Consider the following 57,671-nt stretch of genomic DNA (forward strand, 5'->3'; position numbering starts at 1 on the left):
GAACCGTAATAGTAATACTTAAAGGGCCTTTTGTTGTATCACCACCAATGAGTTGTACATTATGTTGTTTTGCTAAACCAAAGAAACCTTCGCAAAATCCTTCTAGCCACTTCTCATCAGGCTTAGGTAACGTTAATGCGAGAGAAACCCAGGTTGGTTTTGCTCCCATTGCTGCCAAATCACTTAAATTAGAAGCCAGTGCTTTATATCCAACCCTAACAGGATCAGCATCTTCTAAAAAATGCGTTCCCGCAGCTAAAGTATCTGTTGTAATCGCAACTTGATAACCTTCGGGTACTGAAACCAAGGCGCAATCATCACCAATACCCAAGTCAACATCACTTCTAGAAAGATTGTCTTGAACAAAGAATCGATCTATTAAATTAAATTCACTACTCATTGTTTATGCATTCAGTTTTTAGTTATAAAAAAGGCCAGCAACTAGGCTGACCTTTACAATTAATTAGTATGCTACTTCCAACTTATTTTTTACGTAAAGTCGGAGCCGCTTTATCTAATACACCGTTTACAAATTTGTGGCTATCTTCTGCTGCGAATACTTTTGCAAGTTCAATCGCTTCATTGATAACAACTTTGTATGGTACGTCATCACGGTTCATCATCTCGTAAATAGACATACGTAATAACGCAAGTTCCATTTGGTCAAGATCTTGAAGTGGACGAGATAAGTATGGACGCATTTTACCGTCTAACTTAATATGGTTAAGAGCAACACCTGAGAAAAGATCGCGGAAATACGCTACATCTGTCTCTGGGGCTTGTAGCTTAGGCTCTTTTGCATGATGCTCTTCTTCATCATACTTCTCTGCAGTTAAAAACTGCTCTTCAATATCAGCAATATTTTCTTTGCTTAATTGCCATGAATAGATTGCTTGAAGCGCAAATTGACGTGCATTACGACGTGCGGCTGGTTTCACACTAACCCCCATTAGGATTCGATTTGAGACAGAACATTAATCATTTCGAGTGCGCTTAGTGCAGCCTCTGCCCCTTTATTACCAGCCTTGGTACCGGCGCGCTCGATTGCTTGATCGATAGTATCAACAGTCAAAACACCAAACGCCACTGGAATACTATACTCCAGAGATACTTGTGCTAGACCCTTATTGCATTCACTACATACATAGTCAAAATGTGGTGTACCACCACGAATAACAGAACCCAATGAAACAATAGCATCATATTTTGCTGTTTTAGCTACTCGTTGAGCAACTAATGGTAATTCTACAGCGCCAGGGCAGCGAACAACAGTGATGTTTTCTTCAGATACTTGACCAAAACGCGTTAAAGTATCAATAGCGCCAGAAAGTAAACTTTCATTAATAAAGCTATTAAAGCGAGAAATGACAATTGCAATTTTCGCATTAGGAGCAGCAACGCCGCCTTCAATTACGTTCATAAGCCTTCCTGTATCTATATTATTCCAATTAAACTGGGTAACTATTTTCAACTATATATCATAGTGAGAATCGGCGAATTCTATCACAGCTTTGTGACAAATATCTAATTATTTGGGCTCTATTTACTCAATAGAGCCCATGAGAGCCTTTATTTTGATACGTATTCAACCACATTAAGGCCAAAGCCTGATAATGAATGGTAACGCTTTGAAGATGACGATAGTAAACGCATATCAGAGATCCCTAAATCAGCCAGGATTTGAGACCCAACACCGACACGGCGAGAAGTGCCCTGCTTTTTCGCCATTGTTGGCGCTTCACCACTATCTTGTCGTTCTAATACTTTAATTTTATGAACAATACTATCTGCTGATTCTTCATTACCTAAGATAACCAGCACGCCACCTTCATTTGCAATACGCTGCATTGCTGTTGGTAATGTCCAACTGCGCTCAGAACAGCGGTCAGAATGAAGGATATCTGTAAAGGTATCTTGTAGATGAACACGAACTAAAGGCGCGTTATCTGATACATTCTCTTTTTTCATTGCATAATGAAGTTGGTTATCAATGGTGTCGCGGTAAGTCACTAGCTCAAAGTCACCAAACTCTGTTGGTAACTTACACTCAGCAACACGCTCAATCGTAGTTTCATTGTCATTACGGTATTCAATTAAATCGGCAATGGTACCTAATTTGATATCGTGCTTTTCAGCAAAAACTTCTAAATCAGGGCGACGGGCCATCGTTCCGTCATCATTTAAGATTTCAACAATCACACCTGCAGGTTCAAAACCAGCTAAACGCGCTAAATCACAACCAGCTTCAGTATGGCCAGCGCGAGTTAATACTCCACCTTCTTGAGCTGCTAACGGGAAAATATGGCCTGGCTGAACTAAATCAGCTGCCACTGCATTTTTTGCCACTGCCGCTTCAACTGTACGAGAACGATCGGCTGCTGAAATACCTGTTGTTACGCCTTCAGCCGCTTCAATAGAAACCGTAAAGTTAGTCGTAAACTGTGCGTTATTGTCTTGTACCATTGGTGGAAGACCTAGATTTTCACAACGATCTTTAGTCAGAGTTAAACAAATTAAACCACGACCGTGTGTTGCCATGAAATTAATAGCTTCTGGTGTGATTTTTTCTGCAGCAATGATCAAATCGCCTTCATTTTCACGATCTTCATCATCCATTAGGATAACCATCTTACCTAAACGAATATCTTCAATAATGTCTTTTGCTGAGCTAATTGCCATGTGAAATACCTTTAATATATTAAATTAGGTTAAGTGGTTATTTTAAGAAACCTGATTTTGCCAAAAGATCCATCGTAACAGAAGACTCAGGTTTCTCTTCTTTCTGTCCGGTCACAAGTCTTTCTAAATAACGAGCGATAACATCGACTTCTAAGTTCACTTTTTGTCCTACAGAGAAGTTATCCATGGTTGTTTCCGCTGCCGTATGAGGAACGATCGTCAGCTTAAATGCATTTTTTCGTACATCGTTCACCGTTAAGCTAATACCATCAACCGTAATCGACCCTTTTTCTACCACATACTTTGCTAAACTTTGTGGTAATTGGATCCAAAACTCAACCGCTCGGCCTGTTTGATGGCGCTCAATGATTTCACCAACTGCATCAACATGGCCAGAGACAATATGACCACCAAAGCGAGTCGTTGGTAACATGGCTTTTTCAAGATTCACTTTATCGCCCGCTTTGTAATCAACAAAACCAGTACGCTTTAAAGTCTCTAACGATAAATCAGCAGTATAGGTATGCTCTGTCATCGCAACAACCGTTAAGCACACACCGTTGGTGGCAATGCTATCTCCAAGCTTTACATCGCCCATATCTAACTTACCAACATTGACGGTAACACTAATATCTTCACCTTTTGGAGTGATTGCCTGAAGTGTTCCTATTGACTCAATAATTCCTGTAAACATCTGTTACCTTACTATTTTTGCTGTAATACGAATGTCTTTTCCGACCATTCGAACATCCGTAATGTCTAAGTCTATTGCTTCAGACATGGCTTTTAATCCAACTAGATTCAATAAGCTGCGTCCATCGGATCCCATTAACTTAGGTGCAAGGTAAATAATCAACTCATCCACTAAATTTTCTTTTATCATACTTGCTGCTAATGTCGCACCTGCTTCGACCCAGATATGATTAACGTTATATTCTTGTGCTATTTTATCTATGACTTCGGATAGAATCAGCTGCTCGTCATCACCTACATTACAATGAAGGTGATTTCCTTGAGCTATCACGGAGTGAGAAAGCTGAGAAGAAACTGTCGCAATTTCTCCCTCTGTCATAAATAACTTAAGTTTAGGCGTTAGCTGATGTTGGCGATCTAAGATAATACGTAAAGGCTGTCTTAATGCTTCTTTTGGGTAGGATTTTTGTATGGATGCAGGAAGATCTTCCCAACGAACATTCAACGAAGCATTATCTTCAATTACCGTTTTCGATGTGGATAAAATAGCCCCTGCTTGCGCTCGGTAACGTTGAACATCTTGTCTTGCTTCTTTTGATGTTATCCATTGGCTTACCCCATTTTCTAATGCGGTTTTACCATCTAAACTCGCTGCCATTTTTAATTGAACAAATGGCTTTCCCGTTTCCATACGTTGTAAGAAGGTAGGATTTAAGGCTCTTGCATCGGCTTCTAATAACCCTGATGCTGTCTCAATACCGGCTTCATTTAACATTGCTAAACCACGCCCTGCAACTTGAGGATTAGGGTCAACCATTGCGCAAATAACCTTGGCAACACCCGCTTTTATTAAACCTTCAGCACAAGGTGGGGTTCTTCCATAATGTGAACAAGGCTCCAATGTCACATACGCAGTGGCATTTTCGGCATCTTTACCAGCCTGACGCAGTGCATATACTTCAGCGTGTGGCTCACCCGCTTTTAAATGCGCCCCCTCACCAATAATCTGTCCATTTTTTACCAATACACACCCTACGTTTGGGTTTGGTGCAGTGGTATAAATACCTTGTCTTGCCAATGAAATGGCTCTTTGCATCATTTGGTGATCTTGGGAGGTAAGTTTCATGTTATTTCTCTAATTTTGCGATTTCTTCACCGAACTCTTTAATGTCTTCAAAACTACGATAGACAGAAGCAAAACGTATATAAGCCACTTTATCGAGTTCTTTTAATTGGTCCATTACAAGGTTACCAATCATATCTGAAGGCACTTCTCGCTCACCTGTTGCTCGTAATTGTGACTTAATGGTATTTAATGATAACTCAACTAAATCGGCACTCACTGGTCGCTTCTCTAACGAACGATATAGACCACCAGATAATTTATCTTCATCAAATGGTTCGCGATTACCGTTCGATTTAATCACTTTTGGCATCACTAATTCAGCCGATTCAAAAGTAGTAAATCGCTCACTGCACGCCAAACACTGTCGGCGACGACGAACTTGATGCCCATCGGAAACTAATCGTGAATCGATGACTTTCGTGTCTGTTGCGCTACAAAATGGACAATGCATAAGTTGCCTCCTATTCTTTTTTATTTAGTGTACAAGAAAAGCCGTGGCGTGCCTATTGCTGCTTAGTTAACTTACAAGGCTGACTAAAATAAAGGATGAAAATAATAACTATATTATCAATTTAAAACGTCTTATGTTTACTTTCACTTTATTAATCAGAAATTCGCTTTCATTACGTATAAACGATATATTTAATAAAGAATCTAGTTTAAAGGAATAATCACAATGAAAAAAATCAGTTTAGCGTGTGTATTTGCACTAGTTTTAGCTGGCTGTAGCAGTGCACCAAAACAACAAGACAATTATCAAGATGCCTCTTTTGAGCTATGTAATACTGAAGTGAAAGTATATTCAGTTAGTGATGATGGCCGTGTTCGTATCGTATGTAGCGATGGCTCTAAGTTCCAACTAAATAGCCAAAAGACACTAGATATCATGCGTGATATTAACGTTGATTACTGTACTGGAGAAGGTCTAGGTAAGTTTAATGAAACAAGCCGTTACTACACTTTCCAATGTAAATCTGGCGCGTTGATTAATATTAATAAGTAAGTTTTTCTTATTTATAGCTGATAGTAAAAAGCCCCTGAACCGTGATGGTTCCGGGGCTTTTTTATATTTAAAAGTAACTATTGTAATGAGCGAACGGTTACTTCACTAATTTTCAAAGGATCCCTTTGTGGCATTGGCAACTTCAAATTACTAACTGCAGTTTTCCCAAATGGAGAGACTCCACCTTCATATATTGGTTGTTCTTGTCCTGGTAATATTTGAGCAACAACACCTGGATTCCAAGCGCTAAAAAACTCTGTTAAATCAGTTTGAGCAGCATAAGATGCACATAACATCAATGCATCGCTTTTTTCTAAGTTCTGATTATAACAGTAATTAGTACCCTTTAAATTTAGGTCTAATTCAGATTCATTACGCGTTAGACGATGCATCAACTTAAATAAATTCCAGCCTTTCATACCCGTTATTGAGGTTTCGTAATATGCAGGAATGCTCCCCTCATACCAATCATTTATATCAAACTCTGTTTCAGCCCACTCTTTTAATTGAGCGAACATAACTAAACGCTCTCCAGCACCACCTGCACCCCAAACGTGTCCTTTTTCAGATTCAATAAACTCTGGCATTAATTGGATATCGTTAACAACACGCTCCATTTTACCTAGATGCTTATCTTGCATATACAGAGCTAAAATATTATTTACAACCTCTGTAGCACCAGTCACATTAAACGGCGCTTCTGCTGCATTATGTCCAACTTCATGCCAAAGCAACCAATCATTAAGTGGTGTAGTACTTAAATTGCGACCTTGAACATTAAAGCTATCATTCATGACTGGATAACCAGAATGCGCAGCCCCAATACTAATTGCCACATCATTGACAAAATGATGGCGATTATTTGGCATTGTGGCATCAGTTACTTTACGGTTTTTTGAACCCGAGATGTCCTCATTTCTCGCATAAAAATCATTAAGATCTTCTGAGAAGATATCTAACTCATTGGCAAAAACATCAAGCTGCCCTTTATAACGTTCTGCATTCAAATTCAATTTTGGTGCAGTATATACAAAGCTATTCGATACCACTTCTCCAATTGGTGCTGGTGAATTGATTGGGTTTATCCAGCCATTATTTTCAGTGTTTGTCACATCATATAGTGGAGCATCAACTGTATTAGATAGCGTAATAGTTACTTCTTTAGAACCACCACCTTGAACATAAATTAAACCACCATAAGGTACTGTAAACTCATGAGACCCCGAATCAAGAGTAAAGCTCTTTGTCATTCTTGGTGGACGCTTCAAGCTTAATTCATGCTTTTCTCGGCCAGTTAAATCATCGTGTAATGCGATTGAAAAAGTAACTGGTTGTTCATTACCAAATACTGATACTGTAAATGGTTGATGAGCAACAGCCCATTGACCCGTTGGTTGGCGATTGCCCGCGTACCAAGCCGCACTATAATTTCCCATATCTAACGTTAAGGTATCACCACCTTGAGACCCAGAAGGCTCACCAGGGAACTGTCGAATATCAACTTTAACATCGTAGTCCCAAAAAGAACGACCAAGCATTAAACGAGTTAAAGGTTTTTCCATATAGTTCAAAGGGTAACTAGGATTCATTTGTCCTGAATATACCCCCTTATCTGAACCATAAACCATCTTCAAACGATCTAATGACTCTTTTAAATCAACTGGACAGGTTGTATTGCCTTGAGCTACATCACTGGTATAGCAATTTAAGAATTGAGTAAATCGTTCAAAACCTAGCTCATCATCTGCTTTACTTTCGTAACGATAATCTAGATCATTCCACAACCACACGGTCATATTCTGGTAAATACGATTTAAATCTACGCTATTTAAACGCTCACCTTCCTTACCTTCTGTTCTAAAGTAGCGTTCATGCTGATACAAACTCTCAATATTAGTTCCAAGATTTGCTGCATCCACCATTGCTTTTGCTTCAGCATCACCTAAATTTAACTCGGTATAAGCGGGAACATACATACCACCAGTTAATGGGATCCCATTGCCAGGTCTGTATTCTAAACAATTTACTTCATAGTGATATTCAGCATTCACACATTCTTGATAGGTAAACTCACCATTAACTTTAAATTGTTCCAAAATACGATTTTTGGCGATATTCAAAGACGCATCGTTGACTGTTGGATTGCCTTGGTTATCAACAATCCACTGGCCATCTTCGTTCTTTTTAAAGTGTTCGCTTTCATCAATAAATGCAAGATGAGTACTTGATTCACCTTGTTCATTAATTTCACTCCAACGAACAACCTCTAAAGCAGGTTTATCATCAGGCTTATTGTTAAGAATAAAATCCCAAACAACTTCACCTTTATCATTAATCGTATATGGTAGTTTTGGTAATTCCCCAGCCCCTTCACTGACTGCAGCATAGCGCTCGATAACCCAAGAACCATACTCTCGATGAGAACGAACTCGATCTGGATAGCCACCATTTGGCCCATTACCACTCGAAACCACCGAGCTGTTCATACCAAATGCCAATCCAGCGCTATCAAATAACCTAGCTATTGGACCAATATTATTATTTTCAGTGAGCGTCTCCATAACTAAAACGCTACCGCCTTTTGTTACGTACTCTATTAACGCCGTAATATCGTCGACGGTTAACCTAGGTTTATTGAGATCAGCGCTCATTGGCAATTGATAGGCATTATTTACACCGTTGTCTAAATACTCATAAGCATTAATAAGTAAAAGAGGCATCGATTCTGGAGTAATACTATCAAAAGAGGATAATTGCTCTGTCGTTGCATTAAACACTGGCGCTAATTTATAAGGTGCTGAGCTACCAATAACTTGCCCATGACGTTTAAAGTAAACGTTTGGAATATTGGTTCCTACATGTATCTTATCCGCGGTAGTTTTATTGGTTAAATAACGCAATGTATTTTGGAAAAAATGCGTCATATCATCACTGTCAGTTGTGATACTACATTGCCCTTCAGCATTAACAGAACCGTTCCAACTGTAACCATTTGGGCACACAAGCACGCTGTTGTATCGCGCATTACCCATGATCATGACTTTACCTTTCCCTATTTCCCCAATACTTACAAAAGGCAAATTAAACGTTGCGGTGCTAGCACCAACATTATCAGGGATCACTTCAGAAGGGGCTTCTGTGATATAAGCCAGGCCTTTGTCATCCCATGCTTTTTTATCACCAAATTTCAACCAATAGTTATTATCATTACGAGCCATCATCACAGGAAAAGCGGTATTTGCTATATTCACTGCCGCTTGACCACGAGCACTTCCCGTACTACCGTAGAAATTAGTGCTGTCATGAAATACATGAAAACGTTCTACTGGTGCCCAGTTTTTATCTACGCCCCATAGCTTGTTAATATCAGCTTGAATAGAGCCCATTTCTGATGCTACATTGCGCACATTATTGAATTGATTAAAAACACTCGCGTCACAAGATTGCCCACAAATAGCTTTATCTATTTCAGAAGCTTGCCCTAATGCAAATTGTTTTTTAAATTCAGCAGGAATTATTACCGTATTTGGCTTACCATCAGTAGAGCCACCCACATTCAATTCTGCATTTTGGTCATTTAATGAAAGTGAAATAATTTCATTAATAACATTAGGATAAAGAGAAAATACTGCTTCTGTTTTATCTAATAACTTCAAATGTATAGATGATGGGTCACTATAACGCTGAATAAGTGCTTCAGCATTACGCCCTCTTTGTTCCTCACCAAAATCGGTAATGTAAAATACGGTTTTATTGCCACGAACAGAGCCTAGTTCAAACGTATCAATACCAAAACTAACAGCCTCGCCCCAGGCAAATTCAAATTCACCTAACTCATTGGTTTTTCCATTCCCTGAAGCACTAAAATAAGTTATGCCTTCAACAGGGTTACCCTGTGAATCTTGTAATACAGCCTTAGTTAGAATTGTTTCTTTTGGGGTATATTGTAAACTCTTCTCCGCATTAACAGATACAAAACTAGGATTTTCACTAACCGTAATTTCTGGTTCAATATTTGGTATATGTGTACTTGGAGCCTTATCAGCTAAAGAACCACTAGTCTCATTGATAACTTTCTGTTCAAAATCAACAGAAACTGTATCGATCTCTTTAAGTAATCTTTCAAAGCGAGCGCGCTCTAATAGAGAGAAATCGAAATCAAGTTGATTATTCCGAGTTACCGCCATATTTTGAATTAGCGTTATTATGTTCGTTTTTTTATTCAAGCTATCCTTATATTCATCAGCTAAAGCTAGCTGTAAATATTTAGTATCTAGTGTTTTCGTTGCTAGCTTTATACTTCCTGCAGCATACGTTGCAATCTGTAAATCATCGACATAACAAGAAATATGCTCACTAGCTACAAACTCAAAACCACTTGCTGGTTGATCGTTACATTTAACTGATTTGCCAAAAACATTAACACCATCTAAAGATAAAATGCCTTTGTATTTAACTTCAGGAGATCCACCGCCTCCAGTTCCGGGGCCGGTATCAACTTCTGGTCTCGAAGACCCTATATCTATACTCTCTTGATTACAGCCAGCAAGCAGCATTGATATCAATGATGCTAATAATAATTTTTTACTCATGATTCAACCTTTTAGAAGTGCTGAAACTAAACGCTCAGTTCACTGAAATCGAAACATACCACATTTATTTTTACATATTCTCAAAAATAATACAGAAATAGAATTAAAATCATGAATTTGAAATTTTTTCCTATAGCCACGATGAATTATCTGTACTTTATTTCACTCTTAATATTCTAAATTCCAATAAAAAAGGCTAGCCCATCACAGGCTAGCCTTTCAAATTTAATGTAGCTAAAAATATTAAGCGTATACAGGTAAACGCTTACAGATTTCTAATACTTTTGCTTTTGTCGCTTCGATAACAGACTCATCCCCTATGTTGTCTAGAATGTCACACATCCAGCCAGCAAGTTCTTTCGCATCAGCTTCTGAGAAACCACGACGAGTGATTGAAGGAGAACCAACACGGATACCAGAAGTAACAAACGGGCTACGTGGGTCATTTGGTACAGAGTTTTTGTTAACGGTAATATTAGCTGAACCTAGCGCCGCATCCGCTTCTTTGCCTGTGATATCTTTGTCAATTAAATCAACTAGAAATAGGTGGTTCTCAGTAGAACCAGAAACGATGTTGTAACCACGAGCTAGGAACTCGGCAACCATTGCTTTCGCATTAGCAACAACGCGCGTTTGGTATTCTTTAAACTCTGGCTCTAGTGCTTCTTTAAATGCAACCGCTTTACCAGCGATAACGTGCATTAGAGGGCCACCTTGGCCGCCAGGGAATACTGCTGAGTTTAGTTTCTTATAAAGATCTTCGCCTTCATTAGAAAGGATAAGACCACCACGAGGACCAGCAAGTGTTTTATGAGTCGTTGTTGTAACTACGTGAGCGTGTGGTACTGGGTTAGGGTAAACACCAGCAGCAATAAGACCCGCAACGTGAGCCATATCTACGAAAAAGTAAGCACCAACTTTGTCTGCGATTTCACGCATACGCGCCCAATCACATACTTGAGAATAAGCAGAGAAACCACCAATGATCATCTTAGGTTTATGTTCTACTGCTAGTGCTTCCATTTCTTCGTAATCAATTTGGCCAGCTTCATCAATACCGTAAGGAATGATGTTGTAAAGCTTACCAGAGAAGTTTACTGGCGAACCGTGAGTTAAGTGACCACCGTGAGCAAGGCTCATGCCTAATACTGTATCGCCAGCATTTAGAAGTGCCATATAAACTGCGTTGTTTGCTTGAGAACCTGAGTGCGGTTGTACGTTTGCGTACTCTGCACCAAACAATTCACACGCACGATTAATAGCTAATGTTTCCACTTTATCAACGAACTCACAACCACCATAGTAACGCTTACCAGGGTAACCTTCTGCGTATTTGTTTGTTAATTGTGAACCTTGAGCTTCCATCACTCGTGGGCTAGTGTAGTTTTCAGAAGCAATCAGCTCGATATGCTCTTCTTGACGTACTGTTTCTTCCTGGATTGCTGCAAACAAGTCTGCATCGTAATCTGCAATGTTCATATCACGCTTAAGCATCTGTATCTCCTGACTCAGATAAATATAAAACCCAAAAATAGCCCAATGACGCAAACGATTACGTCACTAGTCTTAACTGCGATATATTCTACATAATTTGATCTAGATCAGATAGCCTAAATTACATATTTCTTTATGATTTTTGTTGAGGATTCCTCATTATCAACATGAATAGGATTCAATATGTGTCAATAATTTGCTTTACACTATGTAAAGGCTTTACTACAAATCTTCTCTTATATTTACCGACAATCGATTGCATAAATTTATAATCCTACTATTCTTGCGACCATTATTTTATTGGTACAAGAACAGACCCTGTCGTTATGGAAAAAATTAAACACACTCACAAGGAAGATGTCATTGCTATTCTGACAGGCACTTTCTTAGTCTCTCAAGGTATTTTCTTTTTGCAAGCCGCTCAACTCTTAACTGGGGGCACCACTGGATTGGCGCTATTATTGAGCCAAATGAGCGGCATTAGTTTTGGTATTTTATATTTCACTTGTAACTTGCCATTCTACGCTCTGGCATGGCAACGATTTGGGAAGCAGTTTGCACTAACCAGTTTAATCTCTGGTGGCCTTGTTTCTATCATGACGGATCATTTGAATATGATGATCTCAGTAGATCATATTAATGACATTTACTGTGCTGTCGCTGGTGGTTTATTGATGGGATTAGGCATGCTTATTTTATTTAGACATCGTTCTAGTTTAGGTGGTTTTAATGTCCTTTGCCTTTTCATTCAAGAGAAGTTTGGAATATCGGTAGGTAAAGTTCAAATGGCGATCGACTTCTGTATTTTAAGTGCTTCTTTTTTCTTTATAACCCCTTGGTTATTGATTGTCTCTGTTCTTGGTGCCGTGGTATTAAATATCGTCCTTGCAATGAACCATAAACCTAATAGATACATTGTGACTTATGGGACGTAGTGCCTAACAATCACATTGAATGAAAAAAGGCGATGCGTTATTAATAGCATCGCCTTTTCTTTACTTATTTAATCACTGTACAATTCTTTAAAACTACACGACCTAAATCCAGTCGAGCTTCATCCCCTTTTCCGTGAAACACTATCGCGGCACTAATATCAGGCATTCCATCATCTGAAATATACTTTATTCCTGATGCTGATACGGCACGCTTTAAAGCATAATTTTCTTTAGGAAGTTGCAGTAATGCTTTATCTTCATTAAACGTTATCTGAAAATTTTTACCACCATCGCACTGATAGTTAACTGGTTGCGCAGTTCCCATATCAGGCGTTGTAGATGAACAACCAGCAAGTAATCCTAGGGCCGTAAAAGCAAATAATTTTTTCATGATTTTCTCTCATTCTTTTTTATTAACTATAGGATAAAACAAGCAAATACAGATGTTTCAAAAAAGATATTTATTTATATAAATGGCAAGCCACTTCATGCCCATTATCAGAAAGTTCGTGCCTTATTGGTTCTTTAGTGAAGCATTCCGCCTCTGCTTTTGGGCAACGAGTTGAAAATCGACATCCTTTGGGAGGATTAATAGGCGAAGGAACATCTCCTTTTAAAATAATCCGCTCCTTTCCTCTAAATCTAGGATGAGCAACAGGTATCGCAGACAGTAGCGCTTCGGTATATGGGTGCTTTGGTGAGTGATATAAGGTTTCCGAATCACCATATTCAACAATTTTACCTAAGTACATGACTGCTACTTTGTCAGAGATGTGCTTCACAACTGATAAATCATGAGCAATAAAAATCAACGCTAAGTTCATCTCTTTTTGTAAGTCTAATAATAAATTCACTATCTGAGCTTGAACTGACACATCCAATGCAGACACTGATTCATCACACACTATTAATTTTGGTTTTAACGCTATGGCTCTTGCGATACCAATTCGTTGCTTTTGACCACCCGAGAACTCATGAGGATAACGCGTTGCTGCACTCGCAGGTAAACCGACTTTAATCAGCAAATCTTCCACCCATTGTTTGCGCTCCTCAACTGTCCCCACTCCGTGAATAACAAAAGGCTCTTCTAAAATCATCTCTATTGTGTGTCTTGGGTTCAGAGACTCTGTAGGATCTTGAAAAATAATCTGCATTTCTTGGCGAAGTGACCGCATCTCTTTATTGCCAAGATCTGTAATATCATGACCTTCAAAGTATATACGCCCTGCTGTTGGTTCAAATAACTTCAGAAGGCTACGACCTAATGTACTTTTCCCACAACCAGATTCCCCGACAAGCCCAAGCGTTTCACCTTTATTAACACTCAGTGAAACCCCATCAACCGCATGAACTACATATCCCTTATTAAAGATCCCTTTTCCTGAATAAAAATACTGCTTAAGACCATCAATTTTTAATAACTCACTCATTTAACCACCTCATTACTGGCAATTAATTCATGAGTAAAATGGCAACTTACCTGATGCAATAAACCCACTTCACTCATGATTGGCACCTCAGTGTTACATATGTCTTGCTTGTATTTACAGCGTGTTGAAAATCGACAACCTGCTGGCATTTCATGTAATGAAGGAACGGTTCCCTGAATGGTTTCAAGTTCTGTTTTTGGCTGCAAACTTAAACTCGGCATAGAAGACATCAGACCTTGCGTGTATGGGTGCTTTGGATTATCAAACAATTCAAAAATACCCGCTTGTTCTGCCACTCGTCCTGCATACATCACGACAACTTCATCACAAATCTCAGCCACCACACCAAGATCATGAGTAATAAAAATAATCGACATGCCCGTTTCATCTTGCAACTTTTTCATCAACTCTAAAATCTGAGCCTGAATGGTGACATCTAATGCAGTTGTTGGCTCATCACAAATTAAAATATCTGGCTCACACGCTAACGCAATAGCAATCATGACTCGCTGACGCATACCACCAGACAAATTATGAGGGTACTCATGAATCCGGGACTCAGGTGATGGGATGCCTACTTTTTCTAGCATCTCTAAAGAATAGGAAAGGCGCTGCTTTTTACCTAAATCAGGACGGTGAAGTTCTAATACTTCGTTAATCTGCTTTCCTATGGTATGTACGGGGTTAAGTGCCGTCATTGGATCTTGGAAGATCATGGAGATACAATTACCACGCATTTCATATAATTTATCAGGACTTAGCTGAACCAAATCCGTCTCATTATATAAAATTAGCCCCCCGACTACATTGCCATACGGCTTAGGTAATAAACCCATAATAGACATTGCAGTGACACTTTTTCCACAGCCTGATTCACCAACAATACCAATGGTTTTTCCTTTTGGTACTTGAAAGCTAACACCATCTAGCACTCTTACTGTGCCATCATCAGTTTGAAACTCAGTCACTAGATCTTCTACTGATAAAACAATCTTTCTATCCATATGCATCTTCACTGTTTTTATTAGTATGTTGTCACTAGGAGATCCCTCTCCTAGCCTTTACGTTACTTAGTTAAACTTATAGTTTGTAAGTGTCATCAATGATAACCACAGGCTCAAAGGTTTTTTCTGATTTCATTGCTGCTTTGGTTTCTTTCTTCGCTGCTTCATCAATCCAGAACGTGCTGAATGTTTGAGAAAATCCCCAACCATGGAATAAGTATCCAGTTTGTTTGGTTGCCATATTTTCAGGTAACTTCATCCAACGCCAATAACCTGCACGTGCGTATGGCACCATATAACCCGGTACAATAACGTTAGCATCCGCAATCAGTTGTTGGATCTTACGAGAAAGTGCTCGTTTTTTCTCAATATCAAATTCATTTTTGAATGAGTCGATCAAACTATCTAGCTCTGGAGAGGTGAAATTAGTGAAATGGTTAGTTTGTGGTTTATTGGCATTATCTGAGTGGAAATATTCCCAATAGGCAGGAATGTCGCCTGTGCCCATATTATGGAAAGAGATATCGTGTTTTTTCTCAAGAACGTACTTAAACATACTTGAGCCATCAATAAGATTCAGCTCAAGATCCAACCCTGCCAATTTTGCCTGCTCTTTTAATACCGCAACACGAGGTGTGAAAGATTGCTGAGAATAAGTGACGGCAAAGCTTAGGCGCTCCCCCTTATCATTAACACGAATACCATCAGAGCCGACCTTAGTGAATCCCGCTTGCTCAAAATATTCGATGGCTTTTTTAGCATCAAACTTAGGCGCTTTAATCTCTGTATTGTCATAACCAATATGACCAAATCCCATGCCATTTGGCTTACGAGAATAATCCCCACGAAGGACTTTCTCTATCATCATGTCAAAGTCGGTCGCATACATAATGCCTTTACGAACATTAATATCATCTAACATTGGTTTTGCCGTATTCAACCATAGTCCACCAGCTCCCACTGGCGCTTGGTTAAACACCCATGCTTTTTGTATGTACCCATTTTGATAGTTTTTGCCGGAAGATTTTTCATGCCAAAGATCAGGACGAACCAAATCAAACGAATCTAAATTGCCTTTTTCAAAATGCTTTAGCGCAATATCAGCATCGCGGATCACCTTGATATTAATTTTTTCTACGTTATAACGATGTTGGTTATACTTATTTTCATAACCCCACCAATCTTCACCTACGTGTTTAAAGGTAATGTTTTTACCCTTTTTAATTTTATCAATATAGTAAGGTCCTGTGACAGGCTCTGGCTTGAAGTTGTATTTACGAACAAATTTATCATCAATACCATCGTTGTTTTTATCAACCTTTGGCTTACCATAAAAGTGTTCTGGTCGAGGCATTAAGTTGGTGTACTCAATCAACTCATCACGGTTACGAGCTTTGGCTGAAACAATACCTACCGTATTTTTATCAAAGGTAATAATGTCTGCAATTTCATTGGTAAAAAAGTCGTTATACCAAGGAGCTACAATATCTGTTGAACGCATCAGTTTTAACATAAACTGATAATCATCCGCGGTGACAGGCTTACCATCACTCCATGTTGCCTTTGGGTTTAACTTAAAATAAACGGTTTTATTATCATCACCAAATGCCCATGACTGAGCTAACCCTGGAAGCCACTCTCCAGTATTAGGGTGTTTAATTAATGGGGGGAGATTTGCTTCTAAAATCCATGCTCTAAATGAACCGTTCGAATCTGGACCAACCGTTCGAAAAGTTTGTGGAAAACTTAACGTGTATGTTCGATATGAACCACCAAAGGTTGCTTTTGAAGAGGCAAATGTAGGTGCGGTATCATTAGTTTGCCACTGTAAATTATCAGGTAGCTTGGCTGAAAATACATGAGAACTGAATAACGCAGTGGTAGATAGTGCTAACATCGTGAGCTTTTTATTCATAGTTATCGATTCCTTTCTTTTTATTATCTCTATTGTCGATATGGCCTAGGTTCCTGTTTTCCATCAACCTAGATTAATCATTACTATTTAAACGTATCGAGTGTGTTTCTTTGGATCAAAGGCTTCACGGATCCCTTCTCCAATAAAAGTCACCATAATTAATACCGTAACAATCGCAGTCACAACCGAGCTTGCTATCCATGGTGAATCTAAATTCGATTTTCCTTGCTGCAATAACTCTCCCCAACTTGGCGTTGGCGGCATTAAACCTAATCCTAAATAGTCCAAAGCAGTAAGCGCGGTGATATTTGCAACAATAGTAAATGGTGCCAAGGTCACAATCATTACCATGGTGTTTGGCAAAATATGATGAAACAAAATTCGACTATTGGATGCGCCTAAGGCTTTGGCTGCCATTACGTATTCACGAGCCTTTTCTTTATAGGTCATGGTTCGCATGTACCATGTCATTCCCATCCAGCCAAACATGACATTGATTAAGGTAAACAACATAAAGCTAGGTTTCATAATTGATACCAATATCATGATGACATATAAGAAAGGCACCATAGACCAAATTTCAATAAAGCGTTGGAAAAACAGATCGAACTTGCCACCAAAGAACCCCATCGCACAACCAACAGATACGCCAATTGCGTAAGATATTGCCAAGGTAATTAAGGCGAATCCCATGGCAATTCGAAAGCCATAAACCAATCGCGACACAATATCTCGGCCAATCGTATCGGTGCCTAAATAATGTTGTCCTTCAAGACTGGGCTCTGTAGGAGGAAAATCCCCTGAAAAATCTTGTTCATAAGGATTCCATGGAACAATAGGCATAATAACGAAATTGCCTTGCTCTTCTTGTTCAAACTTAACTTTCAACTCTCTGTAATTGGTTTCATGGACATAATCTAAACCAAAGGTCTCGCCCGATTTTACGTCACCATAGGTTGGAAAATGCCACTCTCCTTGATAGCTAACCAATAATGCTCTGCTGTTAACGAACACTTCCGCAAAGATAGAAAGTACCAGTAATAAAGACAAAATAAGAAATGACCAATAACCACGCTTTATCGCTTTAAAACGTTGAACCTTCTTTTGCGTCAGTGGACTTAAATTTAATATCGACGTCATAATTAAGCTCCAAACTTCACGCGTGGGTCAACCACAGCAACACACACATCAGATAAAATATTGCCTAGCATCAACATCATGGCGTTAATGGCAAACAACCCCATAACGACTGGGTAATCTCGCTCCATAATCGCTTCGTAACCTAGCAAGCCAATACCATCAATATTGAAAATAACCTCGATGAGGAATGAACCCGTCATAAAAAACATCAGTGAATTACCAAAGTGACTCGCAACAGGGATCAAACTATTACGTAAGGCGTGTTTACGAACGGCTTTTCTAAATGGCAACCCTTTAGCAATAGCAGTACGAACATAATCTGCCGCTAAGTTTTCCATTAAGTTATTCTTCATCGTCATCGTAAGTAGAGCAAAATCACCGATGAGATAACAAAATAGAGGCAGCACCGCATGCCACATAATATCTTTTATTTGTTCAAAAGCGCCGAAATCATCAAAGTCATCACCCACGAAGCCCCCCATTGGAAACCATTCTAGTTGATAGCTAAATAAACTAATTAAGAACACACCAATGACGTAGCCCGGTAAAGCAAAGCCAACAAAAATAGCAATGGAAGACGTAGAATCAAGAATGGAACCGTGCTTTAACGCTTTTAAATAACCGAGTGGAATGGAAATAAGATAACTGAGTAGAAAGGTCATTCCTCCATAAAAGAGGGAAACGGGTAATCGCTCTGCAATCATATCCCATACAGGTTCGTAGTAACGAGTCGATTCACCAAGATCAAGCACCACTAATTTTGTTAACCAATCATAATACGCTTCGAAAACCGGCTTATCTAAACCATAAAACGCATTAAGTTCAGCGATTTGATCTTCTGATAAAGCATTATTTCCATCAGTTACACTGCTCGTTCCACCCGTTTCAGCGCTTCCCTGCATCTGTAAACTCAAAAGCATACGCTCTACAGGGCCACCGGGAACAAAACGCGTTAGCGCAAAGATAAGTAAGGTAATACCAATAAAGGTTGGGACAACCAATAAAAGTCGTCTAAATAGGTAAGATATCATCCGTGACTATTGCTCCAAATCCAATCTGCAGACTCCGCTGCATTTATTTTTTATAATAGTTTTATTAACTTAGCTCAATAGTATACCAACTACAATCCGACCTATTGAGAGTGTAAGCGAGTTAACAGTTTGCAGAATAGTGAAAGGATTAGAAAGAGAAAGACAAGAATTTGACACTTTTGTTAAGAAAGTGTCACAAAATAAACCTCTTTGGATTAGATTATCTACTAAATAGAAGAGAAATATTAAAGCAAGCAAATTACTGAAAAGGGATCTCACTCAAATGAGAAAGGATTTCTTGTTGTTGTTCATCCGTTAATAAATCCCATGTATTCACAGTCTCATCTACGGGCGTTTTTTGATGACATAGTGCCTTTGGCTGATCATTACCTAAAAGCAGATTTGAACTTTTATCAACGTTATTCATAACAACCACCTTAGTTTACAACTCTACTCATTGAGTTATTTAAAATCCATTTACATAATTAACTTTAAGTAAATTTCTATAATAAAGATACACCCTTTAGCTCTTAAAAGTAAGACAGAAAGAAAAAGCTATTTTAAAACAAAGTAATAACATAAAAAAACGCCTACAGACTTCTCCATAGGCGCTTAATTACATTCTATTTTCTGATTAACTTAGATAAAAAAACACCTAAGCAAAAAGGAACTTAGGTACATCAGCAATGCTATCAAGAACTGTTGTTGCTAACGCTTCACCCTCTTCTGTTACTGGCTTACCTGTGCGAACAAGAATGCGAGTACCAACACCAGCCGCTTGTGCTGCCATCATGTCTTCTTTCTTATCGCCGATCATAACCGAGTTTTCCATATCGATGTCTAAGAAACTCTGTGCTGAGTTAAACATCCCTGGATTTGGTTTACGACAATCACACTCTTCTTTGTATTTTTCTACCGTTGCTTCTGGGTGGTGCGGGCAATAATAGATACCATCAAAATCAATGCCGTTATCGGCAAAGTTCCAATCCATCCATTCAGTTAGGATTTCAAATTGCTCTTCAGTAAACATACCACGAGCAATTCCCGATTGGTTTGTTACTAATACAAGTAGGTAACCCATGTCTTTGCATTTTTTAACGGCATCAAATACACCATCAATATATTCAAAGTCATCACGCTTATGAACATAGCCACGATCAACGTTAATTACGCCATCTCTATCAATAAATACCGCTGGTTTGGACAAGGTGAAACCCTCTATATAGTCAAATCGGTTAATGAAAAAATTATCGCACGCTTTTGCTTTCTTAGCATCAAAATTTATACGTTTAGCCGTCTAGACGTAAAAATACCTATTGACTTAAATCAATATCCGAAATAGCATCAGTAAGATATAAAAAATGAGAGATCGCTCAGATTTTTTAACCTTGGTTATCTTTCTATTTACACTGGCTTTCTATTTACATTAGCTCCCTATTTAAAAATGCAGTTCAAGGCGAATCATGATTGAAATAAACCGCGTTAATAAGGTGTTTTATCAAGGTGCAAAGGAAATTAATGCCCTTAAAGATATTAACCTACATATTGCCCAAGGCACCATCTTTGGTGTAATTGGCTCATCAGGTGCAGGGAAAAGTACGCTGATACGCTGTGTAAACATGTTAGAGAAGCCAACAAATGGTGAAGTGATTGTTGATGGTGTTGATTTAACAAAACTCTCTTCAAGCGAGTTAAGCAAAGCACGCCGCAATATCGGAATGATTTTCCAACACTTTAACCTTCTTGCTTCACGAACTGTATTTGAAAACGTAGCTCTACCATTAGAGTTAGCGGGAAAATCAAAACAAGAGATTAAGAAAAAAGTCACTGAACTATTAGATTTGGTTGGCTTGGAAGATAAGCACCACACTTATCCTGCAAATCTTAGTGGTGGTCAAAAGCAACGTGTTGCTATCGCTCGTGCGCTTTCAACAGTTCCAAAAGTACTGCTTTGTGATGAAGCAACCAGTGCGCTTGATCCTGCAACAACAAAGTCAATTCTAGAGCTAATCAAAGATCTAAATCGAAAATTAAATATTACTATCCTAATCATTACCCATGAAATGGAAGTCGTAAAAAACATCTGTCATGAAGTGGCGATTATCGGTGGCGGTGAGTTGGTTGAAAAAGGCATTGTGAGCGATATTTTTGCTCATCCTAAAACCAAACTTGCACAAGAGTTTATTCGTGCAACATTAGATTTATCAATTCCTGATGATTTCAAATCTCGTCTACAAGAAACCTATGTAGAAGGCAGTTACCCTCTTATTCGTTTGGAATTTACTGGTGCCAGTGTTGACGCCCCTGTCATTAGCCAGATCTCTCGTGAATTTGACATTGATATCAGTATCTTAAATGCAGATATCGATTATGCTGGCGGCGTTAAATTTGGCCTTATGCTAGCCGAGTTTTTTGGCAACCAAGAATCAACAGCGCAAGCAATTACATTCTTACGCAATCATCACGTAAAAGTAGAGGTATTAGGTTATGTCATTTGATGTGATTTCTGCATGGCTTGATTTAAACAGCAAGCTGTTATTAAACGCAACAGGCGAAACCCTTTATATGGTTGCGGTTGCTGGTATTGTTGGTTTTGCTATTGGTATCCCTCTTGGTGTTGTTTTACACATCACGAAAAAAGGCGGACTAATGGAGAACACGGCGTTTAACAGCGTACTTGGTGCGATAGTAAACGTGGGGCGTTCGGTGCCTTTCTTGGTATTAATGGTTGCGATTATTCCAGTAACAAAACTGATTGTAGGTAGCTTTATTGGTACCACTGCTGCGATTGTCCCATTAACCATTGGTGCCATTCCATTTGTGGCTCGTTTAATCGAAGGTGCATTAATCGAAGTACCAAGTGGTCTGGTTGAAGCAGCACAGTCTATGGGCGCAACTCCACTGCAAATTATTACGAAAGTACTGCTTCCTGAAGCACTACCAACTATTTTAAACTCAGTAACTATCACACTAGTAACGCTAGTTAGCTACTCTGCAATGGCAGGTACGGTTGGCGGCGGTGGCTTAGGTGATGTTGCTATTCGATATGGTTTCCACCGTTATGATTTAACCATCATGGCTGTGACCGTTGTTATGCTGATTGTTTTGGTTCAAATCATTCAATCTGTTGGTGATTCTTTAGTTAAAAAAGTCGATCACCGTTAATTTTATTTAATATGGAATTCATTTTTAAGGAGTAAATAATGAAATTGAATCTAAAAAAACTGGCAGCAGTTGCTGGCCTAGCATCAACACTTATCCTTACGGGTTGTGGACAAGAAGAAGCAAAAACAAACTCAATTAAAGTGGGTGTAATGGCGGGTGCTGAAGCGCAAGTTGCTGAGGTTGCAGCTAAAGTGGCAAAAGAGCAATATGGTCTTGATGTTGAATTAGTAACTTTTACCGATTACGTAACACCAAACGCAGCATTGGATGATGGTTCTATTGACCTAAATGCATTCCAACATAAACCATACCTAGATCAACAAGTGACCGATCGTGGTTACAAAATTGAAATTGCAGGTAACTCTTTTGTATACCCAATTGCTGGTTACTCTAAGCAAGTAACTTCGGTTGACCAAATTGAAGATGGTGCACGTATTGCGGTACCAAACGATCCAACTAACCTTGGTCGTTCTTTACTTCTTCTTCAAGAACAAGGGCTAATCACATTACGTGATGGTTCTGGTCTTGCTGCAACGATTCGTGATATTACGACTAACCCTAAAAACATCACTATTGTTGAGTTGGATGCAGCACAGCTTCCTCGCTCTCTTGATGATGTAGCACTGTCTGTAATCAACACAACTTACGCAAGTAGCCTAAACCTTACACCAGAGAAAGATGGCATCTTTGTTGAAGATAAAGACTCTCCGTATGTAAACCTAATTGTTGGTCGTACTGACAACGTAAACACTGAAAACGTAAAAACATTTGTTAAAGCGTACCAATCAGAAGAAGTTTACCAAGCAGCACTTAAAACATTTAAAGGTGGCGTAGTTAAAGGTTGGTAATCCTCTTCTTTTAACAAACTAACCTACAAAAGGTTGACGTGAGAGCGTCAACCTTTTTTAATATCTAAAGATTATTATTCATAAAGAATACTTCAATGACTTATCACATCGATCCTGTTGGTTTTATCCAATCGCCTTACAAAGAAAAGTTTGCGGTTCCTCGCCAACCTCGCTTAGCACCTAGTGCCACATCTCGCCTAAAATTGGTGGGGGATGCTAACTCACCTGAATCCGTGCGTGCTATTGAGCAGTTCTCTCATTTATGGCTTCTTTTCTTATTTGACCAAAACTTAGAGGCGGGATGGAGACCCACGGTTCGTCCACCACGTTTGGGTGGCAACGAGCGTATTGGTGTATTTTCTTCGCGTGCGACCTTTCGTCCCAATGGTATTGGTATGTCTGCGGTCGAATTAAAAGGCGTGGTTCAAGAAGGCAATCAAACCTATTTAGAATTGGGCAGCGTTGATTTGGTGGATAACACGCCAATCATAGACATCAAACCTTACATCCCCTATTCCGATTCTATTCCTGATGCACTCGGTGGTTTTGCAGAGAAAGAACCTGACGTTCTTGATGTGTATTTATCGATAGAGGCACAAAAATCACTAAGTTCTCACCCACAAAGAAAAGAGATAGAGGCGGTAATAAAAGAGGTTCTTAGACAAGATCCACGACCAGCTTATAAGAAAGGGAAAGCTGATAACAAAGAATATGCGGTAAATTTGTTTGATTTGAACGTAAAATTTACTGTAGATAGCAATTCGATCACGGTAACTGCAATTGATCGCTTTTGAGATCGCTTTTAGGCTGATATCATAGAAAGCTTAATTTTAGATTGATCCTGTTCTCATTAAAGAACATACCATAACTAAGATTGAACTCTCGATTTAACTGTTTAAGTCGAGCTATTCCAATATTCATAACTAACAAATGGATGAAAACATGCGCACTAGCAAATACCTTCTTTCAACACTGAAGGAGACTCCAAACGACGCAGAAGTAGTAAGCCACCAGCTAATGCTACGTGCAGGTATGATCCGTCGTCTAGCTTCAGGTTTATATACTTGGCTACCGACTGGTCTACGTGTATTGCGTAAAGTCGAAAACATCGTTCGTCAAGAGATCGACAATGCAGGTGCAATCGAAACTTTGATGCCCGTAGTTCAACCGTTTGAGCTTTGGGAAGAAACAGGCCGTTCTGAAAAGATGGGTCCTGAGCTTCTTCGCTTTACTGACCGTCATGTTCGTCCGTTTGTACTTAGCCCAACAGCTGAAGAAGTTATCACGAGCCTTGTTCGTAACGAAGTTAACTCTTACAAGCAACTTCCACTAAACTTGTACCAAATCCAGACTAAATTCCGTGATGAGCGTCGCCCACGTTTTGGCGTTATGCGTGCACGTGAATTCTGCATGATGGATGCGTACAGCTTTGATATCGATAAAGAAGGCCTACAAAAGTCTTACGATGCAATGCACGATGCTTACTGTAAAGCCTTCGACCGTATGGGTCTTGAGTACCGTCCAGTATTGGCTGACTCAGGCGCTATCGGCGGCAGTGGTTCTCAAGAGTTCCACGTACTTGCTGAAAGCGGCGAAGATTTAATCGCATTCTCAACAGAATCTGATTACGCAGCTAACATCGAAAAAGCAGAAGCTCTAGCACCAACAACTGAACGTGCTGCTCCTACTCAAGAGATGACAACGGTTGATACACCAAACGCAAAAACAATTGCAGAATTGGTTGAGCAACACGGTATCGCGATTGAAAAAACAGTTAAGACATTATTTGTTAAAGCATCTGATGAAATTGACGCTGATATCATTGCACTTATCATCCGTGGTGATCACGAACTTAACGAAGTTAAAGCTGAAAACCTAAAAGAAGTTGCTTCTCCACTAGAGATGGCTGACGAAGCACAACTTCATGACCTAATCGGCGCTGGTGCTGGTTCTCTTGGTCCTGTAGGCCTAGAACTGCCATTCATCGTTGACCGCTCTGTTGCAGTAATGAGTGACTTTGGTACAGGCGCAAACATCGATGGTAAGCACTTCTTTGGTGTTAACTGGGAGCGTGATGTACAGCTTGGTCAAGTTGAAGATCTACGTAACGTTGTTGAAGGCGATCTAAGCCCATGTGGTCAAGGTACTCTACAACTGAAACGCGGCATCGAAGTCGGTCACATCTTCCAATTAGGCACAGCCTACTCAGAAGCAATGAACTGTGGCGTGCTTGATGCTAACGGTAAAAACTCTATCCTTGAGATGGGTTGTTACGGTATTGGTGTTTCACGTGTTGTTGCCTCAGCTATTGAGCAAAACAACGACGAATACGGCATTGTATGGCCAGAAGCGCTTGCACCATTTACGGTTGCTATCGTACCGATGAACATGCACAAATCTGAGCGCGTTAAAGAAGCAGCAGAAAAACTGTATGCAGAACTAACAGCAATGGGCATCGATGTACTCTTTGATGACCGTAAAGAGCGTCCAGGTGTTATGTTTAAAGACATCGAGCTTATCGGTATTCCACATACGGTTGTTATTGGCGACCGTAGTATGGATGAAGGTAACTTCGAATATAAAAACCGTCGTGCAAACAGCAAAGAAGTGGTTGAAATTGCAAACATCGTTGAGCACATTAAAGCTCAATTAAGCTAATTTCATCACCTTTTAAATACCAAAGGCTAAGTAGATTTACTTAGCCTTTTTTATATCCATGAAATAATGTTACTTTTACTCATTTATTTCTTGATTACTTTACATCTACTGATAGAATCCGCAGCAACAAGATCGCTCTCTTTTTTTACCGTTGTTCTACGGCTTGCGATTTTTATATACCGATGAATTTAACTCTCTATTTGTTAATACCATCAAATTCGATCTGATATTATTTACCATCAATCTATACGTATTTAGCACTATAACAACTAATGTGTAATTACCTTTTTATTAAGGTGCTTCGTATTGTCTCAAATATAACTGAATCAACAATCGTTATATTCGTGTGATGAGTTTAGATCGCCACTTAATTTCTAATGCAGTTCGTAAATGCATTCTCTCATTTACCTGCACTACTTCTTTTATATTGGAAACAAGTTGTGAATACATTATTTAAATTAATAAATGGAAATAAAAATCTATTCATTTATTTTCTATTTTCATTAATCATTTCTTTTTTTACTACGTTCAGTCTTTCAACATTCGCTTCTGAACCTCAAGTTAAAAAACCAGATATTTTAAAAGTTGCCCTTGGTAGTGAACCCGCTTCCGGCTTTGACCCGATCCTTGGTTGGGGTAAATACGGCAATCCGTTATTCCAATCTACCCTATTAAAAAGAGATAAAGAATTAAATTTTGTTGGCGACTTAGCGACAAAATGGCGCTTAACCAATAATAAACTGACCTGGATTGTCACTTTAAGAAACGACGTTCAATTCAGTGATGGTACTCAACTGACAGCAGAAGATGTCGCTTTCACTTACAATCAAATTTTGCAGCAAAGCAGCACCCATGATCTCAGTGCATTAAAAATGGCAGAGCCTTTAACTCCTTATTCGGTAGCTTTCCATTTGACTCAATGTGACATTACATTTCTAGACCGATTCTCCTCTATTGGAATCGTTCCAAAACACGTTTATCAACAGCAAGATAATAGCTTTCGTTATGGCTCATCCCCGGTAGGCTCTGGTCCTTATGTCCTAACCAAGTGGGTAAAAAACCAGTACGTTAGTATGAAATTGAATCCATATTATTATGGGAAAACACCTCATTTCTCACAGTTAATCGCTGTTTTTGGAAGTGAAGAGTCTCGTTTTATTCAACTAAAAACACACCAATTAGATTTAAGTGTTGTACCTCAACGCTATGCAAATCAAACACTCAAAGGCTATAAGCTATGGTCAGTACCGACACTAGATAATCGTGGTATTGTCTGGCCAATGCACTACAACAAAAATGCTGAAATGACTTACATCACAGCCGACCCTGCCATAAGGGAAGTGTTTGATTACTTAATTGATAAGCAATTAATTGTAGATAAATTATTAGATGGTTATGCAACACCTGCGTATTCCATCGCAGATAATATGCCTTGGGGTTTGGATACCCAAGATATCACTTCTAAAAAAGTAAACCTAAGCCATGCTAACGCTTTGCTTGCACAAGCGGGTTGGAGTGACAGTAATAATAATGGGACGCTAGATAAACAAGGTCATGAAGCTTCTTTTTCTCTGCTCTATAAAGCAGGAGATAGTGTCAGAGAACAGCTGGCATTAGCAATCAGTTCAATGGCGGCTAAAGTCGGTATTAACATTAATGTTAAAGGTCTCGAATGGAATGATATTGCCCTCCAAATGACGACAACTCCCGTCCTTATGGGCTTTGGTAGTCACTCTGCAAGTGAAGTAACTTATGTTTATCACTCTCGTTATGCGCATACTGATTTCTATAACTCAGGCGGTTATCGAAATCCACAGGTCGACTCAGCGATTGATAAAGCCCTTAAAGCACCATCATGGGATGCATCATTGCCTTTTTGGCAACAAGCACAGCAGCAGATACAACAAGATCGCCCATGGACTTGGTTAGTTAATATTCAGCACCTTTATATGGCTAAAAATTGCTTAGATTTAGGAAAACCAATTACTGAACCACATGATCATGGCTGGCCGCTAACCGCAAATATCGAAGAGTGGCGTTGGACGTGTCAATAAACACCCAACATTCAAGTCGTGTGTGCGTAAGTTTAACTCGCCTTGTGATTCAACTGTGTTTGGCTCTTGTAATGATAACGCTACTCTTGGCGTTATCACCGATTGATCCCATCAGTGCGTATTTTGATGGTAACGCGCTCGCTGTGTTTGGTGAGCGAAAAATACAGCTTATCGAACAACTAGGCCTAAACCAAACCGCCTTGGAGCGCATGATAGATTTTACAACGTCATTACTGTCAGGTGATCTTGGTTACTCTTATCACTATCAAGAGCCTGTCAGTGAGATCATTTGGCAACGCAGTCGTTATTCCATCATGTTAATGGCTAGCGCGAGTGCTTTATCACTTATCCTTGGCTATACCATGGGGCTGTTACTTGGTTTATTTCCGACAAAGAAATGGAGTAACGTTTTTACTCACATTACATTAATGATGAATGCCATCCCTAGTTTTTGGGTTGGTTTAATCCTAATCAGTGTTTTTGCTATAAAATTAGTTTGGTTTCCTATCGGCGGTGTTTCTCCTTTAGGAATTGATCCTGAGAGTTTATCTTTATATGAAAAAGCACCTTACTTCGTATTACCATTAGTGACCTTATGCTTTAGCTTAATGGCACCCATTATTTTACATACGAGAGAAAAGGTCATTGAAGTGAGTCATAGCCAGCATGTGCAATATGCTCGCCTTCATGGTCAATCTATTTTCTCTATTGTTCGGTACCATTTATTAAGAAACACTCTAGTCCCAGCTTTAGTCATTCAATTAGCGGGGTTCTCTGAATTATTAAGTGGATCAGTCATTGTTGAAACCGTCTTTAATTTTCCAGGCATAGGACAAACCTTAGTAAAAGCAGGCCTTAGTGGAGATACGCCACTGCTGCTGGGGATCACTTTTTGTTGTGCCATCTTTGTTTTTATCGGTAATGCCCTAGCCTCGCTACTCACTAAGCGGCTCTCTTTGTCCGCCTCATTTTAACCTTAAAGAATATTTATTATGTTAAAGAAGCATCTTCCTTTAACCTTATTTTGTCTTTTATTACTGATTTCCCTCTCTTGGCAAAATAATGGCGAGAACATTGATTTATTCAATAAAAACCTTATGCCAAACACCCATTATTGGTTTGGAACCGACTGGTTAGGCAGAGATGTCTTTAGCCGAACTCTCAAAGCGCTTTTATTCAGCCTTGCTATGGGAGGGCTAGCCTCTCTCTTCTGCTCATTGCTTTCGATGTGTTTGGCTTTGATTGGAAATATCAATACAACTTGTAGCTACCTAATTAATACCCTAATTGATGTATGGAGTGCTTTACCACACATCTTAGTCATGATTGTACTGTCCATTTTAGTTGGTGGTGGTTTTGAAGGGTTAGTGGTTGCTATTACCTTTAGTCATTGGCCTAAATTGACGCGCTTGCTTAAAGTTGAAATTGAACAGTTACGCCAAAAACCTTATGTATCGCATTCACTGGCTTTTGGGCACTCTAAATTGCACAGCTATGTAACGCATTTGACGCCTCACCTTTTGCCACAAATGCTAACCGGAATGTTAGTCTTATACCCTCAAGCATTAGTTCATGGCGCCGGATTGACGTTTTTAGGCTTTGGTATTGAACCGTCCACGCCCTCCATGGGGGGAATGCTCTCTGAAGCAAGTAAATACTTACTTAGTGGCCAATGGTGGCTGGCTTTATTCCCGGGGATAATGTTAATCATTAGCTCATTACTGCTGATGCAAATTGGCGCTAATACAAGAAAATAAGGAGCTGGCAATGATTCAAATTAGTGCACTAAATATCAAACAAAAAGATCACCAAATCCCGCTGATCAGCAACCTTTCTTTATCTATTGATAAAGGTGAAGTATTGGCGATCATCGGAGCCAGTGGTTGTGGAAAAAGTGTATTAATTAACACCATTATGAACTCCCTCTCCTCTGATTTCAGCGTCACAGGAGAAATTAATATTGATCCAACAGTACGAATGGCTTTAGTTCCACAGTACATTGATGCTTTAAATCCGACAGCAAAAATTGGTTCCCAACTAGCGCAATTTGACCCTACAAAAAAATGGTATCAACGCAAAAATACAACCGCTATTCATAAGGCTCTCACTTTTGCTCAATTACCTCAATCTGTCGCTAGTTTGTACCCTTATCAATTATCAGGAGGTATGGCGAAACGTGTGCTCTCTGCGCTGGCTTTCATTCAAAACCCAGACGTTATTATTGCTGATGAACCAAGCTGTGGTATTAATGATGAATATGTTGAACCTTTATTTCAGCACTATCAACACCTCGCTCATAATGAGAAAAAAGGTGTCATCATCATCAGTCATGACTTAAAACACGTTATTGATATTGCCGATCGAATTCTTGTATTAAATAATAATGATGATGGAAACCAACTGTCATCCATAGAGTACACTAGCCCAAAAAACATTAAGGAAGGAAAAAGCCAACCATACAGCCAAGCGTTATGGAAAGCCTTACCTAACCACTGGGAATAATATGATTCAATTACTTAACGCCTGTATTCACTACAAAAATAAACCACTTTCGCTGCCCAATATCAACCTAGAACAGGGAGAGATTCTAGGACTCTCAGGGATCAGTGGCAGCGGTAAATCAACCGTCGCCATGCTATTGGCTGGTTTTATTACTCCTAACTCAGGGAGTGTAACGATACCTGAATACAACAAAAGCACACCTAATCCAGTTCAATGGATTGGCCAACATCCAGAACGCTCATTCAATCCTAAGTGGACATTATTACGATCTTTAAAAGAGAGCTTTCGTGATAATCCTTTTGATGAATACCTAGAGCGCTTTAGTATTGATAAAGAGTGGTTGTCTCGTTATCCAGCAGAGCTATCTGGCGGACAGCTACAACGTTTAGCTTTATGTCGCGCATTATTACCCACAACTCAATACTTACTGTGTGATGAGATCACAGCTCAACTCGATCCCATTACTCAAAAAACAATTTGGGAACAACTACTGCAACTGTGTCAGGAAAAAAACATGGGACTTTTAATTATTTCTCATGAAAAAGCCTTACTTAACTCTATTTGTCATAAAATAATTACTATTAATTAAGAAGTTTTATTCAAAGATATCGACCTGTTTTTAGAATAAATTTTCTACTTATATTTAACAAATTTAAAACCCTAAAAAAGTTCTATTTTTCATTATATTTCTGTTGCCAAGTCTAAAATATAGGATTAATATCCAGATCATAAAGCGTTCAAAAATCTTCTCTAAAGTTAATCTCTTTTTCATATTCATGTTCACTCAAATTAGATTACCTTTACTGTAAATATGAGTACTTAACTCAACACTGCCGTAATTTAGGCAATTACAATTTATTTAGAATACTTATCTCTCTAGTTTTAAACTGGAGATGTTTGCTATTTATTTTCATTACTTCTTTTGAGGAAAATATGCCATAGCGGCAGGGTTAAATATGCCTGAAATAAATACATCCCCCTCTGGTTGGTTAGCAGACATATCCCTTTTCTATGAAAAAAGAGGCTCAAATACCAAACTAGTTCGTCGTGAACAAGTTGGTCCATTAATGGTGCAGCGTCCTTTTTATCCAGAAATTGGGGTTTCTCATACCTATTTACTTCACCCACCCGGTGGCGTAGTCGGTGGTGATCAACTCAATATTAATATTCATGTTGCACCAGAGGCTCACTCATTAATAACAACACCAGGGGCCACTAAGTTTTATCGTAGCTCTGGCGCAACATCAAGCCAAACACAATGCTTAAATGTCGAAGAAAAAGGCTTCTTAGAGTGGTTACCTCAAGAAAACATTTTTTTCCCAGATAGCCAAGCACACTTAAATACTCAAGTTGCTCTACATAAAAATTCGCATTTTATTGGTTGGGAAATGAACTGCTTTGGCCGCCCTGTACTCAATGAGATTTTTGAAAAAGGTATGGTGACAGGGCGAACCAACATTAACGTTGATGGCAAATTACTGCTTTCAGAGTCCATGTATATCGACGCCATTAATGAAATTAAGCACGCAGCAGGAATGCGAGATTACCCAATGCTTGGAAATCTGTATATCTACCCTGCATCTGAAACACTAGAAGATAAATTAAGAACACTGATTAATGAACATTTCCATGAACAAACTGGGTTATTTGGCAATAGCGATCCTATTTGTGGAATTACTGAAATTGATGGCTTATTGGTTATCCGTTATTTAGGCCACCAAACAGAGCCAATGATGGCGTGTTTCAGCACTCTATGGCAACACACTCGCCAACATTGGTTAGGCTCCTTACCCGAAGTCCCACGCATCTGGGCTACATAATTAGTTGGAATAGCAATGGAATTAACACCAAGAGAAAAAGACAAACTGCTGCTTGCTTCTGCGGGCATGATCGCTGAAAGACGTAAGGCGCGTGGACTAAAACTGAATTATCCAGAATCTATCGCCCTAATCTGTTTTGAAATTATGGAAGGCGCACGTGACGGACGCACAGTGGCTGATCTAATGAACTACGGTCGTACTATTTTAACCGCTGATGATGTAATGGAAGGCGTCCCTGAGATGATCCCAGATGTTCAGGTTGAATGTACTTTCCCTGACGGAACTAAACTCGTTTCAATTCACGATCCTATTGTTTAAGGAGCAAATGATGATCCCTGGCGAATTAAGAGTTAATAACGACCTAGGTCAAATAGAATTGAACGTGGGCCGCACAACACACACATTATCTGTCGCAAATTACGGCGACCGCCCTATTCAAGTTGGCTCTCATTACCATTTTTATGAAGTTAATGAAGCGCTTCATTTCGACCGTGAGCCAACAAAAGGCTTCCGTTTAAATATCCCTGCGGGCATGGCGATTCGTTTTGAACCCGGCCAACGTCGCACCATTGAACTGGTTGAATTTGCAGGTAAACGTGAAATCTACGGTTTCCAAGCCGCAATCATGGGTAATGTCGATAAGCACATCACTACAACAATTCCTGACGATAAAGAGGTGAAGTAATGGCGCATATTTCTCGTACGGCTTATGCCAATATGTTTGGGCCGACAACAGGCGACCGCCTTCGTCTAGCAGACACTGAACTGTTTTTAGAAGTAGAAAAAGATTTTACAACCTATGGCGAAGAAGTGAAATTCGGCGGTGGTAAAGTGATCCGTGATGGCATGGGTCAAAGCCAAGTGGTTAATAGTGAATGCGTTGATGTGGTTATTACCAACGCATTAATTCTCGATCACTGGGGAATTGTTAAAGCCGATATCGGTATTAAAGATGGTCGCATCTTTGGTATTGGTAAAGCGGGTAACCCTGACGTTCAACCGAATGTCGATATCGTTGTTGGTCCAGCAACCGAAGTGGTCGCTGGTGAAGGCAAAATCATTACCGCTGGTGGCGTTGATACGCATATTCACTTTATCTGCCCTCAACAAGCGGAAGAAGGCTTAACTTCTGGTGTTACTACCTTTATTGGCGGTGGTACAGGTCCTGTTGCAGGTACCAATGCAACCACGGTAACGCCAGGTATTTGGAACATACACCGCATGTTAGAAGCGGTTGATGATTTACCAATTAACGTAGGTCTATTTGGTAAAGGCTGCGTAAGTAAACCTGAAGCACTGCGTGAACAAATTGAAGCCGGTGCAATGGGGTTAAAAATCCATGAAGACTGGGGTGCAACCCCTGCGGCTATTCATAACTGTTTAAACGTAGCTGATGAAATGGACATTCAAATTGCCATTCACTCAGACACCTTGAATGAAGGTGGTTTTTACGAAGAAACCGTGAAAGCCATTGGTGATCGTGTTATTCACGTATTCCACACCGAAGGCGCTGGCGGTGGTCACGCTCCAGATGTGATTAAGTCAGTAGGCGAACCTAATATTTTACCGGCATCAACCAACCCAACCATGCCATACACCATCAATACCGTTGATGAACATTTGGATATGTTGATGGTCTGCCACCACTTAGATCCATCTATTCCAGAAGATGTGGCTTTTGCGGAATCTCGTATTCGTCGTGAAACCATTGCTGCTGAAGATATTCTTCATGATATGGGCGCAATCTCGGTAATGTCATCGGACTCACAAGCCATGGGCCGTGTTGGTGAAGTGATTATTCGTACTTGGCAGTGTGCGAATAAAATGAAACTTCAACGTGGTATTTTAGAAGGTGATAACGAGCATAACGATAACGAACGAATTAAACGCTACGTGGCTAAATACACCATCAACCCAGCGATTGCTCATGGTATTTCACATGAAGTTGGCTCTGTTGAAAAAGGAAAACTGGCTGATTTAGTGTTATGGAACCCAGCATTTTTTGGTGTAAAACCGGCGCTTGTTATGAAAAGTGGTTTAGTCGCTTACGCCCCTATGGGGGACATCAATGCCGCAATTCCAACACCACAGCCGGTACATTATCGTCCAATGTTCGCCTGTTACGGCAAAGCGAAATTCAAGTCTTCAATGATCTTCCTATCTCAAGCGAGTATCGAAGCGGGTGTGCCAGAGAAGTTGAATCTACAAAGTCAGATTGGTGAAGTAAAAGGCTGTCGCAACATCTCGAAAAAATCGATGATACATAACAGCTATACACCAAACATTGAATTAGACAGCCAAACCTATGAAGTAAAAGCCGATGGCGTTCCTCTTGTATGCGAACCAGCAACAGAGTTACCAATGGCACAACGTTATTTCTTATTCTAACCCCCTGCCTCGCTGGTTTTCTACCTATTTACCGGCGGGGCACTTTTTAGAGTGAACAACCATGATTAAATTTACTCACCTTGTACATCACCATCATGATGAGCATCATCACGGTGAAGAACATACGCACAACACAGCTGAGCTAACAATTTGCTTAACGATGCAAGAGCGCACCAAAAGTCGCCTAAAAGTGACCTTAAGCGATGGCTCTGAAGCAGGTCTGTTTTTACCTCGTGGGACTGTATTAAAAGAGCACGATATCGTTGAAAGTGACGAGGGTATCCAAGCGATGATCACCGCGGCAGAAGAGACGGTTTCAACAGCTTATAACGATGACTTATTGCTACTTGCAAAAGCGTGTTATCACTTAGGTAACCGTCATGTTCCTCTACAAGTTGAAGCAGGTTGGTGCCGTTACTTACACGATCACGTACTTGATGACATGGTGCAACGTTTAGGATTAAACGTAAAAGTTGAACAAGCTAAATACCAACCTGAACCGGGCGCTTACGGTGGCTCAAGTGCGGGTTCACACGATGGTCATCACCACTAAGGGCGGTCATTGTGTTAGAGGATTTACGGCTCTATCAATTAATTAGCCCGTCATTACCCGTTGGCTCATTCACTTATTCGCAAGGATTAGAATGGGCGATTGAAAAAGGCTGGGTAACGAATGTTACTGAGCTAAAGCATTGGTTGAGCAATCAATTAATGGATAGCTTATCCACTCTAGAGCTGCCTGTTTTAGCCAAATTAACTCAGTTATTGCAGCAAGAAGAATGGCAACAAGCTCAAGATTGGTGTGATTTTATTATCGCCAATCGAGAAACCAAAGAGTTACGTCTTGAAGAAAGACAAAGAGGACTCGCCTTCTCTATGTTATTACCAAAATTAGGGATCGAATTAAATCAAACTACCCTACCAATGGTAAAACAAACTCAAGTTGCCGCTTTTGCACTTGCGGCCAACCATTGGAACTTAACACCAACCAAACTCGCCGCAGCGTATGCGTGGGGATGGTTAGAAAATGCCGTTATTGTTGGTATAAAGTTGGTTCCATTAGGGCAAAGTGCCGGGCAACAGTTGTTATTAGAAATGGCAGATGTTATCCCACAAGCAGTAGAAAAATCACAGCATTGGCCTGAACACCTGATTGGTAGTTTCACTCCAGCGCAAGTATTGGCAAGTTCTCGACACGAGAGCCAATACACTCGACTATTTAGATCATAAGAAGAAGCAAATGCAAGATTACAAACAACCTTTACGTATTGGTGTTGGCGGCCCTGTTGGTTCAGGTAAAACAGCACTATTAGAAGTACTATGTAAGACACTGCGCGATACCTACCAAATCGCCGTAGTTACTAATGATATCTACACTCAAGAAGATGCTAAGATCTTAACTCAAGCTGAAGCACTAGATGCAGATCGCATCATTGGTGTAGAAACGGGTGGCTGTCCTCACACTGCCATTCGTGAAGATGCATCAATGAACTTAGCGGCAGTTGAAGAGTTAGCACAACGTCATAAGAACTTAGATGTTGTCTTTGTAGAAAGTGGCGGCGATAACCTAAGTGCAACTTTCAGCCCTGAATTAGCAGACTTAACTATCTATGTGATTGACGTTGCTGAAGGTGAGAAGATCCCACGTAAAGGTGGTCCTGGTATCACAAAATCTGATTTATTGATCATCAACAAAATCGACTTAGCACCATACGTTGGCGCGTCTCTTGAAGTCATGGAATCAGACACAGCGCGTATGCGTCCAACTCGTCCATACGTATTTGCAAACCTTAAAGAAGGTGTTGGTTTAGATAAAATCATCGAATTCATCATTGATCGCGGCATGTTAGACGCTAAGTAATTTAGCTAAACGAGCTTACGATAAACGAACATCAATAGAATCCTTCCTAGATAAGTTAAAGCCTCATAACAAGTTATGCCATAACAGGCTTGTTTGAGGCTTTGTTTTATCTAAATCAATGTATTAGCGATTTAAAACATTTGATCATTGGTAATAAAAATTGCTCAGTGTAAACTTCACCATAGTTATCATTTTAAAATGGAAAGTCTAATGAAAGTATATGATTGTTGTGAGATGGTTCGTGAGTTGTATTCATTAATTGGTAGTGGTGATCAGGGCTACATCCCTCAAGCGATCACTTGTGCTGTTAAATCACTAAATGATATTGCCGCAGACGAAGCCCTTCCTAAAGCAATTCGTGAAAAAGCCGCATTTGCAGCTGCAAACTTATTAATTTCTGATTTTGAGGATGAGTAATGACACCAGAAAAGATCGCATCAATGGATCCTGTTATGCTAATGAGCATAGTTAACATGAAGATCCGTGATGAATTTGGAGATCTAAATAGTTACGTTAAATTCTATGAGTTGGATAAAGACGCTCTCATTAAAAAGCTAGCTGATGCTGGGTTTGACTACTTAGAAGAAGCAAAGCAATTTAGATAATACCTATGCATTAATACCATTGGTATAACGCCTAATGCTAACACTTATTATCTTACAATACGTTTTCTTAGCGCTAAGAAAGGAGAAGAGCTAGCCATGCCTTCTCCTTTCTTATTTCTTATTAAAAAAGAAATAAGAAAGGAGAAATGACTAAATATTTATATCTATTAGTATAAAACCTCACTCAATTACACATCATCCCCCCTTTAAAACACACAAAATCATTTATTTTTATCTGTATCCTTTATTGAAAACAATCAAAGGTGGCGAAATAACGAACAATGCTTTTTTGATATTAGTTCCATTATTACTGCTCGCGTTGACTAGAAAAAAACAGTGTAAGTAAAATGATAACAAGAAGTTTTATACTTGTTTGGTTTGAACAAATATCAAACACAAACCGAAATCATCATAATTTAATTTAGTCAAACCACCAGCTCGAAAAATGAGATCTTAATTCAGGTGATAAACCACCTAGAAATTAATATAAAAGCATTAAAATAATTTTTCAATTTTCATCTTTGTCATACTTATTCATTTTCAAAACCTTAGAGGGAAACAATAAAAACAAATAAAATCAATAGTATAGATTAACGATCGAATTTTATAGCATGCAGTAAAGTACGATAATAATGCATGTTTTTTTTCGATTATTATCTGGTTACATTTTGTTACACTTATAGTGTCACTGATTTGAGAATTCACTGGTAAATTTCACTCCATCAGCAAGGAGCCAGAAAAAAGACGTTACGTTTAGTTAACATTGTTTCTGGTCTTAATTCTTTAAAGTGAATAAAAAAAACATGACATTACTTACAAAAAAAATAAAACTTAATGCAATCGCTTTAGCCCTATTTGGTGCAGGCTTCTCTGTTCAAGCTCAAGCAAACGACGACATGGTTAATCCAGAAGGTGGGGTTGTTGTTGGTTACTGGCATAACTGGTGTGATGGCCGCGGTTATCAAGCAGGTAATGCTCCATGTATGACACTTGAAGAAACAAACCCAATGTACAACGTGGTTGATGTGTCATTCATGAAAGTATATGACACCGCTGAAGGCCGCATCCCAACCTTCCGTCTTGATCCAGCAGTAGGCCTGACAGAAGCAGAATTCATCGACCAAATTAAAGAGCTGAATGCACAAGGTCGTTCTGTATTGATCGCACTTGGTGGTGCAGATGCACACATCGAATTAAAGCGTGGCGATGAAGTCGCTTTTGCTGAAGAAGTAATCCGCTTAGTAGAAGTATACGGTTTTGATGGTCTAGACATCGATTTAGAGCAAGCGGCTGTTACTGCAGCAGATAACCAATGGGTAATTCCTGAAGCACTGAAAATTGTTAAAGATCACTACCGTGCACAAGGTAAAAACTTCTTAATCACAATGGCACCTGAGTTCCCATACCTGAAAAGTGGTGACAAATACGTTCCATACCTTGAGCGCCTAGAAGGTTACTACGACTGGATCAACCCACAATTCTACAACCAAGGTGGCGACGGTATTTGGGTTGACGAAGAAAACGCATGGATCACTCAAAACAACGATGCAATGAAAGAGAAGTTCATTTACTACATCTCTGATTCATTAATCAACGGTACTCGTGGTTTCCACAAGATCCCACACGACAAATTGGTTTTTGGTATTCCAACAAACAATGACGCAGCAGCATCTGGTTTCGTAAAAGAGCCTCAAGCACTATACAACGCATTTGATGCACTGAAGAAACAAGGTCAACCACTACGTGGTGTAATGACATGGTCAATCAACTGGGATATCGGTACAAACTCAGCGGGTACACCATACAACAGCAGCTTTATTAATGCTTACGGCCCGTACATTCACAGCCAAACAACACCGCCACCAGTTGCTGGTAAGCCTGTGTTCACTGGTCTAACGGATGTTCGTGTTCAACACGGTACGGCATTTAACCCACTAGCTGGCGTTAAAGCAATGGATAAAGAAGACGGTGATGTTTCTGCATCTATCCTTGTTGAAGGTTCAGTAAACACTCACGTTCTTGGTGATAACGTTCTGACTTACAGCGTGATTGACTCTGACGGTAACGAAACAAAGCAAGCGCGTAATGTAGAAGTGTACAGCGCATTACCAGAGTTTTCTGGTGTAGCAAACACAACGGTAAAAATTGGTACAGAGTTCAACGCTCTAGCGGGTGTTAAAGCAACCGATGCTGAAGATGGCGACCTAACATCAACGATTACTCTTGAAGGTTCTGTTGACACAACGACAGCGGGTAAATACACGTTAACGTACACAGTAAAAGACAGCGCAGATCAAACAGTAACGGCAACACGTACAGTAACCGTAAATGATGGTTCACAAGTTTGTGTTAACCCTTGGAAAGCAGACCAAGTATACCTAGCTGATGAGACAACGACTCACAATGGCAAAACATGGCAAGCAGGTTGGTGGACTCAAGGTGATGAGCCGGGAACCACTGGTGAATGGGGTGTATGGAAACAAATTGGTGACAGCGATTGTGGCGATGTAACACCAGAACCAGACGTTGAATTAAACGCTAAAGTGACCGATCTTAAAAACGAGTACTCTGTAACAGATTCTTCAGCAACAGTAACGTTTACAGTAACAACAAATGAAATGGCGTCTATTAACCTTGATGTTATTGACCGTTTTGGCAGCCCAGTAACGACTTACTCTGCATCAGTTAACGGCACAGAAGCTGTATCTTTAAAACTGGCAAATATTGAAGAAGGTTATTACTCTATGCGTCTAATCGCATCAAACGATGATGATTCAGTGGAAGCGCGTTACAGCTTTAACCTTGTTGCTGAAGATACATCTACGCCAACACCACCACCAAGTGATGTTCCTGCGTACGAAGCGGGTGTAAATTACTCCGCGGGCGATAAAGTATTAGCAACAGACGGTGATGTTTACCAATGTAAGCCTTGGCCTTACACTGCATGGTGTTCAAGCTCTGCTTACGCACCAGCAGAAAGCCAATTCTGGGCTGATGCTTGGGATAAACTATAATTGTTTATCATTGGATGAATAATCCACAACAATAAAAATAAGAAGCCAGCATTAATATGCTGGCTTTTTTATGCCTGATAGAAAAGCTATCACATCATTAATTTAAAACGATGCCCATAAAACAGTGATAACTAAAATAGGACACACAAACTTCACATATAAAGGCCACACTTTACCAAAGAAACCTTGTTGAAACTCAGGATAGCCTTGCTCAAGTTCTTTAATTTTAGAATGACGACTCCATACCCAGCCACCAAATACACAGAACAATAGCGCTGCAACAGGTTGTAGATATTGAGTTGCAACCATCGCGACCAGACCAAATAACTCACCAAAATTAAAGACAATCACAACACTGAAAGCAGCAATCAATGAACCTAACACCCAACTTGTTGGTGTTCTTTTTGTTTCAAATCGCTCGCTAACTAATGATACCGAACATTCAAGCATAGATATTGATGACGTTAATGCAGCAATCGTTAACAATAAGAAAAATACAATCGCAAATAAATCACCAAACAAACCTAAGCTATCAAACATCATTGGTAATACTGTAAACACCAAAGTATCTGAACTTAATAGTGAACCGTCTTCAGCGTAAATTTGAACGCCTTTTTGCATGGCAACAAACATCGCTGGCATAACAACAAGACCAGCAATAAAAGCAACGGCGGTATCTACTAACGTTACATTCATCGCCATCTTTGGTAGGTTCTCTTTTTTACTTAAATAAGAACCGTAAATCAACATTGAACAACCACCAATGGTTAGAGAAAAAAAGCCCTGTCCCATCGCTGCTAAAATTAATTTTTTGTCCATTACCTTTTCAAAATCAGGGATAAGGTAGTGCTTTAATCCTTCTACAGCACCCTGCTGCATCATGATATAAACAAATAATAGACCAAATAAAATGAATAATGCAGGCATTAAACGTGTCGACCACTTCTCAATACCGTCTTTAATTCCACCTTGTACTATTAGAATAGTTAATACATAAAAAATGATTGTACCAAGCAAATTACGTTCAATACTAAAGCCTTTAAACCACTCAGATACGTCATGTAAACCAATGACATTAGCCATCGCACCAAGTAGAAAACAGATTAACCATCCACCAACAATGCTATAAAACATTAATACCGCACTAGGAACACTTAATCCAATCCAACCGACAAACGCACCAAATTTCTTACCTAATGGATTAGAGGTAAGTGAACGCATACTATCAACGGGGTTTGCTTGACCATAACGACCAATAGCCATTTCGACAACCAACATAGGAAAAGCAACAACTAAAATCATAACTAAATAAACAAGTAAAAAGGCACCCCCCCCATTACTTGCGGCTTGTGTTGGGAAGCCCCAAATATTGCCAAGACCAACCGCAGCCCCTGCGGCTGCCAATATAAAACCTAATCGTGAACTAAAACTTTCTCTATTACTGCTCATTAAACGCATCACTCAACTAGTACAATGCGATTATATTACCTTGGATTTCATTAAAAACCAGAAAAAATTATCAAAGCTGTTGATTAATTTCTTATAAAATAAAATTTGAGGTGATTTCTTCTGATTTATTTTCGATAGCAACAATATATCCATTCATTTATTTTCATAAAACCACAATAAAATATGCTTTTTTTTTAAACAAAAGGAATATATAACGTATTCCCCTAACAATAGATAAGCATTAGAAAAAGTAATCCAAAAGCGTCAAAATTATAATCAATATTTTATTTGACGAAATTAAAAACTACTGATAAATTCGCCGTCATTGAGTCACGGTGTACACATCCTATAACACCTCTCTACTTACTCCACCAAACTCCAGACTACTGAGTTACGCACTCAGATAATTAGATGGTAGCCAAATGGGTTAGATATCCGCAAAGTATTAACTATACTTAATGTGGATTTTTTCTATTTGAGACAAATTAATGACAGATAAAATCATTGTCGGATGGCGCGAATCATTAAGCCTTCCAGAACTTGGTATTAAATTAATTAAGGCAAAAGTTGATACTGGCGCCAAAACTTCTTGCTTGCATGCTTTTAAAGTAGAGCCCTTCACAAAGGATGGTGAAGACTGGGTCCGCTTCTGGATTCATCCAGAAAAGCGTAATAACGATTTCGTGCAAATTTGTGAAGCACCAATCGTTGACCGCCGAAAAGTAAAAAGCTCAAGCGGTCAAGAAGAGCTACGCTACGTAATAAAAACAATGATCCAAATCTCAGGCCAAGAGTGGCCAGTTGAAATTACATTAAGTAACCGAGAAACAATGGTGTTTCGTATGTTACTGGGAAGGACAGCAATGCAAGATCGTATTGTTGTAGATCCATCGTCGTCTTACCTTGTTGATTTTGAGGAAACTGTATAATGAAAATCGGTATTTTATCGCGCAACCAATCTCTTTACTCTACTAGCCGCTTAATTGAAGCTGCTGAGAGTCGTGGACACGAAGTAAAAGTAATTGATGCGTTACGTTGTTATATGAATATCAATTCAGAAAAACCTCAAATTCACTTTAAAGGTGAAGAACTAGTTGATTTCGATGCAATTATCCCTCGTATTGGTGCATCAGTAACGTTCTACGGAACAGCAGTATTACGTCAATTTGAAATGATGGGGGTATACCCTGTAAATGAATCAGTTGCGATTACTCGTTCTCGCGATAAACTGCGTTCAATGCAATTACTTTCTCGTAAAGGTATTGGTATGCCGATTACAGGCTTTGCAAGCAAGCCTGATGACGTTAAAGACCTATTAGACATGGTTGGCGGTGCGCCAGTTGTGATCAAGCTCTTAGAAGGTACTCAAGGTATTGGCGTTGTTCTTGCAGAAACGCGTAAAGCAGCAGAAAGTGTTGTTGAAGCATTTATGGGCTTAAAAGCGAACATCATGGTTCAAGAGTTCATCAAAGAAGCTGGCGGTGCAGATATCCGCTGCTTCGTTATTGGTGGCAAAGTAATTGCTGCTATGAAACGTCAAGGTGCAGAAGGCGAATTCCGCTCTAACCTACACCGAGGTGGTTCAGCATCACTTGTTAAATTGACTCCTGAAGAGCGTAAGACAGCGGTAGCTGCTGCTAATATTATGGGATTAAATGTTGCAGGTGTAGATTTACTTCGCTCTGAGCGTGGTCCACTGGTTATGGAAGTGAACTCATCTCCGGGCTTAGAAGGCATTGAAAAAGCAACGGGTAAAGATGTTGCTGGCCTAATTATTGATTTTATTGAAAAAACTGCAGCGACTAAAAGGACTAAAACTCGTGGCAAAGGCTAAAAAAAATCAAGCGTTTGAAATACTAACGCACTCGGTTGCACCTGGTGAAAGAAAGGTAATTGAGATTGAAGCCGCTAAGCTTTATACGCACTCACCTCTATCGATCCCTGTTGAGATCATTAATGGCCAGCATGCTGGCCCAATCCTGATGGTAAATGCTGCCATTCATGGTGATGAACTTAATGGTGTTGAAATTGTACGTCAATTAATCAATAACATTGATCCGAAGAAACTAAAAGGCACATTAATTGCTGTGCCTATTGTTAACGTCTTTGGCTTTATTCATAAATCACGCTATCTTCCGGACCGTCGTGATTTAAACCGTTGTTTCCCTGGTTCTGAAAAAGGCTCTTTGGCATCTCGTATGGCAAACACCTTCTTCACTCAGATTGCGCAACGTTGTGATTATATTGTTGATTTACATACTGGTGCTATTCACAGAACGAATTTGCCTCAACTAAGAGCTGATTTAAGTAATCCTGAGACGTTACGTATTGCACACGCATTCGGTACACCAGTGATTGTTGATTCACCTCTTCGAGATGGCTCACTTCGTAGTGAAGCTGAAAAATGTAACATCCCAGTATTAACGTATGAAGCAGGTGAAGCATTACGCTTTGAACCAATTGCGATCAATGCGGGTTATGTGGGTGTACAACGTGTAATGCAAGCCATTGGCATGCTAAAGGCGAGCAGAAAACGCTTACCAGAAGCGGTCATTGCTAAATCTACAAGTTGGTTACGTGCAGAAAGCGATGGTATTTTACGTACGGTTGTAACTCTGGGTGAACAAGTTGAAAAAGGCCAAGTTTTGGCTTACATCAGCGCACCATTAGGTCATAGTGAAATTGAACTTCGCGCTCATAAAGGCGGCATCGTTATCGGTCAACAAACCTTACCTTTAGTTAATGAAGGTGATGCTGTTTTCCATCTTGCTTACTTTACTGAAGATGACGAAATGGTTGGTCAAGCAGTAGAAACCTACATTGATGAAATCATTGAAGCGGATACAGATCAGCTGACTAATGGTCAAATCGTAGTTCCTAGCGTTTAACCACATAGTCAAAATCACATTCTAAAGAGAGGCTTGCCTCTCTTTTTTTGATCACAAATAAAATTATTTAACATCAATAATTTCGTATTTTTGCTTTTTCCCCGCTAAATTTAACTCAAACTCATCACCGAGTTGCAAACCTATTATCGCTTTTCCCAGCGGGGCCGTCGGTGTGATCAATGAAAAATCCACGCCTTGGTAAGAAACCTTAACTCCACCCGCTGAAGGACCAATAAAGAAGCGACTTTCAATATCATCTTGATTGATTAGAGTCACTAAAGCGCATTGATTAATCGCCGTTGATTCTGAGTAGTCTAAACGTGGTAATTTACGATACGCCAAAATATCCGCTTCACATTCAGCGACTCGTAACGCTTGCCCATGTGCTAAATATGATGCTTCTAATCCAAACGTTTCATACTTACTTCGCGCTATCGCTTCTTTATCAGTTGCTTGATCAATCGCTCGTTGAGTTGCCTCTACCGCCATTTGATGCACATCACGCAACTCTTGGATAATTGATTCTAATAATGCTTCTTTTTCTATCATGAGTGACTTTACTTTATTAAGGATATAAAAAATGGCAGTTACGAATAACTGCCATTTTATGGTATCTGTTTTTCTATCACATTACTGTGATGACAAATTACTCTTCGTCGAAGTCGTATTCGTCTTCTTCTGCATCACGAGCTGCTTCATATTCAGCTTTTTGTGCCGCTGCTTTTTCTCTCTTACGTGCGATCATTTCTTCTTTTTCGCTACGTTGTTCCGCTTTACGATCATTACGCACCGCTTGCGTTTTAGCAAATTCAACAAGCTCTTTCTCTGCCCATTCAACTGCTTCTGCTTCAGATTCAAAACCAAGCTGACGCTTAGATACAACCGTTCTGCGAGAAGTTACTTGGCGCGTAATTTCAGCAGCCCAAGCGTTACGTTTTTCTACAATACGGTAATCAAATTTTGCCATTTTCATTTCCTAGAATTCGATAGTTAAGGGATAGATCATTATTAGAAAATCCATCTATAACTGCAGGTTAATATCTGCATTCCCTTTAATGCCCGCTATTAGAACACATCTAGCCAAAAATGCATCAAAAAGATGTCAATCTATAAGTACTTTAAAAGAGAAGTAAGTCTTATTTTTTTACGACCAAATGATTGCGATTATCGCGACTACTGCGGATTAACTCATCCCCTTTAACAATATCCACTGATTTTGCTAATCGGTCGTATAGCAGCACATTAACTGTAGCAGCTAGATTCATACATCCAACGGTTGGAACATAAACCACATGATCGGCGCGATCAGCAACTTGTTGTGTAATCGAACCATCTTCAGGGCCAAATACATAAATTGCTTTTTCTGGATGTACAAACTCAGGAAGCGAGGTTGCCCCTTCAGCTAATTCTACACAAACTACCTTCATTTCTTCTGGTAAATCATCCAATAAGCAATTTACGCTCGTTAATGGAATTTTATTAGCCACTTTTTTAGTATCCGTTTGAAACTTAGCGGCACGATCATATCGCTCACCAGTATAGCGAACATCATCAACTTGATAGCAGCCCGCTGCACGCATTACTGCACCAACATTTGTCGGGCTTTTAGGATTACTCAAGCCAATCGTTACGTGCGAATTTTTCATTGTTTGTCTCAACAGATAAAGTAAAAAGCTATTCTAACAAAAAAACCGCTGAAGCCTAAACTTCAGCGGTTTTATTTAAAAAAGCCGTCTTTACCCAACTCTTTTATTTATTATAGAACAGAGTGCTTATTTATTTTTCAGATTTTAATCACATTTTTAATAAAAATCGTGATAACTAACTGATTATAAGGATTAAGACTCTATTCTTTATTGCTCAATTAACCCACATTCTTACGTGCATTTTGGAACATACGCATCCAAGCGCCATTCTCGCCCCAACCTTCTGGAGACCAAGAGTTAGCAACCGTACGGAATACACGCTCTGGGTGAGGCATCATGATAGTCACACGGCCATCTGTCGTTGTTAAACCAGTGATAGCGTTTGGCGAACCGTTCGGGTTATTCGGGTATTGTTGCGTTTGATTACCATTGTTATCAACGTAACGTAGAGCAACTGTACCTGAGTTTTCAATCGCGCTTAGGTGATCGTTGTCACGCACTTCTACTCGGCCTTCACCGTGAGAAACTGCGATTGGCATACGAGAACCTTCCATGCCATTGAAGAATACAGAATCAGACTTCTGAACTTCAACGAGGCTGAAACGCGCTTCAAAACGCTCAGATTCATTGCGAACGAAACGTGGCCAGTATTCAGCTCCAGGGATAAGTTCACGCAGGTTAGACAACATCTGACAACCGTTACACACACCTAGAGAGAAGGTATCTTCACGCTTGAAGAAGTTTTCAAATTGATCACGCGTAGAGTCGTTAAACAGAACCGATTTAGCCCAACCTTCACCAGCGCCCAGTACGTCACCGTAAGAGAAACCACCACAAGCCACAAGACCGTTGTACTCTTCTAGTACAGCTTGACCCGTTAGGATGTCGCTCATGTGAATATCAGTTGCTTCAAAGCCTGCGCGGTCAAATGCTGCTGCCATTTCAACGTGAGAGTTAACACCCTGCTCACGTAGAATTGCCATCTTAGGTTTAGCGCCCTTATTTATCATAGGAGCGTTGATGAACGGTGCAGCGATATCTTCATTTACGTCGAAGCTAAGCTTTACGTTTAGACCTGGGTCTGAGTTGTCTTTCTTCGCTTCGTGTTCTTGATCAGCACATACTGGGTTATCACGTAGACCTTGCATCTTGTGCGTTGTCTCAGCCCAGATAGTACGTAGTTCAGTACGGTTACGTTCAATCACTATAGACTCGCCAGACTTAATCACTAGTTCGTTAGAGTCTTCAACAGAACCAATGACGTGTGAACACGCTTCTAGACCGTTTGCAGCAAGTGTAGAAAGAACAGCATCTAGATCATCGTTTCGAACTTGGATTACCGCACCCAACTCTTCATTAAATAGTGCTGCTAGTGTGTCTTCACCTAACGCTTCAATGTTTGCGTTAACACCACAGTGACCTGCGAATGCCATTTCTGCTAGCGTTACGAATAAACCACCGTCGCCTTTATCGTGGTAAGCCACAACTTGGTCGTTAGCAACAAGTGCTTGAATGCCTTCGTAGAAACCTTTTAGCTGTGCTGCATTGTCTACGTCTGCTGGCTTGTCACCAAGCTGCTTGTAAACTTGCGCTAGAGCTGTTGCTCCTAGACGGTTTTTGCCGTTACCTAGGTCGATAAGAACTAGGCTTGTATTACCTTTGTCAGTGCGAAGCTGAGGCGTAATCGTCTTACGAATATCTTCAACACGAGCAAATGCAGTGATAACAAGAGATAGCGGAGACGTTACTTCTTTGTGCTCGCCGTTCTCTTCCCACTGAGTCTTCATCGACATTGAGTCTTTACCTACAGGGATAGTTAGACCCAGTGCTGGACATAGCTCTTCACCTACCGCTTTAACTGCTTCGTAAAGACCAGCATCTTCACCAGGGTGACCTGCTGGAGACATCCAGTTCGCCGACAGTTTAATATACTTGATATCACCAATGTTTGTCGCAGCGATGTTTGTGATTGCTTCACCAACCGCTAGACGAGCCGATGCGCCGAAGTCTAGTAGTGCCACTGGCGTACGCTCACCAAGAGACATTGCTTCACCGTGGTAAGAGTCGTAACTTGCCGCTGTTACTGCGCAGTTTGCAACCGGAACCTGCCATGGACCAACCATTTGGTCGCGAGCCACAAGGCCTGTTACCGAGCGGTCACCGATAGTGATAAGGAAGGTTTTCTCAGCGACTGTTGGTAGGCGAAGAACACGGTCAACCGCTTCGTTCATTTCAATACCAGAACGATCAATCGCAGGGTTATTCACTTTTAGCGTTGTCGCGTCACGGTGCATCTTAGGTGTTTTACCTAATAGGATGTCCATTGGCATGTCGATTGGCGTGTTGTCGAAGTGTGAATCTTCAAGTTTAAGTTCACGCTCTTCTGTTGCTTTACCAACCACGGCGTATGGTGCACGCTCACGCTTACAAATCGCGTCGAATGTTGCCATGTCTTTATCTGCAACGGCCATCACGTAACGCTCTTGAGATTCGTTACACCAGATCTCAAGTGGGCTCATACCTGGTTCATCGTTTGGTACGTCACGTAGGTTAAAGATGCCACCACGCTCGCCATCGTCTACTAACTCAGGAAGTGCATTTGAGATACCGCCCGCACCCACATCGTGGATGAATGCGATTGGGTTCGCATCGCCTAACTGCCAACAACGGTCGATAACTTCCTGACAACGACGCTCCATCTCTGGGTTTTCACGTTGTACTGAAGCGAAATCGAGATCTTCTGCTGATTGGCCTGATGCCATTGAAGAAGCGGCACCGCCACCAAGGCCGATGTTCATCGCTGGACCACCAAGAACAATTAGGCTTGCACCGACTGGGATCTCTTTTTTCTGAACATGCTCGTCACGGATATTACCAAGACCACCAGCTAGCATGATTGGCTTGTGGTAACCACGCACTTCAACACCAGCGTGAGAATTTACTTTCTCTTCGTAAGTGCGGAAGTAGCCTAATAGGTTTGGACGACCAAATTCGTTGTTGAATGCTGCACCACCCAGAGGACCTTCAAGCATGATATCCAAAGCAGTAACGATACGGCTTGGCTTACCAAAATCAGTTTCCCAAGGTTGAACGAAGTTCGGGATCTTAAGGTTAGAGACAGAGAAAGCAACAAGACCGGCTTTTGGCTTACCACCAATACCTGTTGCGCCTTCATCACGGATTTCACCGCCTGAACCTGTTGATGCGCCCGGCCATGGAGAGATTGCGGTTGGGTGGTTGTGCGTTTCAACTTTCATCAAGATGTGTGTTTTCTCTTGATGGTAGCTGTATTGGCGAGTTTCTGGATCTGGGAAGAAACGACCGACTTCAGAACCTGTCATTACCGCGGCGTTATCTTTATAAGCCGACAATACGTGGTCAGGGGTCACTTCAAAGGTGTTCTTAATCATTTTAAACAATGATTTTTCTTGCTTAACGCCATCGATAGTCCAATCCGCGTTAAAGATCTTGTGACGACAATGCTCAGAGTTCGCTTGTGCAAACATCATTAATTCGATATCTGTTGGATTACGACCTAGCTTTTCAGTAAAGCTTTCAAGTAAGTAATCAATCTCATCTTCTGCCAAAGCAAGACCTAGGGTAACGTTTGCGTCTTCAAGCGCTTTACGGCCACCGGTTAATAGATCAACTTCTGCATATGGCGCAGGTTCTGCCACTGCAAACAATGCAGACGCTGATTCAAAATCGGTAAATACCACTTCCATCATGCGATCATGAAGAATGGCTTTTAGTTCAACCAATTGAAGCTCAGAAAGCGTTTCAGACGTTTCTATATAAAAAGCAGTACCGCGCTCTAAACGTGCGATTGTAGCTAGGCCACAGTTATGCGCAATATCAGTAGATTTTGAAGACCAAGGCGAGATAGTACCTGGACGAGGGGTGGTAAGTAGCAATAAACCTTCAGGTTCATGCTCCTCAATCGTTGGACCGTAAGTCAGTAATTTTTCTAGCTTCTCAACTTCAGACGCATCTAAGTCCGCCGTTAGATCAGCAAAGTGTGCAAACTCAGCATAAATACCAGTAACAGGTAAATTTAGCTCGCGACAAAGCTCAAGTAGCTTGTTAACACGAAATTCAGATAGAGCAGGTGAACCACGCAAAATTCTCATGTACTTAGGTCTCTTTGGCAATGAATTAAAGGTAATATTGGAATAGTTTCATGCAGTTAAAAATAGTTAACTCGATTAATTATTCATAACTCATAGTGACTATGCCGATGTTACCTCTGGTATTGCGAGCGCATTATAAAGGATTTTGTTTTGTGAAGTAACACCAAAAGCAACCGTTTGCGTATTTTTTTAAAAAAAAGTGTAAATGACCTTTGAATTTAAAATTATTGCGCAAAAAACAGGCACAACTAAAAATAAACTGTCTCAATCTCTAATAATTGTTGTAATTTGTTACCATGCTTTTGCCTCTTGATATGCCATTTGATATAACTACGCCTTACTTATTTAAAAGAGCATTCTGACTTGAGCCACATCCCATATCATCGTCTTCTAAAATCTTGCCTTGTCATTTCTACACTGGTTTTCGCCCTTACAGGATGCCAGGTAGAATCAGAACCAAAAACAAAGTTAGAGCAAATCAGGGAACGTGGTGTTTTACGAGTCAGTACGTTAAACAACCAACTTTCTTATTACATTGGTTCTAATGGCCCTACTGGACTAGATTACGATCTGGCAAAAGCCTTTGCTGAAAAACTAGAAGTCAAACTCGAGATCACCCCTGCATATACTTATTCAGGCTTGTTTCCTGCGTTAGAGCGTAATGAAGTCGACATTATCGCGGCCAATATGACAATTACCCCTGAACGCTTACAAAAGTTTCGTCCGGGACCTGTCTACTACTATGTCAGCCAACAAGTGGTATATAAAAAAGGCAGCTGGCGCCCTCGTAATATCAAAAACCTAACTCAACTTGATGAAAATATCACCATTGTTAAAGATTCAAGTTTTGAGGGTAGGGTAACAAAGCTTAAAGAAAAGCACCCGAAATTAGAGTGGCATACTGAAGCAGATACTGATGTTAGCGAGTTACTAAAAAAAGTAGCGACTGGCGAAATACACTACACGATCGCTGATTCTGTTGAATTATCACTGACACAACGTATTCATCCTGAATTGGCTGTCGCTTTTGAATTAACGGAAGATCAACCCGTTGCATGGTTTATACAACAAACAGAAGATGACAGCTTACAAGCCCTACTGATTGAGTTCTTTGGTGAACTAAAAGAGAGTGGCAAACTTGCGCTTCTTGAAGAAAAATACTTTGGCCATGTTGAATCGTTTGATTATGTTGATACTCGTGCTTTTATTCGTGCACTAGAAAGTAAGTTGCCAAAATGGGAACCACTATTTAAAAAATACGCAGGTGACTTTGATTGGCGCTTCCTTGCTGCTCTTTCTTACCAAGAATCTCATTGGAATCCTCTTGCAAAATCACCTACAGGTGTTCGTGGCATGATGATGTTAACGCTACCAACGGCCCAATCTGTTGGTGTTAAGAACCGTTTAAACCCAGAACAGAGTATTCGTGGTGGCGCTGAATATTTACGTCGAATAGTTAAGCGAGTTCCTGACTCAATTACTGAACATGAGAAGATTTGGTTTGCACTTGCTTCATACAACATAGGCTTTGGACATATGATGGATGCAAGACGTCTAACTCAACGTTTAGGTGGCGATCCTGACTCTTGGACAGATGTTAAAGATAACCTGCCACTATTGCGTCAAAAGCGTTATTACAAGTACCTTCGCTATGGTTTTGCTCGTGGTGATGAAGCTCAGAATTATGTAGAGAACATTCGTCGCTATTACCAAAGCATTATCGGCTACGAGCAAGAGCAAGCAAATAAATTAACCCAAGAAGAAATTACGGTTGAAGATTTGACCGTAATTGATGTCCCACTTTCTTCTGAAGCTGCGACGATTAGTAATGCTACATCTAGCAAATAAGTCTCTATTTGCTAGTAATGAAAATTATTAAAAACTTATTAAATGGCATGTTCATGTTACGGTAACAATTAACATATACGCTGAGTTAACTTGACCTAAAAAATATGCCCATTAAAGTTATATCAATATAATTAATTAGATGATCTATTTATTACTGGAATTGGTATTAAACGTACTTTAATTTTTATACGTTAAATTAAGGGGGAGCCCATGCTCTCTAATAGAAGAAAACTTAAACCAAATACTTCACTAAAAGGCAGCACTCAACGTCGACGTAAGCTGTTAAATAACCATAAGAAAGTACTTCATCGTCAACGTACTTATGCAATGTCTCTATTTGATGAAGGCGAAGCATTCTCTTGCCGCTAATCTTTAGTCGAAAGTTTTGTATTAGCACGCAGTAAAAAGGCAAATTGCGATAATTCAATTTGCCTTTTCTACTATATTTTCTTTGTCTTCTCGATTAATCCATCATCTGATTTTTCAATTCAGCTTCCCGCTGTAATTTACGCTCTTCTTTTTTCTCTTTACGTCTGCGTTTAAAAAAAGCTTGTAGCTGCGCCCTACACTCTTCCTCCATCACTCCCGACTCACACTCAACAAAATGAAATGCAGTTGCAGAAGTAAATAGATTAATCACACTACCTGACGCCCCTGTCTTCATGTCAGAAGCACCAAAAATAACTTTTTTAATTCTGCTATGAACAACAGCCCCTGCACACATAGGGCAAGGTTCAAGAGTAACGTATAAGGTGGCATCAATAAGTCGGTAGTTTTCTACTTTCTGTCCTGCTTGCTTAATTGCCATCATCTCAGCATGAGCCGTTGCATCATGAGTGCCAATAGAGCGATTCCACCCTTCGCCAATAATCTCATCATTTAAAACGATGACCGCGCCAACAGGAACCTCTCCTTCGCTTTCAGCAATGGCCGCCAGCTCCATAGCTCGTTGCATATAGCGGTGTGTGTCTTTAGTTTCTATTTCAACCGTCATACTTACTCAGCTAATTCTTTCGCTAGGAACTCAACCAATAAACGTACCTTAGTGGAAAGGTGGCGGTTATTTGGATACACAGCCCAAATCCCTTCTTTTGGTTCACGATAAGGTACTAGTATCTCTACAAGCTCACCTTTATCCATCGACTCTTGAACATAAAAATCAGGCAGTTGAACGATGCCTAACCCTTTTAATGCCGCATTCGTTAAAGCAGCCCCGCTATTACAGTGAACAGACCCTTTTACTCTTACGCTTTTTTCTTTTTTATTTTCGATAAAACGCCAAATAGGTAAGCTACCCACTAAGCAATTGTGTTGCGATAACTCAGATAAGGTATGAGGCTCACCATATTTTTCAATATAACCAGGAGAAGCACACACTCGAACTTGTCTACTAGATAGACGCTTTGCCATCATGGTTGAATCTGTTAGTCGGCCTAATCGAATCGCTAGGTCAAAATCTTGCTCAACGAGATCTAACGTTTGGTTTGATAATATTAATTCCAGTTCAAGCTGTGGATACATCAGCATGAAGTCACTAAGCAGTGGCGCAATTAGCTGCTCACCATAAGTTACTGATGACGTGATCTTTAAACGGCCTTGAGGTGTTGCGTTAAGCTCTGTGATCGCTCTATCTGCTTGCTTTAACCCTTCAACTAAATGACGACAATGCTGATAATAGGTTTGCCCAGCTTCAGTTACAGATACTTTTCTAGTTGTTCTGATTAATAACTTAATTGATAAACGATCTTCTAACGCCGCAACTTTACGACTAATTTGAGCTACTGATGTATCAAGAGCTCGGGCTGCTCCTGTAAAGCTTTGCGCTTCGGCAACTGCAACAAATTCAGTTACCCCTTCCCAATCAATCACAACGTTTTCCTCATTAGTATTATTACGTATACGTAAAGATTATTTACCATTCTACCGTATTATCAAATGATGAGAAATACTTATAATGGCACCCAACAAGACGACGAGCACAAACAAAAAATAGCACTACGCTTAAAATGAAACTGCTATTTATGTCGTAGATTAAATTATCCCAATAAAGGAAAACCCAATGGCTCTTGATATTAAACCTGATCAAACACACATCAAATCTAAAGCAATGGTAGCTTGGGCTGCTGGCGAACCTCTTAAAATGGAAGAAGTGGACGTTCAACTTCCTAAAGCGGGTGAAGTTTTAGTTCGTATCGTTGCAACTGGTGTTTGTCACACTGATTTATTTACTCTATCTGGTGATGATCCAGAAGGTATCTTCCCATCTATCTTAGGTCACGAAGGTGGTGGTATTGTTGAGATGATTGGTGAAGGCGTGACAAGCGTTGAAGTTGGCGACCACGTTATCCCTCTTTACACTGCGGAATGTGGTGAGTGTAAATTCTGTAAATCTGGCAAAACTAACCTTTGTCAGGCTGTTCGTGAAACTCAAGGCCAAGGCCTTATGCCTGATGGCACTAGTCGTTTCTCTATTAACGGTGAAACTATCTTCCATTACATGGGTTGCTCTACGTTCTCTGAATTCACAGTTCTTCCTGAGATTTCATTAGCGAAAGTATCTAAAGAAGCACCACTTGAAGAAGTTTGTCTTCTAGGTTGTGGCGTAACTACAGGTATGGGTGCGGTTCTTAACACGGCTAAAGTTGAAAAAGGCGACACAGTTGCTGTATTCGGCCTAGGTGGTATCGGTCTTTCAGCTATCATCGGCGCAAAAATGGCGGGTGCAAGCCGCATCATCGGTGTTGACTTAAATGAAAGCAAATACGAACTGGCTAAAAAATTAGGCGCGACTGATTGCATCAACCCAATGAACTACGACAAGCCAATTCAAGAAGTGATTGTTGAAATGACTGACGGCGGCGTTGATTACTCTTTTGAGTGTATCGGTAACGTTAACGTTATGCGTTCGGCTCTTGAGTGTTGTCACAAAGGTTGGGGTGAATCAATTATCATCGGTGTTGCTGGTGCTGGCCAAGAGATCTCAACTCGTCCGTTCCAACTTGTGACTGGTCGTGTATGGCGTGGCTCTGCATTCGGTGGCGTTAAAGGCCGTACTGAACTTCCAGGTATCGTTGACCGCTACATGCAGGGTGAATTCGCTCTTGATGACTTCATCACTCACACCATGGGGCTTGCTGATGTAAATGCTGCGTTCGACCTAATGCACGAAGGTAAATCTATCCGTACTGTTCTACATATGGATAAATAAGCTCTAACATTTAAAATTTAACCATCATTAACTAAACGTAAAGCCCGTTAGATTCATTTCAAACGGGCTTTATTTTTTAAAGATGCATATGTTTATTAAAGGAAAAATCCTTCAATAAACGTATAAAAGCCCCTATCCAAATCACTGGAAACTACTATTATGTTGACCAAACTTCGTCAATCTTTACCTTTGCAATTGCTACTGGCTGCATTACTTGCATGGTTTTTTGCGCTATTTATTTCTCCAACAACTGATGTAACCCAAACTACTTGGTATCAATTAGTAATGCTAGGAAAAGTCACTTATATTGGCTTGCTAAAAATGGTGGTTGGTTTAGTTGTAATGTTATCTTTACTGCAAGGAATCACTAGCATAGGTTCTATCACTCGTCTAAAGAAAGTCGGTCGAAATACCCTACTGTTCTATAGCTTTACTACTCTATTGGCTATTTCTCTCGGTTTAGGTGCATCATTATTATTACCCGCATGGCAACCTCTGACTGAGTTTGCACCTGTTGGTGATAATGTTCAGCTTATTAGTGAAGAGTCTGCTGGCGGCGCTGCCATTGCTGGAAAACTACTTAATATGGCTTTTGTTAATCCTGTTGCAGCATTAACGAATGGTAATTTGCTCGCTATCGTTGTGTTTTCATTTATGTTAGGGCTAGCTTTACTCTCATCATTACCAGAAAAACACCCTATTTTTGAGGTACTCAGTGGTTTAAATAAAAGCATTAATACGATAGTGGGTTGGATAATTAAATTATCTCCATTGGCGGTATTTGCGATTGTTTTTGATTTTACTATTCGTGGTGGAGAATCTTTATTTGAACAATTAGCTCTGTTTGCTCTATTGGTTTTTGTTTTGACTTTAATTCATGGCGCTATTGTTTTACCAACGATTGCAAAAGTAGCAACAGGTATTAAATATACAACCTTATTTAAAGCGATCTCTGCACCTATGGCGATGGCTTTTGCTACCTCTTCTAGCTCAGCCACCTTGCCATTAGCAATGCAAAGTGCCCAAGATAAACTTGGGGTATCACAAAGTACAAGCAGTATGGTGTTACCCCTTGGTGCGGTAATGAATATGGACGGAACCGCATTATTCGAAGGAGTAGCTGCTATATTCTTAGCTCAACTTTTTGGGGTTGATTTAACAACCTCAGGATTAATCATGATTTTCATTATGGCTATGGTTTCCTCTGTTGGTGCACCCGGAATGCCTTCAGGATCTATGTCAGGCATGCAACTGGTGCTTTTAGCTGCTGGGATCCCATTAGAAGCTATCGCGATCCTGTTAATCATTGAACGTCCACTTGATACTTTCCGTACCGCGGTCAACGTTGAGGGAGATATGATTGCCGCTTTAGTTATTGATAAATGGCAGAAGAAGCAAAATCAATCATCTGAAAAACAGTTATTATCTCAAGCACCCTACTCTGCATAAATTTCATTAAAAGCCCGTTAGATAACATCTAGCGGGCTTTTTTATGCTTCACATTTTTTATTCGATATTAACGCATACCTCCCTTTATTACTTACCTTTCTAATCATAAAGACCTCATGAACAGCTAAAAGCCTAAGTATTATTACAATTACGTAAAAATCATTTTCAGTTTAGAGGGATTATCAATTCTTCTGAAACACCTATACTAGCCACATCAAAACGAGAGAGCAGAAATACAAAACTCAACTACGCTTTAGTTGACTGCTCATCCGAATATATTAATAAGGAAAATCCAATGGCTCTTGATATTAAACCTGATCAAACACACATCAAATCTAAAGCAATGGTAGCTTGGGCTGCTGGCGAACCTCTTAAAATGGAAGAAGTGGATGTTCAACTTCCTAAAGCGGGCGAAGTTTTAGTTCGCATCGTTGCTACTGGCGTATGCCACACTGACTTATTCACTCTATCTGGTGATGATCCAGAAGGTATCTTCCCATCTATCTTAGGTCACGAAGGTGGCGGTATTGTTGAGATGATCGGCGAAGGCGTGACAAGCGTTGAAGTTGGCGACCACGTTATCCCTCTTTACACTGCGGAATGTGGTGAGTGTAAATTCTGTAAATCTGGCAAAACTAACCTTTGTCAGGCTGTTCGTGAAACTCAAGGCCAAGGTCTTATGCCTGATGGCACTAGCCGTTTCTCTATTAATGGCGAAACTATCTTCCATTACATGGGTTGCTCTACGTTCTCTGAATTCACAGTTCTTCCTGAGATTTCATTAGCGAAGGTTTCTAAAGAAGCACCACTTGAAGAAGTTTGTCTTCTAGGTTGTGGCGTAACGACTGGTATGGGCGCAGTACTTAACACAGCTAAAGTTGAAAAAGGCGACACAGTTGCTGTATTCGGTCTTGGCGGTATTGGTCTTTCAGCTATCATTGGCGCAAAAATGGCAGGGGCAAGCCGCATCATCGGTGTTGACTTGAACGAAAGCAAATACGAACTGGCTAAAAAATTAGGCGCGACTGATTGCATCAACCCAACAAACTTCGATAAGCCAATTCAAGAAGTGATTGTTGAAATGACTGACGGCGGC

At 40.0% G+C, this 57,671-nt stretch carries 54 protein-coding genes (2 of these 54 cut by a window edge); 30 read left to right on the forward strand and 24 right to left on the reverse strand.

Going from position 1 to position 57,671, the window contains the following annotated elements; all coding sequences use genetic code 11:
• From thiL to nrdR, 7 genes are all read right to left on the reverse strand, one after another.
• Positions 1 to 400: the beginning of a thiamine-phosphate kinase gene (gene thiL / locus PVK71_RS12545; RefSeq protein WP_274419245.1), read on the reverse strand. The gene continues 593 nt to the left of window position 1, outside the view; the window shows 400 of its 993 coding nt (coding positions 1–400); the start codon lies at positions 398 to 400; its stop codon lies beyond the left edge, outside the window.
• Positions 401 to 482: 82 nt separating this feature from the next.
• On the reverse strand, positions 483 to 950 hold the full coding sequence (gene nusB, locus PVK71_RS12550; RefSeq protein ID WP_105054205.1) for a transcription antitermination factor NusB: 468 nt from the start codon (positions 948 to 950) through the stop codon (positions 483 to 485).
• Positions 950 to 1,420 (reverse strand): 6,7-dimethyl-8-ribityllumazine synthase, encoded by a 471-nt coding sequence (ribH, locus tag PVK71_RS12555; protein WP_122035847.1) that lies wholly within the window; start codon positions 1,418 to 1,420, stop codon positions 950 to 952. The genes nusB and ribH overlap by 1 nt, the downstream gene beginning before the upstream one ends.
• A 149-nt stretch (positions 1,421 to 1,569) precedes the next feature.
• A complete protein-coding gene (ribBA, locus tag PVK71_RS12560) occupies positions 1,570 to 2,679 on the reverse strand; it encodes a bifunctional 3,4-dihydroxy-2-butanone-4-phosphate synthase/GTP cyclohydrolase II (RefSeq protein ID WP_274419244.1) in 1,110 nt (369 codons plus the stop codon).
• 37 nt (positions 2,680 to 2,716) lie between these two features.
• On the reverse strand, positions 2,717 to 3,373 hold the full coding sequence (locus PVK71_RS12565; protein WP_274419243.1) for a riboflavin synthase: 657 nt from the start codon (positions 3,371 to 3,373) through the stop codon (positions 2,717 to 2,719).
• Between the two features lie 3 nt (positions 3,374 to 3,376).
• Positions 3,377 to 4,498: a bifunctional diaminohydroxyphosphoribosylaminopyrimidine deaminase/5-amino-6-(5-phosphoribosylamino)uracil reductase RibD gene (ribD, locus tag PVK71_RS12570; RefSeq protein ID WP_274419242.1), complete on the reverse strand. Its 1,122-nt coding sequence runs from the start codon at positions 4,496 to 4,498 to the stop codon at positions 3,377 to 3,379.
• Between the two features lies 1 nt (position 4,499).
• Complete coding sequence (gene nrdR / locus PVK71_RS12575) at positions 4,500 to 4,949, reverse strand: transcriptional regulator NrdR (RefSeq protein WP_130044730.1); 450 nt, start codon at positions 4,947 to 4,949, stop codon at positions 4,500 to 4,502.
• 225 nt (positions 4,950 to 5,174) lie between these two features.
• On the opposite strand from nrdR, the gene PVK71_RS12580 reads away from it, so the two are divergent.
• Complete coding sequence (locus PVK71_RS12580) at positions 5,175 to 5,501, forward strand: hypothetical protein (RefSeq protein WP_130044728.1); 327 nt, start codon at positions 5,175 to 5,177, stop codon at positions 5,499 to 5,501.
• 77 nt (positions 5,502 to 5,578) lie between these two features.
• Here the strand turns inward: PVK71_RS12580 and PVK71_RS12585 are convergent, their stop codons facing one another.
• A complete protein-coding gene (locus tag PVK71_RS12585; protein ID WP_274419241.1) occupies positions 5,579 to 10,093 on the reverse strand; it encodes an SslE/AcfD family lipoprotein zinc metalloprotease in 4,515 nt (1,504 codons plus the stop codon).
• Positions 10,094 to 10,336: 243 nt separating this feature from the next.
• A complete protein-coding gene (gene glyA, locus PVK71_RS12590) occupies positions 10,337 to 11,587 on the reverse strand; it encodes a serine hydroxymethyltransferase (RefSeq protein WP_274419240.1) in 1,251 nt (416 codons plus the stop codon).
• Positions 11,588 to 11,913: 326 nt separating this feature from the next.
• Between glyA and PVK71_RS12595 the strand changes: the two genes are divergently transcribed.
• Positions 11,914 to 12,522 (forward strand): YitT family protein, encoded by a 609-nt coding sequence (locus PVK71_RS12595; RefSeq protein ID WP_274419239.1) that lies wholly within the window; start codon positions 11,914 to 11,916, stop codon positions 12,520 to 12,522.
• Positions 12,523 to 12,586: 64 nt separating this feature from the next.
• On the opposite strand, the gene PVK71_RS12600 is transcribed toward PVK71_RS12595, so the two are convergent.
• The 8 genes from PVK71_RS12600 to gmhB all read right to left on the reverse strand — a co-directional run bounded on the left by PVK71_RS12600 (position 12,587) and on the right by gmhB (position 20,249).
• The gene (locus tag PVK71_RS12600) at positions 12,587 to 12,913 is read right to left on the reverse strand and encodes an MliC family protein (protein WP_274419238.1); all 327 of its coding nucleotides are present in this window, start codon (positions 12,911 to 12,913) and stop codon (positions 12,587 to 12,589) included.
• Between the two features lie 70 nt (positions 12,914 to 12,983).
• On the reverse strand, positions 12,984 to 13,952 hold the full coding sequence (locus PVK71_RS12605) for an ABC transporter ATP-binding protein (RefSeq protein ID WP_130047214.1): 969 nt from the start codon (positions 13,950 to 13,952) through the stop codon (positions 12,984 to 12,986).
• Complete coding sequence (locus PVK71_RS12610; RefSeq protein WP_274419237.1) at positions 13,949 to 14,956, reverse strand: ABC transporter ATP-binding protein; 1,008 nt, start codon at positions 14,954 to 14,956, stop codon at positions 13,949 to 13,951. The genes PVK71_RS12605 and PVK71_RS12610 overlap by 4 nt, the downstream gene beginning before the upstream one ends.
• Positions 14,957 to 15,032: 76 nt before the next feature.
• On the reverse strand, positions 15,033 to 16,871 hold the full coding sequence (locus PVK71_RS12615) for an extracellular solute-binding protein (protein ID WP_274419236.1): 1,839 nt from the start codon (positions 16,869 to 16,871) through the stop codon (positions 15,033 to 15,035).
• Between the two features lie 87 nt (positions 16,872 to 16,958).
• Positions 16,959 to 18,002, reverse strand: coding sequence for an ABC transporter permease (locus PVK71_RS12620; protein ID WP_274419277.1), 1,044 nt, complete (start codon positions 18,000 to 18,002; stop codon positions 16,959 to 16,961).
• Between the two features lie 11 nt (positions 18,003 to 18,013).
• Positions 18,014 to 19,042, reverse strand: coding sequence for an ABC transporter permease subunit (locus PVK71_RS12625; RefSeq protein ID WP_274419235.1), 1,029 nt, complete (start codon positions 19,040 to 19,042; stop codon positions 18,014 to 18,016).
• A gap of 259 nt (positions 19,043 to 19,301) precedes the next feature.
• Positions 19,302 to 19,469: a hypothetical protein gene (locus tag PVK71_RS12630; protein WP_130047218.1), complete on the reverse strand. Its 168-nt coding sequence runs from the start codon at positions 19,467 to 19,469 to the stop codon at positions 19,302 to 19,304.
• A 228-nt stretch (positions 19,470 to 19,697) separates the two neighbouring features.
• The gene (gmhB, locus tag PVK71_RS12635; protein WP_274419234.1) at positions 19,698 to 20,249 is read right to left on the reverse strand and encodes a D-glycero-beta-D-manno-heptose 1,7-bisphosphate 7-phosphatase; all 552 of its coding nucleotides are present in this window, start codon (positions 20,247 to 20,249) and stop codon (positions 19,698 to 19,700) included.
• A gap of 256 nt (positions 20,250 to 20,505) precedes the next feature.
• On the opposite strand from gmhB, the gene metN reads away from it, so the two are divergent.
• The 20 genes from metN to PVK71_RS12735 all read left to right on the forward strand — a co-directional run bounded on the left by metN (position 20,506) and on the right by PVK71_RS12735 (position 39,957).
• A complete protein-coding gene (gene metN / locus PVK71_RS12640; RefSeq protein WP_274419233.1) occupies positions 20,506 to 21,540 on the forward strand; it encodes a methionine ABC transporter ATP-binding protein MetN in 1,035 nt (344 codons plus the stop codon).
• Complete coding sequence (locus tag PVK71_RS12645) at positions 21,530 to 22,207, forward strand: methionine ABC transporter permease (RefSeq protein ID WP_105063354.1); 678 nt, start codon at positions 21,530 to 21,532, stop codon at positions 22,205 to 22,207. Before metN ends, PVK71_RS12645 begins: the two co-directional genes overlap by 11 nt.
• Positions 22,208 to 22,245: 38 nt before the next feature.
• Positions 22,246 to 23,055 carry a MetQ/NlpA family lipoprotein gene (locus PVK71_RS12650; RefSeq protein ID WP_274419232.1) on the forward strand — a complete coding sequence of 270 codons (810 nt, stop codon included), beginning with the start codon at positions 22,246 to 22,248 and terminating at the stop codon, positions 23,053 to 23,055.
• Positions 23,056 to 23,150: 95 nt separating this feature from the next.
• Positions 23,151 to 23,849 carry a tRNA (N6-threonylcarbamoyladenosine(37)-N6)-methyltransferase TrmO gene (gene tsaA / locus PVK71_RS12655; RefSeq protein ID WP_274419231.1) on the forward strand — a complete coding sequence of 233 codons (699 nt, stop codon included), beginning with the start codon at positions 23,151 to 23,153 and terminating at the stop codon, positions 23,847 to 23,849.
• Positions 23,850 to 23,997: 148 nt separating this feature from the next.
• The gene (locus PVK71_RS12660; protein ID WP_274419230.1) at positions 23,998 to 25,713 is read left to right on the forward strand and encodes a proline--tRNA ligase; all 1,716 of its coding nucleotides are present in this window, start codon (positions 23,998 to 24,000) and stop codon (positions 25,711 to 25,713) included.
• Between the two features lie 377 nt (positions 25,714 to 26,090).
• Positions 26,091 to 27,767: an ABC transporter substrate-binding protein gene (locus tag PVK71_RS12665; RefSeq protein WP_274421823.1), complete on the forward strand. Its 1,677-nt coding sequence runs from the start codon at positions 26,091 to 26,093 to the stop codon at positions 27,765 to 27,767.
• 71 nt (positions 27,768 to 27,838) lie between these two features.
• On the forward strand, positions 27,839 to 28,741 hold the full coding sequence (locus PVK71_RS12670; RefSeq protein WP_274421825.1) for an ABC transporter permease: 903 nt from the start codon (positions 27,839 to 27,841) through the stop codon (positions 28,739 to 28,741).
• Between the two features lie 18 nt (positions 28,742 to 28,759).
• Positions 28,760 to 29,524 (forward strand): ABC transporter permease, encoded by a 765-nt coding sequence (locus tag PVK71_RS12675; protein WP_274419226.1) that lies wholly within the window; start codon positions 28,760 to 28,762, stop codon positions 29,522 to 29,524.
• A 10-nt stretch (positions 29,525 to 29,534) separates the two neighbouring features.
• Positions 29,535 to 30,269 carry an ATP-binding cassette domain-containing protein gene (locus PVK71_RS12680; RefSeq protein ID WP_274419224.1) on the forward strand — a complete coding sequence of 245 codons (735 nt, stop codon included), beginning with the start codon at positions 29,535 to 29,537 and terminating at the stop codon, positions 30,267 to 30,269.
• Position 30,270: 1 nt separating this feature from the next.
• Entirely contained in the window at positions 30,271 to 30,858 is a 588-nt protein-coding gene (locus tag PVK71_RS12685; RefSeq protein ID WP_274419222.1) for an ATP-binding cassette domain-containing protein, read from the forward strand.
• Between the two features lie 367 nt (positions 30,859 to 31,225).
• Positions 31,226 to 32,089, forward strand: a complete 864-nt coding sequence (locus PVK71_RS12690; RefSeq protein ID WP_274419221.1) for an urease accessory protein UreD — start codon at positions 31,226 to 31,228, stop codon at positions 32,087 to 32,089.
• A gap of 15 nt (positions 32,090 to 32,104) precedes the next feature.
• Positions 32,105 to 32,407: an urease subunit gamma gene (locus PVK71_RS12695; protein ID WP_130047231.1), complete on the forward strand. Its 303-nt coding sequence runs from the start codon at positions 32,105 to 32,107 to the stop codon at positions 32,405 to 32,407.
• Between the two features lie 10 nt (positions 32,408 to 32,417).
• On the forward strand, positions 32,418 to 32,774 hold the full coding sequence (locus PVK71_RS12700; protein WP_274419276.1) for an urease subunit beta: 357 nt from the start codon (positions 32,418 to 32,420) through the stop codon (positions 32,772 to 32,774).
• The gene (gene ureC / locus PVK71_RS12705) at positions 32,774 to 34,477 is read left to right on the forward strand and encodes an urease subunit alpha (protein ID WP_012533253.1); all 1,704 of its coding nucleotides are present in this window, start codon (positions 32,774 to 32,776) and stop codon (positions 34,475 to 34,477) included. The genes PVK71_RS12700 and ureC overlap by 1 nt, the downstream gene beginning before the upstream one ends.
• Before the next feature lie 61 nt (positions 34,478 to 34,538).
• The gene (gene ureE, locus PVK71_RS12710) at positions 34,539 to 35,030 is read left to right on the forward strand and encodes an urease accessory protein UreE (RefSeq protein WP_274419220.1); all 492 of its coding nucleotides are present in this window, start codon (positions 34,539 to 34,541) and stop codon (positions 35,028 to 35,030) included.
• Between the two features lie 11 nt (positions 35,031 to 35,041).
• Positions 35,042 to 35,707 (forward strand): urease accessory protein UreF, encoded by a 666-nt coding sequence (locus PVK71_RS12715; RefSeq protein WP_274419218.1) that lies wholly within the window; start codon positions 35,042 to 35,044, stop codon positions 35,705 to 35,707.
• A gap of 10 nt (positions 35,708 to 35,717) precedes the next feature.
• Positions 35,718 to 36,338, forward strand: coding sequence for an urease accessory protein UreG (gene ureG / locus PVK71_RS12720; protein WP_274419217.1), 621 nt, complete (start codon positions 35,718 to 35,720; stop codon positions 36,336 to 36,338).
• Positions 36,339 to 36,548: 210 nt separating this feature from the next.
• Complete coding sequence (locus PVK71_RS12725) at positions 36,549 to 36,755, forward strand: YaeP family protein (RefSeq protein WP_274419216.1); 207 nt, start codon at positions 36,549 to 36,551, stop codon at positions 36,753 to 36,755.
• Positions 36,755 to 36,943 carry a DUF4250 domain-containing protein gene (locus tag PVK71_RS12730; protein WP_274419214.1) on the forward strand — a complete coding sequence of 63 codons (189 nt, stop codon included), beginning with the start codon at positions 36,755 to 36,757 and terminating at the stop codon, positions 36,941 to 36,943. Before PVK71_RS12725 ends, PVK71_RS12730 begins: the two co-directional genes overlap by 1 nt.
• Before the next feature lie 803 nt (positions 36,944 to 37,746).
• Positions 37,747 to 39,957 carry an immunoglobulin-like domain-containing protein gene (locus PVK71_RS12735; RefSeq protein WP_274419212.1) on the forward strand — a complete coding sequence of 737 codons (2,211 nt, stop codon included), beginning with the start codon at positions 37,747 to 37,749 and terminating at the stop codon, positions 39,955 to 39,957.
• Between the two features lie 102 nt (positions 39,958 to 40,059).
• On the opposite strand, the gene PVK71_RS12740 is transcribed toward PVK71_RS12735, so the two are convergent.
• A complete protein-coding gene (locus tag PVK71_RS12740) occupies positions 40,060 to 41,406 on the reverse strand; it encodes a sodium-dependent transporter (RefSeq protein ID WP_443111718.1) in 1,347 nt (448 codons plus the stop codon).
• 488 nt (positions 41,407 to 41,894) lie between these two features.
• Here PVK71_RS12740 and PVK71_RS12745 point away from each other — a divergent pair, with 488 nt between their 5' ends.
• The 3 genes from PVK71_RS12745 to PVK71_RS12755 are packed head-to-tail and all read left to right on the forward strand — an operon-like array spanning position 41,895 to position 44,294.
• On the forward strand, positions 41,895 to 42,335 hold the full coding sequence (locus PVK71_RS12745; RefSeq protein ID WP_274419209.1) for an ATP-dependent zinc protease family protein: 441 nt from the start codon (positions 41,895 to 41,897) through the stop codon (positions 42,333 to 42,335).
• Positions 42,335 to 43,240 (forward strand): 30S ribosomal protein S6--L-glutamate ligase, encoded by a 906-nt coding sequence (rimK, locus tag PVK71_RS12750; protein WP_061013588.1) that lies wholly within the window; start codon positions 42,335 to 42,337, stop codon positions 43,238 to 43,240. The genes PVK71_RS12745 and rimK overlap by 1 nt, the downstream gene beginning before the upstream one ends.
• Positions 43,227 to 44,294 (forward strand): succinylglutamate desuccinylase/aspartoacylase family protein, encoded by a 1,068-nt coding sequence (locus PVK71_RS12755; protein WP_274419208.1) that lies wholly within the window; start codon positions 43,227 to 43,229, stop codon positions 44,292 to 44,294. The genes rimK and PVK71_RS12755 overlap by 14 nt, the downstream gene beginning before the upstream one ends.
• Positions 44,295 to 44,357: 63 nt before the next feature.
• Here the strand turns inward: PVK71_RS12755 and PVK71_RS12760 are convergent, their stop codons facing one another.
• The 4 genes from PVK71_RS12760 to purL form a co-directional block, all read right to left on the reverse strand.
• A complete protein-coding gene (locus PVK71_RS12760) occupies positions 44,358 to 44,843 on the reverse strand; it encodes a GreA/GreB family elongation factor (protein ID WP_274419207.1) in 486 nt (161 codons plus the stop codon).
• Positions 44,844 to 44,940: 97 nt separating this feature from the next.
• Entirely contained in the window at positions 44,941 to 45,261 is a 321-nt protein-coding gene (locus tag PVK71_RS12765; protein ID WP_274419206.1) for a DUF3622 domain-containing protein, read from the reverse strand.
• 169 nt (positions 45,262 to 45,430) lie between these two features.
• Entirely contained in the window at positions 45,431 to 45,940 is a 510-nt protein-coding gene (locus tag PVK71_RS12770; RefSeq protein WP_274419205.1) for an RNA methyltransferase, read from the reverse strand.
• A gap of 218 nt (positions 45,941 to 46,158) precedes the next feature.
• On the reverse strand, positions 46,159 to 50,070 hold the full coding sequence (gene purL / locus PVK71_RS12775; RefSeq protein ID WP_274419204.1) for a phosphoribosylformylglycinamidine synthase: 3,912 nt from the start codon (positions 50,068 to 50,070) through the stop codon (positions 46,159 to 46,161).
• A 363-nt stretch (positions 50,071 to 50,433) separates the two neighbouring features.
• Between purL and mltF the strand changes: the two genes are divergently transcribed.
• Positions 50,434 to 51,918, forward strand: a complete 1,485-nt coding sequence (gene mltF / locus PVK71_RS12780) for a membrane-bound lytic murein transglycosylase MltF (RefSeq protein ID WP_274419203.1) — start codon at positions 50,434 to 50,436, stop codon at positions 51,916 to 51,918.
• A 210-nt stretch (positions 51,919 to 52,128) separates the two neighbouring features.
• The gene (locus PVK71_RS12785) at positions 52,129 to 52,287 is read left to right on the forward strand and encodes a hypothetical protein (RefSeq protein WP_274419202.1); all 159 of its coding nucleotides are present in this window, start codon (positions 52,129 to 52,131) and stop codon (positions 52,285 to 52,287) included.
• Positions 52,288 to 52,381: 94 nt separating this feature from the next.
• Here the strand turns inward: PVK71_RS12785 and tadA are convergent, their stop codons facing one another.
• Positions 52,382 to 52,912: a tRNA adenosine(34) deaminase TadA gene (gene tadA / locus PVK71_RS12790; protein WP_274419201.1), complete on the reverse strand. Its 531-nt coding sequence runs from the start codon at positions 52,910 to 52,912 to the stop codon at positions 52,382 to 52,384.
• Between the two features lie 2 nt (positions 52,913 to 52,914).
• On the reverse strand, positions 52,915 to 53,787 hold the full coding sequence (locus PVK71_RS12795) for a LysR substrate-binding domain-containing protein (RefSeq protein ID WP_274419200.1): 873 nt from the start codon (positions 53,785 to 53,787) through the stop codon (positions 52,915 to 52,917).
• Positions 53,788 to 53,977: 190 nt separating this feature from the next.
• On the opposite strand from PVK71_RS12795, the gene PVK71_RS12800 reads away from it, so the two are divergent.
• The 3 genes from PVK71_RS12800 to PVK71_RS12810 form a co-directional block, all read left to right on the forward strand.
• On the forward strand, positions 53,978 to 55,126 hold the full coding sequence (locus tag PVK71_RS12800; protein WP_274419199.1) for an S-(hydroxymethyl)glutathione dehydrogenase/class III alcohol dehydrogenase: 1,149 nt from the start codon (positions 53,978 to 53,980) through the stop codon (positions 55,124 to 55,126).
• Between the two features lie 159 nt (positions 55,127 to 55,285).
• Positions 55,286 to 56,575 (forward strand): dicarboxylate/amino acid:cation symporter, encoded by a 1,290-nt coding sequence (locus PVK71_RS12805; RefSeq protein ID WP_274419198.1) that lies wholly within the window; start codon positions 55,286 to 55,288, stop codon positions 56,573 to 56,575.
• 295 nt (positions 56,576 to 56,870) lie between these two features.
• On the forward strand, positions 56,871 to 57,671 hold the 5' portion of the coding sequence (locus tag PVK71_RS12810; RefSeq protein WP_274419197.1) for an S-(hydroxymethyl)glutathione dehydrogenase/class III alcohol dehydrogenase. Its footprint extends 348 nt past the window's final position; 801 of the gene's 1,149 nt are visible here — the first part of the coding sequence; the start codon lies at positions 56,871 to 56,873; the stop codon falls past the right edge of the window.

This window comes from Aliivibrio sp. S4MY1 (assembly GCF_028765545.1).
Lineage (GTDB): Bacteria > Pseudomonadota > Gammaproteobacteria > Enterobacterales > Vibrionaceae > Aliivibrio.

Bases quoted from the DNA above. Each gene is read 5' to 3' on its own strand.
- ureC (WP_012533253.1), top strand. From the start codon at position 32,774: ATGGCGCATATTTCTCGTACGGCTTATGCCAATATGTTTGGGCCGACA.
- rimK (WP_061013588.1), top strand. From the start codon at position 42,335: ATGAAAATCGGTATTTTATCGCGCAACCAATCTCTTTACTCTACTAGC.
- PVK71_RS12800 (WP_274419199.1), top strand. From the start codon at position 53,978: ATGGCTCTTGATATTAAACCTGATCAAACACACATCAAATCTAAAGCA.
- ribD (WP_274419242.1), bottom strand. From the start codon at position 4,498: ATGAAACTTACCTCCCAAGATCACCAAATGATGCAAAGAGCCATTTCA.
- PVK71_RS12690 (WP_274419221.1), top strand. From the start codon at position 31,226: ATGCCTGAAATAAATACATCCCCCTCTGGTTGGTTAGCAGACATATCC.
- PVK71_RS12645 (WP_105063354.1), top strand. From the start codon at position 21,530: ATGTCATTTGATGTGATTTCTGCATGGCTTGATTTAAACAGCAAGCTG.
- PVK71_RS12625 (WP_274419235.1), bottom strand. From the start codon at position 19,042: ATGATATCTTACCTATTTAGACGACTTTTATTGGTTGTCCCAACCTTT.
- PVK71_RS12685 (WP_274419222.1), top strand. From the start codon at position 30,271: ATGATTCAATTACTTAACGCCTGTATTCACTACAAAAATAAACCACTT.
- tsaA (WP_274419231.1), top strand. From the start codon at position 23,151: ATGACTTATCACATCGATCCTGTTGGTTTTATCCAATCGCCTTACAAA.
- metN (WP_274419233.1), top strand. From the start codon at position 20,506: ATGATTGAAATAAACCGCGTTAATAAGGTGTTTTATCAAGGTGCAAAG.
- PVK71_RS12565 (WP_274419243.1), bottom strand. From the start codon at position 3,373: ATGTTTACAGGAATTATTGAGTCAATAGGAACACTTCAGGCAATCACT.
- PVK71_RS12785 (WP_274419202.1), top strand. From the start codon at position 52,129: ATGCTCTCTAATAGAAGAAAACTTAAACCAAATACTTCACTAAAAGGC.
- PVK71_RS12585 (WP_274419241.1), bottom strand. From the start codon at position 10,093: ATGAGTAAAAAATTATTATTAGCATCATTGATATCAATGCTGCTTGCT.
- ureG (WP_274419217.1), top strand. From the start codon at position 35,718: ATGCAAGATTACAAACAACCTTTACGTATTGGTGTTGGCGGCCCTGTT.
- ribH (WP_122035847.1), bottom strand. From the start codon at position 1,420: ATGAACGTAATTGAAGGCGGCGTTGCTGCTCCTAATGCGAAAATTGCA.
- PVK71_RS12670 (WP_274421825.1), top strand. From the start codon at position 27,839: ATGATAACGCTACTCTTGGCGTTATCACCGATTGATCCCATCAGTGCG.
- ribBA (WP_274419244.1), bottom strand. From the start codon at position 2,679: ATGGCAATTAGCTCAGCAAAAGACATTATTGAAGATATTCGTTTAGGT.
- PVK71_RS12680 (WP_274419224.1), top strand. From the start codon at position 29,535: ATGATTCAAATTAGTGCACTAAATATCAAACAAAAAGATCACCAAATC.
- PVK71_RS12735 (WP_274419212.1), top strand. From the start codon at position 37,747: ATGACATTACTTACAAAAAAAATAAAACTTAATGCAATCGCTTTAGCC.
- PVK71_RS12580 (WP_130044728.1), top strand. From the start codon at position 5,175: ATGAAAAAAATCAGTTTAGCGTGTGTATTTGCACTAGTTTTAGCTGGC.
- PVK71_RS12700 (WP_274419276.1), top strand. From the start codon at position 32,418: ATGATCCCTGGCGAATTAAGAGTTAATAACGACCTAGGTCAAATAGAA.
- PVK71_RS12805 (WP_274419198.1), top strand. From the start codon at position 55,286: ATGTTGACCAAACTTCGTCAATCTTTACCTTTGCAATTGCTACTGGCT.
- PVK71_RS12730 (WP_274419214.1), top strand. From the start codon at position 36,755: ATGACACCAGAAAAGATCGCATCAATGGATCCTGTTATGCTAATGAGC.
- PVK71_RS12605 (WP_130047214.1), bottom strand. From the start codon at position 13,952: ATGAGTGAGTTATTAAAAATTGATGGTCTTAAGCAGTATTTTTATTCA.
- PVK71_RS12650 (WP_274419232.1), top strand. From the start codon at position 22,246: ATGAAATTGAATCTAAAAAAACTGGCAGCAGTTGCTGGCCTAGCATCA.
- PVK71_RS12630 (WP_130047218.1), bottom strand. From the start codon at position 19,469: ATGAATAACGTTGATAAAAGTTCAAATCTGCTTTTAGGTAATGATCAG.
- PVK71_RS12600 (WP_274419238.1), bottom strand. From the start codon at position 12,913: ATGAAAAAATTATTTGCTTTTACGGCCCTAGGATTACTTGCTGGTTGT.
- nrdR (WP_130044730.1), bottom strand. From the start codon at position 4,949: ATGCATTGTCCATTTTGTAGCGCAACAGACACGAAAGTCATCGATTCA.
- tadA (WP_274419201.1), bottom strand. From the start codon at position 52,912: ATGACGGTTGAAATAGAAACTAAAGACACACACCGCTATATGCAACGA.
- glyA (WP_274419240.1), bottom strand. From the start codon at position 11,587: ATGCTTAAGCGTGATATGAACATTGCAGATTACGATGCAGACTTGTTT.
- PVK71_RS12740 (WP_443111718.1), bottom strand. From the start codon at position 41,406: ATGAGCAGTAATAGAGAAAGTTTTAGTTCACGATTAGGTTTTATATTG.
- PVK71_RS12675 (WP_274419226.1), top strand. From the start codon at position 28,760: ATGTTAAAGAAGCATCTTCCTTTAACCTTATTTTGTCTTTTATTACTG.
- PVK71_RS12595 (WP_274419239.1), top strand. From the start codon at position 11,914: ATGGAAAAAATTAAACACACTCACAAGGAAGATGTCATTGCTATTCTG.
- PVK71_RS12695 (WP_130047231.1), top strand. From the start codon at position 32,105: ATGGAATTAACACCAAGAGAAAAAGACAAACTGCTGCTTGCTTCTGCG.
- PVK71_RS12725 (WP_274419216.1), top strand. From the start codon at position 36,549: ATGAAAGTATATGATTGTTGTGAGATGGTTCGTGAGTTGTATTCATTA.
- PVK71_RS12665 (WP_274421823.1), top strand. From the start codon at position 26,091: ATGCAGTTCGTAAATGCATTCTCTCATTTACCTGCACTACTTCTTTTA.
- PVK71_RS12765 (WP_274419206.1), bottom strand. From the start codon at position 45,261: ATGGCAAAATTTGATTACCGTATTGTAGAAAAACGTAACGCTTGGGCT.
- PVK71_RS12610 (WP_274419237.1), bottom strand. From the start codon at position 14,956: ATGGATAGAAAGATTGTTTTATCAGTAGAAGATCTAGTGACTGAGTTT.
- purL (WP_274419204.1), bottom strand. From the start codon at position 50,070: ATGAGAATTTTGCGTGGTTCACCTGCTCTATCTGAATTTCGTGTTAAC.
- PVK71_RS12660 (WP_274419230.1), top strand. From the start codon at position 23,998: ATGCGCACTAGCAAATACCTTCTTTCAACACTGAAGGAGACTCCAAAC.
- nusB (WP_105054205.1), bottom strand. From the start codon at position 950: ATGGGGGTTAGTGTGAAACCAGCCGCACGTCGTAATGCACGTCAATTT.
- PVK71_RS12770 (WP_274419205.1), bottom strand. From the start codon at position 45,940: ATGAAAAATTCGCACGTAACGATTGGCTTGAGTAATCCTAAAAGCCCG.
- PVK71_RS12760 (WP_274419207.1), bottom strand. From the start codon at position 44,843: ATGATAGAAAAAGAAGCATTATTAGAATCAATTATCCAAGAGTTGCGT.
- PVK71_RS12745 (WP_274419209.1), top strand. From the start codon at position 41,895: ATGACAGATAAAATCATTGTCGGATGGCGCGAATCATTAAGCCTTCCA.
- ureE (WP_274419220.1), top strand. From the start codon at position 34,539: ATGATTAAATTTACTCACCTTGTACATCACCATCATGATGAGCATCAT.
- PVK71_RS12615 (WP_274419236.1), bottom strand. From the start codon at position 16,871: ATGAATAAAAAGCTCACGATGTTAGCACTATCTACCACTGCGTTATTC.